Source organism: Paenibacillus sp. J22P277, from assembly GCF_059383675.1.
The window spans coordinates 517,173-574,843 of the sequence record NZ_JBXENS010000004.1 but is presented as its reverse complement, the minus strand read 5'-3'; the positions used below and the strand labels follow the sequence as shown (position 1 = coordinate 574,843).

Here is a 57,671-nt window from a genome sequence, read left to right as displayed (position 1 = left end):
CCAGCGGCCGCGAAGCGTCGTACGGCTTGTTTACGTACGAACCGCCCTTCGGCCCCGGACAAAGCTTCCTGTATTTGGCCGGCGTCGAAGCGGCGGATGACGGGAGTCCGATTCCGGACGGGATGGTCGAGCGGACGATTCCCGCCGGGGAATTCGCTGCGGTTACCTATCGAGGGCCGGTCGCGCATATTCAGGAGGCGTGGGGGTTCTTCCACGGGAGCTGGCGCGGGCATTCGGCGTACGATGCCATCGACGATTACGAATACGAACGCTACGACGGGCGGTTCCTGGGACCGGAGAACGAAGAGTCCGTCATCGAGCTGCATGTTCCGATGATCAAGGCGGAAGCGCCTTCGCTGCTGACGGATAAACGCATGTTCGATCGCAAAGGCGGCTTCGAGCTGCAGGACCTGCGGGGCGCGAAGGTTCATATGGCCTGCTTCAAAGGCGCCGAATTCCACGGCGTCGATCTGCGGGACGCCTCGCTGCGGCACGTGAATTTCGTCAACGGCAAGTGGGAGCATATTTATTTCTCGAACGTGCATGTCAGCCATGTTCAGCTCGGAGGCACGGTGTTCGACAATATCAAGCGGCCGGACGCGCAGCAAAGCCGGTTGGATGAAGAACCCGGCACGGACGGCTGGGTCAACGTCGAACCGGTGGTCTTCCGAAACAGCGACTTAAGCGGAGCCGTCTTCGACAATTGCGCGCTGAACGGCGTCGATATCCGAGGCTGCCGGCTGGACGGCATGACGATCGACGGCGTTCCGGTCGCCGAGCTCCTTGCCGCCTACGCGGCGGCGAAGAGCCGGTAGATCGGGAGAGAGTGGCGGCGAACGTGTTCGACTATCCAAGGACGTTCGCCTGACATAACCGGCATGAGCCCGATCCGAACGGAGCCGTGACTTGGGCCGCGAACGGAGCAGGCGGACGGAGCAATATCGCGGCGCCGGAGCGTCGGCGGCGGGGCAAATCGCCCGTTTCCGGCTGCTCCGGGCCGATCGCGCTTGAACGAACCGGCGCCGATCGCGTACACTGGGGAGAAGCCGCGCGTTTGCGGCGCAATAATACGACTATAGGAGCGTGCATCGGCATGGCGAAGAGTTTGGCGCGAAGGCGCATGGAGAAACGGTTGCGGCAGGGCGGATTGGATCCCCGGCAGCAAAGGGGGAATTGGAACGGCGTGAAGCCGGTGACGAGAGTGAAGCCGGACAAACGGAAATACGCGCATCCCAAGAATGACGATGTTCGAGGCTTTAAGCCTGCCGCCGCGGCTTGAAGCTTGGATCATCGTCATTCTTTCGTTAGCGGAAGCCGGCCGGTTCGAACGGGACGGGTAGCGCAGGCTGGATGGATCTCTCGGGAATGCGCGCCGATTAGTCTTGCGCCCGATCGACAGGATCGGCTATGCTCAATTCATTGATCGAACTTTATCGGGAGGGTTTGAGATGGACGTGCCGGAAGCGATATACGGAGCGACATTGTCGGAATTGAAGCAAGGGTATGTGTACCACGCGGAATCGGACAGTTACTGCTGCCTCGTCTGCGGAGAACGATTCGAGGAAGGCATCGTGTACGAGGCGGACGGCCGGTTGATGGAAGCATATCGGGCGATCGCGCGGCATATCGGAGCCGCGCACGGTACCATGCTGCAGCTGCTGCTCGAATTGGACAAGAAGGCGACCGGCTTGACCGATCTGCAGAAGCAGCTGGTCGGCATGTTCGCCGCCGGGATGTCGGATGCGGACATCGTCGCGTCGACGGGCTCCGGCAGCGCTTCGACGATCCGCAATCACCGGTTCTCGCTGAAGGAACGGGCGAAGCAGGCGAAGCTGTTTCTGGCGATCATGGAGCTGATGGACGGAGGGACCGAGCAAGGCGCCAAAACGGATCCCGCGCGCCGGAACGCGCCGCCCGCGGACGAGCGCTTCGCGCTGACGCCGGAAGAATACAAATCGCTGCTGGACAAATATTTGCCGCAGGGCCTGGAAGGCCCGCTCGCCGGACTGCCCCGCAAGGCGAAGCGCAGAGCCGCGCTGTTCCGCCATATCGCAACAAGCTTCCGCAAAGGCCGCAGGTACAAGGAAGCGGAGGTCGACGAGCTGCTCCGGCGGTTCATGGACGACGAGTACGAGATGCTTCGCCTGCAGATGGTGGATTACGGATTCCTGGTCCGGGAAGGCGACGGAAGCGTCTATCGGCCGAGCGTGTAGCGCAGCCGCGGGACGGAGAGGAGAATCATGAACAGACGCAAAGATTTGCAAAACGAATTCGGCGTGAAGCAGCGGGCGATGGGCGTCTTCCAGATCGTCAACGCGCGCGGCGGGATGCGGTACGTCTCTTCTTCGCCGACGCTGGATTCGGCCTGGAAGCGGGAGAAATTCATGCTCGACACGGGCAGCCATCTGAATTCCGCGCTGCAGCGGGCCTATACGGAGCAGGCCGGCGCGGACTTTCATTTCGAGATTCTGGAGACGCTGGACGGCGAGACGCGGAACGACGGCAAGGAAGCGGCGCAGCCGGGAACGTCCGTGCTTGGCCGGAGCGCCGTGCAGTCGTACCGCGACGCGCTCAAGAGGCTGGAGCGCAAATGGCTGGACGAGCTGAAGCCCTTTGAGCCGGCAGGGTACAACCGTCCGCCGAGAGAGCCGTAAGCCGGGGGCCGAACGCGGCTCTGGCGTACTCCGGCGCTGCGGCTGAACGGATGGAATCGATATAAAATTCAGACAATTTCGCGGATACCTGTTGACATGATCTTGGTCGGCAGGTATTATCAGGAATAAATCATAGTAAATCGATAGGAAAAGAATATTTTAATCCACCGGATTACCGGAGAGACCGTCATCGCGAGATGAGTGCGTCTCTTTTTTTATCGCGATTTTCTGTGATGCCATACCATTTCGAAGTTGGGGGTCATGCCGTGAATACCTTTCGCGTCCGCAAGCAAGTCCGCAAATTCTCCGTCGCCGCCGCCGCGCTGCTCATTGCGTCATCGCTCGTCTTGGGGGGCTGCGCGGAGAAAGAATCGTCCGCCGCCGCCAAGAACGGGAACGGAGAGCCGGAGGTCGCCGAGCTTCGGTACCAAGGCTCCGCGGGCAGCGTCACCTTCCCGGAGCTGGCCGAGGATCTTGGGTATCTCGCGCCGCTCAAGCTGAATTATATCGGCAACACGATCAGCGGTCCGCAGGACATCCAGTCGGTCGTCACCGGCGATACCGATTTCGGCGGCGCCTTCAACGGCGCGGTCGTGAAGCTGCTCGCCGCCAAGGCGCCGATCAAATCGGTCATCTCCTATTACGGCGTGGACGACAATACCTGGACCGGCTATTACGTGCTGGACGGCAGTCCCATCCAATCGGCGAAGGATCTGATCGGCAAGAAGATCGCGGTCAACACGCTCGGCGCGCACCACGAATTCGTCATCAAGGAATATTTGCACCGGGCCGGCTTGACGGCCGACGAGATCAAGCAGGTAACGCTCGTCGTCGTCCCGCCCGTGACGTCGGAACAGACGCTGCGCGCGAACCAAGTCGACGTCGCGGCGCTCGGCGGCATCCTGCGGGATACGGCGCTGGAGCGCGGCGGCATTCACCCGCTGTTCAAGGACGAGGACTTATTCGGAATCTTCAGCGCCGGCACTTACGTGCTGTCGGACAAATTCATCCAGAAAAATCCGAACGCGGCCCGGAAGTTCGTGGAGGCGACCGCCAAGGCGATCGAATGGGCGCGGACGACGCCGAGAGACGAGGTCGTCGCCCGGTTCACGAAGATCATCGAGAACCGCGGACGCAAGGAAGACGCGAAGGCCGTGCAGTTCTGGAAGAGCACGGGCGTCGCCGGCACGGGCGGACTCATCGCCGACAAGGAATTTCAGACGTGGATCGACTGGCTCGTGAAGGAAGGCACGCTCAAGGACGGACAGCTGCAGGCAAAGGATCTGTATACCAATGAATTCAATCCCTATCTGAACGAAGCGAAATCAGAAGCGAAATAAGGAGATGAATGCGATGTCGACGGCCAAAATCAGCCTCCAGCACGTCAGCAAATCGTTCCGCGTCAACCACGGCTCCAGTCATCCGAAGGAGCATCGGCAGCCGGTGTCTGCGCTTCAGGATATCACCTTGGACGTCGGGCAGGGCGAGTTCATGGTCATCGTCGGGCCGAGCGGCTGCGGCAAGTCGACGCTGCTGGATCTGCTCGCCGGCTTGACCAAGCCGAGCGGCGGCCGGATCCTGCTGGACGGCAAGCCGATCGCCGGACCCGATCTCGACCGGGGGATCGTTTTCCAGCAATATGCGCTGTTCCCATGGAAGACGGCGCTCGCGAACGTGGAGTTCGGGCTGGAGACGAAGGGCGTGCGCCGCAAGGAACGCAAAGAAACCGCCCGGGAATTTATCCGGCTCGTCGGCTTGGCGGGCTTCGAGCACCGGTATCCGCACGAGCTGTCCGGCGGGATGAAGCAGCGCATCGCGATTGCCCGCAGCCTCGCGTACGATCCCGAGGTGCTGCTCATGGACGAACCGTTCGCGGCGCTCGACGCGCAGACGCGCGAGACGCTTCAAAGCGAGCTGCTGCGCATCTGGGAGGCGACGAAGAAGACGATCATCTTCATCACGCACGGCATCGAGGAAGCCGTGTATCTCGGACAGCGCGTGGCGGTCATGACGTCCCGTCCGGGCCGGATCAAGGAGATCGTCGAGGTGCCGTTCGAAGCGAGAACGACGGAGGAGGACCTGCGCTCGGATCCCGAATTCGTGCGCATCCGTCATCGCATCTGGGATTTGCTCAAGGACGAGGTGTCGCTGGCGCAGGAGCAGGAGAAGAGCACGAGCCTCGGCGCCGGGAACAAGAGAGCGCACGGTAAAGGAGTGGCTGCGGATGGCTAACTTGAATGCGGGCACGAGGACGGGAGAAGTCATCGCCCGGCTGGAGACGGAGTTTGCGGTACGGAAACGGAACGGAGCCGCGCTCAGGGCAGTCGCGGCATGGGCGCATCGGACGATGCGCAAATCCATCGTCATTCTCGCCTTCCTCGCCTTGTGGGAAATCGCGCCGCGCGCGGGGCTGGCGGACCGTACCTTCTTCCCGCCGTTGTCGGCCGTGCTGGAGGCCTGGTGGCAGATGCTGCTGTCGGGCGATCTGGCCGCCCACACGGGAGCGAGCCTGCAGCGGTCGCTCGGCGGATTTCTGCTGGCGGTCGCCGTCAGCATTCCCGTGGGGCTGGCGATCGGCTGGTGGAAGCCGGTGGCGGCGTACTTGAACCCGCTGCTGGAAGTGATGCGCAACACGGCGCCGCTCGCGATCCTGCCGGTCTTCATCCTGCTGCTGGGCCTGGGCGAGACATCGAAGATCTCCATCGTGTTCTACGCGTGTTTCTTCCCGCTGTTGCTCAATACGATCAGCGGCGTGCGGAACGTGGATCCGCTGCTGATCAAATCCGCGCGCTCCATGGGGCTTGCCCCCATCGCATTGTTCCGCAAAGTCATCGTTCCCGCCGCCCTGCCGACGATCTTCGTGGGCATCCGCCAGTCCGGCGCGGCCTCCATTCTCGTGCTTGTCGCGGCGGAGATGGTCGGGGCGAAGGAAGGGCTCGGCTATCTGATCCAGTACGCCCAGTTCAGCTTCATGATTCCGCAAATGTACGCCGGGATTATATCGATTTCCGTCATCGGCCTGATCTTGAACTACACGCTGCTGTACTTCGAACGGCGGTTGACGGCGTGGAAACAGACGTACGGCGAGTAAGGGGCATCGCGATGCCCGGCTCCGGGGTTCGAGCTTCGGGCAGGGCGCTTCGCTTGGCTGAAGACCAGTTCATGAAAAAGAGAGGCGTGAGGATCGATGAGCAAGCATAAGAAGCACATGAATTTGAACGTATTCGTGATGAATGCCGGCCACCATGAGGCGTCGTGGCGGTTTCCCGGCACCGAGCCGCAAAATATCACGGACATCGCGTATTTTCAGCGGATCGCCCGGATCGCGGAGGCGGCGAAGTTCGATTCCCTCTTCCTGGCGGACGGCTTGGCGGTGAGCAAGAATATCAAGCACGGCGCATTCGTCGGTCTCGAGCCGTTCACGCTGTTGTCGGCGCTCGCTGCCGTGACCGAGCATATCGGCCTTATCGGCACGGTGTCCACGACGTACAACGAGCCGTTTCACGTAGCGCGCAAGTTCGCGTCGCTGGATCATATCAGCAGGGGCCGCGCCGGATGGAACATCGTCACGTCGGGCAGCGAGTTCGAGGCGAGCAATTTCAGCCGGGATTCCCACCTGGAGCATCACAAGCGTTACGAGCGCGCGCGGGAATTCCTTGAGGTGACGACGGGCTTGTGGGACAGCTGGGAGGATGACGCGATCGTCATCGACCGGGAGTCTGGCGTGTTCGCGGAGCCCGGCAAAGTGCGCGCCATCGAGCATGCCGGAGAGTCGTTCAAGGTGCGCGGGCCGCTGAACATTCCGCGTTCGCCGCAGGGGTATCCCGTGCTCGTGCAGGCGGGCTCCTCCGAGGACGGCAAGGAATTCGCCGCGCGGTACGCGGAGGCGATCTTCACCGCGCAGCAGACGCTGAAGGAAGCGCAGCAGTTCTACGGCGACGTGAAGGCGCGGGCGGCCAGGTACGGGCGCAATCCGGACCAGCTAAAAATCCTGCCCGGCATCTGTGCCGTCATCGGCGCGACCGAGGCCGAGGCGAAGGAGAAGGAGCAGTCGCTGAACGAACTGACCGTACCGGAATACGGGCTCAATCAGCTTTCCAATATGCTCGGCCTCGACTTGTTCACCTACCCGCTGGACGGCCCGCTTCCGGAGCTGCCGAGCATCAGTGAGATCAACGGCAACAAAAGCCGGTTCCAGCTTGTGGCCGATCTCGCGAAGCGCGACGGGCTGACGATTCGGCAGCTGATCCACCGCCTCGCCGGCGGCAGGGGGCACCGGGTGTTCGCCGGTACGGCGGTTCAGGTCGCCGATCAGCTGGAGGAATGGTTCACGCTGGGGGGAAGCGACGGGTTCAACGTGATGCCGCCGTACCTGCCGGCAGGCTTGGAGGAGTTCGCGTCGCAGGTCGTGCCGGAGCTGCAGCGGCGGGGGTTGTTCCGCACGGAGTACCAGGGGCGCACCTTGCGGGAGCATTTCGGCCTTGGGCGGCCGGCCAACCGGTTCTCGGCGGCTGCGCAGCTGTTGGAGTACGAAGCGAAGTAAGCGGCGATGCCTGCGCAGCGGGCCGACGCCAAGGGCGATCCTGCCGCGCAGGCCAAAACGAAGCGTATGCTTTCGAAGCGAGTTTTGGCTCGCATGGAAGATAGATAGATAGATAGATAGATAGATAGATAGATAGATAGATAGATAGATAGAATCACCAAAACGAAGCGTATGCTTTCGAAGCGAGTTTTGGCTCGCATGGAAGATAGATAGATAGCATCGCCAAAACTTTTAGGAGGTATTATCCATGAGCAATATTCAGAATGAAACGGTTGTCGGCAAGTCGTTCGAGGTACGTCCCGTTTCGGGCAGAATCGGCGCGGAGATCAGGGGCGTGACGCTTTCGCCGGAGCTTGACGGGGAGACGATCGGGTTCATTCGCGAGGCGCTGCTGAAGCATAAGGTCGTGTTTTTCCGCGGCCAGTCGCAGCTGGACGATGCCGGCCAAGAAGCGTTCGCGAAGCTGCTCGGCAGCCCCGTCGCCCATCCGACGGTGCCGATCAAGCTGGGAACGGATTACGTGCTGGAGCTGAATTCCCGCCATGGGGGACGCGCCGATTCCTGGCATACGGACGTGACGTTCGTCGATGCGTATCCGGAAGCGTCCATCCTGCGCGCGGTCGTCGTGCCGGAAGCCGGCGGCGATACGGTATGGGCGAATACGGCCGCCGCTTACGACAACCTGCCGGAAGCGCTGCGCACGCTGGTCGACGGTTTGTGGGCGGTGCATTCCAACGAATACGACTACGCCGCTTACCGGACGAGGACGTCCGAGGAACCGGAGGACCGCGGCTACCGCGAAGTCTTCGTCTCCACGCTGTACGAGACGGAGCACCCGCTCGTGCGCGTGCATCCGGAGACAGGGGAGCGCACGCTGGTGCTCGGGCATTTCGTCAAGCGGATCCTAGGCTTGTCCGCCGCCGACTCCGCGCAGCTGTTCGCGCTGCTGCAGCGTCACGTCACCAGCCTGGAAAACACGGTACGCTGGCGCTGGGAAGCCGGCGACGTCGTCATCTGGGATAACCGCACCACGCAGCATTACGCCGTCAACGATTACGGCGACCAGCACCGCGTCGTTCGGCGGGTAACGATCGACGGCGACGTGCCGGTGAGCATCGACGGGCGGCGGAGCGTGACGCGCACGAAAGTCGCGAACGCGCCGCGGGCGGAGCAGGCCCGACCGGAAGAGCAAACGGAATCCGCATAATTGCGGCATCCTAGCCCGGATGACGGTGCGAGGGCACCCTCTTCCGGGTTTTTCGTCCTGCTTAAGGCCGGCGATATGGATAGCGTTGATGAAGCAACTCTTGCATGGCTGCATCCGCAGGGCGTACAATGACATCAAAACGCGATAGGTGATCCCGCAATGAAACCAGCTGTGCTAAGCGATCTGATCAACGAAATTCTCGTCAAATCCTCGATTCTGGGTTCCGAGAAGCCGTTCGTGGAAGCCTTGACGCCGAGACAAGCCCATATCGTCATGGAAATCAAATCGAATGCGTTCCGCAACGGCGACTTGGCCGACCGGCTGGGGGTGGAGCCGTCCACGCTGACCCGCCTGCTGGATCCGCTCGTCAAGAAAGGATTCGTCTCGCGCGGGTTGAATCCGGATAACCGGCGAGAAGTGTTGATCAGGCTCACCGACGAGGGGCTCGCGATTCTCGCGGAGCTGAACGAGAAGATGATTCATGTATGCACCCAAATTTTGCGGCAGGTGCCGGAAGATAAGCTGGAACGGGCGGAGGAAGGTATCGCCCTGCTGTTGAACGCGGTCAGGCAGGCCGCATTTCATCATTGATGCGATAATTGACGATAGCGGCATCGGTTGTTGAACAATATCCACTAGGCAGGTCCTGAGACAGGGCCTGTTTTTTATTGCGCCCACAAAAGATGTATTACTATAATAGTTGTAATAATACAATTAAATTGGAGGATGAGAATATGGCTAACGAAGCCTTGAACCCGCAGTTGGAGGGCATGCAGCAGGAGCTGAGAAAGGCGGTGCCGATCGCGGTGTACGACGTGCTGCGGCAGTCGGTCGAGGAACTCCGGCGGCAGGGATCGGTCGAAGGCTTGAAGACGGGGAATTTCGCGCCCGGCTTTGCGCTTGCCGGCGCAGTCGGGCAGGAGGTTTCCTTGATGGCGGAAGTGGCAAAGGGACCGGTCGTGCTGGTGTTCTACCGCGGAGGCTGGTGTCCGTTTTGCAATATGCAATTACGGGCTTACGAGCGGATATTGCCCCGGATCCGTGCGCTGGGCGCGTCGCTTATCGCGGTCTCGCCGCAGCGTCCCGACCGCACGCTCTCCCAGCAGGAGAAGGAGCAGTTGACCTTCGCCGTCGTGAGCGACCCCGATGGCCGCGTCGCCGAGCGGTACCGCATTCTCTACGAAGTTCCCGAACCGCTTCAACGCGTCCTGCAGGAATTCGGAGGGAGCTTGCCTGAATACAACGGGACGGATAAATGGCTGCTGCCGGTTCCCGCCGTATTCGTCGCGGACCGCCATGGCGTGATCCGGTTCGCGCATGTCGATCCGGATTTCATGAGACGGGCGGAGCCGGAGCGCGTCTTGCTGGCGCTGCAGGCACTGGAGGCGCAATGAATGGCATCGCGGATCGAGCGATTGGCGCGCCCGTTCTCAACCGTCAGACGCGGCAGCTGCTGTTGATACGAGCACGGCGTTTCATTGAACGATTGACAGGTCAACCCGTGAAAACGCGCCGATCAGGCGCGTTTTTTGCGTTGGGCCTGTTCCGCATATGCGATCCGGGCTTCCGGACGAGGGAGACTTGAATCGATCCTAATCACGCGCCAATCTTATCCATAAATTTGATGACCCAAGCGCGCCTGGCTTTTGTATAATAATGGAATCGGTAACAGCACGGGGAGCATAAAACATTTTGCAAACAAATTCGGCGGCAACGGAACCATTTCCGGGCTCGATCGTCTACTTTCCGAGGTGAACAATTTGCAGTTCGAATATTTGAAGCATGTCACGGACGGCTTGGACCGCCATGCCGTGCTCGATGAGCTCATGGCCGCGTACGGCAAGGACGTCTGGCATTTCGCCTTCTTCATTACGCATTCGAGAGAGACGGCGGACGACGTGACCCAGGACGTATTCGTGAAAGTGTTCCAGCAGCTTTACGAATTCCGGGGGCAATCGTCGATCAAAACCTGGCTGCTCGCCATTACCCGCAACACGGCGCGCGACGTGCTGCGGTCGTCTTGGGTGAGACGGGTCGTATTATTCGATACGATGCGCCCGCATACCGGAACTTCGGCTTCGGCGGAGCGGGAGAGCATGGACAAGCTGATGGCCGAGGAGTTATGGGCGATCGTCTTGAAGCTGCCTCGCAAGCTGCGCGAAGTGCTTCTCCTGAACAGCCACTACGGCCTCTCCATGCAGGAAATGGCGGACATGCTTCGGGTGTCGGCCGGCACGGTGAAGTCCAGGCTGCACCGTGCCCGGGCGGCGGTCAACCGCAAACTGACCCAGGAAGCGTCATGGACCGGGGAGGAAGAGTGGACATGAAGAAGCATGCAAACGAATGGGAGCATCGCTTGGCGGGCAAACCTCCCGTCAAGAATGGGTTCACCTCGGACCTTGAACGCAAAGTGAGGGAACGCATTCGCATGAATTCGACGAAACGACGCGCGCCGTTAAGAGCGGCTGCGGCGATCATGAGCATGATCGTCATATTGGGCGGGGGATGGTGGTTCCGGGACGACCTCAAGGAGCTGCTGCGTCCTGCGGAGCACTCCGACGTCCCGGCTGCGCTGAGCGAGGATCCGCTGGCGGAGAAGGAATACGAGCTGAAGGTTCATCAGTTTCAGAGTTACAACACGTTCGAATACACCTTCAAGAAACCGTTCATCATCCGGCATCCGTCCGTGAAGGTGAACATCGACAGCGCGCCGGACGACCTGTATAACGATCCGGAGAAATTCGAAGCTTGGTTCGACGCGGAGCAGCCGGATGTCGTGCAGGTACCGGTGAACGTCTACGCGAAGCTTGCGGCGGACGGGAAGCTGAGATCCCTCGACACGCTCGCGAAAGCGAACAAGGCCGATCTGCAGGCGCTCCATGCGCCGCTCGTCGATTATTTGCGGCAAGCCGGCGGGAACGGGGATTTGTATGGATTATCCGCCGATTTTACGTCTACGGCACTGTATGTCAATGAAGATTTGTTCGCCGCGCACGGCGTTCCGCTTCCGGATGGCGATGTGTCCATGGCGCAGATCCTGCAGCTTGCGGCGCGATTTCAAGGAACCGGCGTGAGCGGACTGGCCGCCGTCGACCGCAGCAACAAATTCGCGATGGTCGAATTGGCCGGCTGGACGAGCGGCTTGCAGACGATCGCCGGGTCGGAAGAAAACCTGCAAGCAACGGTGAATTCCGATGCCTGGAAGAAGACGTGGACCACCGTAATCGACGGGTACCGCAGCGGTTGGCTCAATCAAGCGAAGCCGGTCGATTATGGCAAGAACGGTGCAATAACCATGGAGGATATAGGGAAGCAGGATACGTTCGCGCTCGGTCAAGTCGCGATGGCGATCAGGTCCAGCGATTATTATAGCAATCTGAGAACGTACGAGCAGTCCGGCGTGATGAAAGCGAACTGGTCCACGGTGCCGATACGCCTCGACGCGTCAGCGACGAATCAGGACGCATTCCTCGGTACGCGCACCATCTATGCCGTCAATGCGAAATCCAGTCAGCCCGATGCGGCCTGGGAGCTTGTACGGTTCGTGGCGGGCGGGACTTGGCGCGCGAATCTGGATCCAAGCAATTTTATGTCCATGCAGTTGCTCGCCAATAAATCCGCCATGGGCGAAGCCGACGGCAAGCAGTGGGAGGCTTTCTACGAGACGGCCGCGGATCCGGCGAAAGCCGCGGCAAGCGCGCTGTTAAACAGCGGCCCTCGATTCATCAAGGCCAATCAAGCGCTCTATGCGCTGGGGGGCGAAGAGATGAACGCCATCCTGAACAAATCGGTCCCGATCGATACTGCGCTGGGTGACCTTCAAGCCAAGCTGGATGCCGAGCTGGCGGCGATCGGGAAGGAGGCGCGGCCATGATGAGATTCGGACGATTCGACATGCGGGCCAATTGCATCCGATTCATGCTTCTGCCGCTCTTCGGCTTTCTGCTCGGCGCCTGCTCGACCGGTGCGGATTCGGCCGGTTCCGGGCCCGAGCGGATCGTAATCGGCATCGCGGATAAAAGCTATTACCCCTCTCCGTACGGCGATTATTTAACGGCTGCTTACCCGGACCTGCAGGTCGAGCTGGTGGAGATGGACCCCGACAACAGCAAGCCGCTTACGATCGAACAGTATGAACGGAAGCTGGAGCAAGAGAAGCCGGATCTCCTGCTCGGCTACGATATTCGTTATAAGCAGCTGGCCGCTGACGGCCTGCTGCAGGATTTGGCGCCCCGCATGCTGGACAGCGGGATGAAGGAAGACGATTTCTACCCCGGCATGATCGAGAAAATGAAGCGCGTCGGAGGCGGAAGCCTGTATGCGGTCGCGCCTACGTTTCAAGCTTCCGTCCTCTATTACAACGCGGACTTGTTCCGCAAGTACAAGGTCGCGCTGCCGCGGGACGGCATGACGATCATGGATGTCATGAAGCTTGCGGGAGATTTCGGCAAAGCAGGCAGCAACAAGGACGGCATCGTCGGTTACCACCAGCCCTTCAGCAGCATGCCGCATAGCTTGCTCTTCAGCTTGTCTACCCCGGAGGGGCTGCGCCCCTACAATTTCCAGACAGGCAAAGTGACGATGGATACGCCAGCATGGCGGAACATCATCGCGACGGTCATCGGGCTGTACAAGAGCGGCACCTTCCTGATGCAGGACGTCAAAGGGGAAACGAAGGACGGCGAGGTGTGGTACGGTCCGGACGACGTCAGCGAAGCGGATCTGTTCAAGAAGGGCAAGTCGGCGATGACGATCGGAGGCTATAACGGCATGTCGGACTTGCCGTTCGAGACCGGGATGGTGACGCCGCCGGTCAGCTCCGTCGACAGCCGTTCGGAATATCTGGGCGTGTACAGCTATATGGCGATTCCGGCTGGCGCCGAGCACGGGGATACGGCTTGGGAAATGATTCGATTCATGCTGAGCGACTACGTGGCCAAGGTCAGGTCGGGTCTTCAAGAAGACCTCTCCACGCGCAAGTCCTACATGAATTACGATCATAATCCGATGCTGCCGAAGCTGTACGACATCCTGCCAAGCGTCGACCAGTCCTACTCCATGGAAGGCTACGATGCCAAATTCGTCACGCTGTTCGACGAGCTGGAGGACCGCGAAATCACGGCCGCCGTCAAGGGCGAGAAGAGCGCCGACGCCAGCATCGCCGCTATCCAGAAGGAAGGCCAGGCGTTGATGGACGCGGCGAAGCCGAAGAAATAACCGCATTGAACGCTGAACGCAAGGCGCGATTTTCGGTGCCGCATCGGGGCGAGAAAGTCATGATCCATTGCAATGATCACCTTCACAGACCAAACGGAGCCGGCGGCATTACGCCCGTTCCTAAAAACGCCAAATGAAAAGACCATGCCGCGGGACGAATCCCGCAGGGCATGGTCTTGTTCCGTTTATTCGCTTCTTTCCCGCTCGTTAGGAAACGGCCGGAAGCTTGACGAGAATCGTCGCCGCTTCCGCGCGCGTGGCCGTGTCGCTTGGGGCGAATACGCCTCCGCTGCGGCCGCCGATGAGGGATTTATCCTTGACGGCCTTGACCGCGCCTTTGGCCCAAGCCGGAATCGCGGCATCGTCCGCAAAGCCGGTCGTGCCGGCCGCTTTGATATCGAGCTTCAGCGCCTTGGCGATCATGACCGCCATCTCCGAGCGGGCGATGGTCGCGTCCGGCTTGAACGTGCCGTCGGCATAGCCGTTCACGATACCGGCCGCAGCCGCTTGGGCGACGGCCTCCTTGGCCCAGTTCCCGATCTTCCCGGCGTCGGTGAACGTCAGGCCGGCTCCGGCGCCTTGCGGCTTCAGCGCGTTCATCAGCATGACCGCGAACTCCGCCCGGGTCAGCTCCTGATTCGGCTTGAACGTACCGTCGGCATAGCCGCGTACGATGCCGACGGATACGGCCTGCTCAATGGAAGCCGCCGCCCAGTGGCCGCCGATATCCTTTAATGCGACGGCCGCAGGCGGCATGGTCTCGCCTTTCGCGTCCTCGATAGCGATATCCTGTCTGCCGTAGACCGCGAACCAATTCTTGATCGTCTGAAAGTCGTTCGAGAACGACAATGCCACAAGCAGCATCATGCGGGCATGCTGGGCGTTCAGGCTGTCGCCGGCGATGATGCCTTCGCTGTCGGACGGATACATCGTTCCCGAGCCCGTTCTCGTCGTCGTGACGAAGATGACGCCCTGCTTGATCGCATCGGCGCGGGCCGCGCTCATCTTCGGCGAGATGCCGCCTGCGCCGGTGCCGGCGGTGACGATGCCTTTGGCGCCGTCCGCGACGAGGCCGCGAATGCCGCCGCCGTCGGCATCCTGATAGGCGTAGGCGATCTCGACGAGCGGCAGATCGGTCTTCTTGATCTTGCGCAGATCGAACGGCGTCGACCAATCGGGTCGGCCGGCTTTCAGCGCGCGTTCGTTCAAACGATACATGGAGATGTTGTCCTGGTCGATATACCCGAGCGCGCCGAGAATCGGCGTCTTGAACGTATCCAGGCGCTGCGCGTTCGTCTTCGTGACGTCCCGCGCGGCCTGCACGAGATCGTTCAGCATGATGACGGTCCCGTACCACTTGGTCTTGCCGCTGGCGGACAGCTTGATGGCATTGTACAAATTCGCCGGCGCGTCGGTGCCGATGACATCCCACGGCCGCATCGCGCCGGTGACGACGACGGGCTTCGAACTCTGCACCGTCAGATCGAGGAAATAACCGATATCCTCCATCGTGTCGGTGCCGGAAGTGACGACGACGCCGTCATAGGTCGCGAGCGCTTGGTCGACGGTCAGCGACAGATCGTACAGCTCGCCGATCGTATAGCTGCCCGAACCTTTATTGCCGAACTGATAGGTGGAGACGTCGGCGATTTTTTCCTTGCGGGGGAGCTGGGCGACCATGTCCTCGATCTTGTAGGTGCCCGACTTGTAGTCCTGTAAATTAGTCGGATCGCCGCCGTTCGCCGCGCCGGAGATCGTGCCGCCCGTACCGATGACGAGGATGTTCGGCATCGGCGACGCCTTGAACGCATCGCTGAGCGCGGGAAGCGGGTAAGCTCCCGCAGCCGCCGGGTCATTCGCCGCCGCGGCTGCCGCCGGCATGAAGCCGGCGGCGGGGGGCAGAGACAGGCCGAGTAAAAGGAGGACCAGAATCGGAAGAAGCCATCTCTTCCGGGGCATGCCGTTGCGCGTCGCTGTCATAGGGCTATCCCTCCTGTCCGTTCATTATGGCGTGGCAACGCTGACGGCGACATTTTGCGCGCCGTAAGCGGCGAACCAGCCTTTAATCGTTTTTTGATCGCTCGAGAAGGCGAGGGATAGCAGCAGCAGCATGCGCGCATGCGTGGCGTTGAGGCTGTCGCCGGCGATGATGCCGTCGCTGTCGGTCGGATACATCGTCCCGGAGCCCGTCCTCGTCGTGGTCACGAAGAGCACGCCCTGCTTGATCGCCTCGGCCCGGGCCGCGCTCATTTTCGCGGAAATGCCGCCTGCGCCCGTGCCTGCCGTGACGATGCCCTTCGCGCCGTCCGCGACGAAGCCCTTGATAGCGCCGCCGCCGGCGTCCTGATAAGCGTAGGCGATCTCGACGAGCGGCAGGTCGGCCTTCTTGATCTTGCTCAGGTCGTAAGGCGTAGACCACGCCGGCGTGCCCGCTTTGCCGACTCGGCCAGGCGCGCGATAGATGGAGATATTGTCCTGATCGATGTAGCCGAGCGCGCCGAGAACCGGCGTCTGGAAGGTGTCGAGGCGCTGCGCGTTCGTCTTCGTCACGTCGCGGGCCGCTTGCACGATATCGTTCAGCATGAGCACGGTGCCGAACCACTTCGTCTTGCCGCTGGCGGACAGCTTGATCGCATTGTAGAGATTGGCCGGCGCGTCGGTACCGATCACGTCCCATGGGCGCATCGCGCCGGTGATGACGACCGGTTTCTCGCTGCGGACGGTCAAGTCGAGGAAGTAGGCGATGTCCTCCATCGTGTCCGTGCCGGAGGTGACGACGACCCCGTCATAGGTTTTCAGCGCCTGGTCCACGGCGAGCGACAGATCGTACAGCTCGCCGATCGCGTAGCTGCCGGATCCTTTGTTGCCGAATTGATAGGTGGAAACGTCGGCGATTTTGTCCTTGCGCGGCAGCTGGGCGACCATGTCTTCGATTTTGTATGTACCGGATTTATAGGATTGCAGATTGGTAGGATCGCCGTCGTTGGCTTGTCCGGAGATGGTGCCGCCGGTGCCGATCACGAGAATGTTAGGTTTGACGGAGATGTCCTTGGCTTTGACGTCGGGTATCGAAATCGCGGGCGGGGCGGGAACCACTGGCGCGTCCGCCGCGTTGGCGACGGCAGCCGCAGAACTGAGCATTGCGAATGCAAGGAAGGGGACAAGGAAGAATCGGGCCATTCTCTTTCTCATGCTTAACGTCATTAAAACTACCTCCTAATGTTATATATGAATATATTGGCAAGTTAATTATACGTTTGCGTAACATAATATGACAATGATTATTTGGAAGATTTAGAAAATTTAGAAGAATCGCGAGAAAAAATAGGGAAAATGGTTGTTTGAGTCAGAATTTCTGACATGATCGTCCGGGAGGGATTCTATGGAGTGAGGATCTGGGAAATCGTCGGCGCGGGAGTTCAGCGGGCGGAAAGCGGAGGCGTTATACGCGGCCGGGTTTTCGAGGCGTTTCGTGCAAGCGGGCTCGGCGATGCCGGGAGGCAAGGTTGGTTGCGCCGCTTCGGAATACGAAATCCCAAATTTGCTCATAATAACCAGACTTATCATGAGCCGAAAAGGGGCAATTGCCGATGAACGAACAGATGCAGTCGATTGCCGAATCCTTGGATACCTTCTTCGAGAACAACGCGGACGCGCGAAGAGAGCAAATCGACGCGGAGCCGGGATTCATTTTATATTACGTCTGGACCATCACCGATCCGGACTTTATCGATCAACAGCTGAAGACGCCTTTTTTTCGCTATTCCCGCGAGGAGTACGAGCTGCATATCCGCTCGATCAGCCAAATCGGCGATAAGCCCGAGGACCTGCCCGCCAAGCTGTGCAAGGGCTGTGCCGTCATCTTGTATAACGATCAGGTCTATACCGTCGCGAAGTCGGTATCCTACCGAACGCGCAGCGTGGACACCCCGCAGGTCGAAGCTTCGATCGTAGGTCCTCTGGAGGCTTTCGTGGAAAGCATGGCCGTCAATTTGAATCTGATCCGCAAGCATTACCAGAGCCCCAACCTGCGTATCGTCAAATTCGAAGTGGGAACCCTGAGCCATATTACCGGCTATTTGCTGTACGACAGCGAACTGGCCGATCAAGCCTACGTGAAGCGGGAGCTTGCGCAAATCAACAATTTGAACGCCAAGAATGCCCAAGCCGTATCCAAGGTTCAACAGTACTTGCCGAAGAAGAGACCGCTGCTGTTTCCGAGAACCGTCGTCACGGAGCGCCCGGACCGGGTAAGCGAAGCGTTGTCCAAGGGGAAGTCCGCCTATCTGATCGAGACGACTCCGTTCGCCAGCCTGGCTCCCATCAATTTTCATGATTTCATGGCTTCCATGGACGATTCCTACATGCTTCCCGTGTACAGCTTCTTCTTGATCGCGCTTCGGTATTTCGCCTTGTTCGCCACCGTCGTCCTGCCCGGCGCCTACGTCGCCTTCACGGCGTTCAACCCGGAGGTATTCCGCGTGCAGCTGGCGTTGTCGATCGCGGGCAGCAGGGCGGGACTTCCGTATCCGGCCTTTCTCGAGGTCGCCTTCATGATGATCATGACCGAGTTATTGGTGGAGGCTTCGCTTCGCGTACCCAAAACGATCGGTCCCGCGGCCACGACGGTCGGAGGACTCATCCTGGGCGAAGCCGCCTCGCAGGCCAATCTGGTCAGCGATATCATGATCATCGTCGTGGCATCGGTGGCGATCGCCAATTTCGTGATTCCGATCAACACGATGTCGCTGACCGTCCGCGTGTTGAAATACGTGCTGCTCTTCCTGGGAACCATAGCCGGGTTCTTCGGGCTTACCGTCGGCATGGTGCTGCTGGTCAGTTACTTGTTCACGATGCATGACAGCAACTATTCGTTGGTCCAGTCCTACACGGCCCCGATGAAATTCAGCACCGCGCGGGCGCCGAAAAGCTCGGCCGGCGGGGGGCAGAGCTAAGTGAACATCCTCTTCTATATCGCGATGCTGACCTATTATATGATCAACAACGCCCTATTCACTGCCCCGCACGTCATCGCCAGAAACTATCTGCATAACGGATTGACGGCGATCCCCCTCGGATTGGCGCTGGCGGGAATCAATGCCTGGCTGCTCTTGTCCGTCTATAACCGCTATCCGAAATGGACGATGATTGAAATCAACCGCCATTTGTGCGGCAAATTCTTCGGAGGGTTCATATCCGCCTCGTATGCGGTATTGATGTTCGTCATCGGCTTTTTCATGTTCCGGGGGTCCATGGAGGTCATCATCGAATTTCTGATGCCCGATACGCCGGTCTGGTTTCTGGCGATCCTGCTGATCACCGTCCCGCTGTTCGGGCTGCTGCACAACGACAGCTCGATCTTGTATATGCTCGCCTTTTTTACGGCCATTGCGTTTATCCTGATGCTCATCATCTTCTGGCTGGGCTTCAAGGAGATCGATCCGGTCATGCTGAAGGGAGTCGCGGTCCACGGCTGGAAACCTCCGACCATGCAGGGCATATCGGCATCCCTATTCGTTTGCGGAGGTTATGTCGGGCTTGCCATTTGGAACCCTTATTTCGCGCGGACGAGTCTCAAGGCGACCTTGCTTATCTTCGTTACCGTCGGCCTCGTGGTGATGTCCTGCGGCACGATCATTCCATTGACCGTTTGGGGGCCGTGGGCGATTCAAAACCTGAATCTGATCTGGGTCATGACGGCGGAGACGCTGTCCCTCGATCTATTCGTGATGGAGCGCGGGCTGTTCCTCATCGTTCCGCTTCTCTTGATCACCGGTTATATGGGCGTGCTGCTCTATATCTACAAGAGCTACCGGCTGCTCGAACTGCTGCTGAACAAGCCGAAGGCGCCCAAAATCATCATTGGCTGCGTTCTGCTGTGCTACGTGATTTTCGCTGCATTCGTCAATGAGCTGAAAATCATCATCCAATACAGGGAACTGTACATGGTCGTTTGGACGGTGCTACAAAATTTCCTGGGCATTCTCTGGTACGTGCTTGCCAAGAGAAAGGAGCGTGGGGTAAGTGCGCCTTAGCAAAGCGAGCGCTTTCGGTTTGGCTTGCCTCCTCATGCTGCAGGGATGCCGTTCCGATTACAAGGACATCGACCGCCGGCAATTCGTCGTCGCCATGGGGTTGGATAAAGCGGAGGGAGAAGGGAGATTCCAAATGACGCTCCGGGGCGCGATACCGGAATCGCAGAATCAGGGATCGGCCACGATGCAGAATATGTTCGAAAGCTATGAAACGAACGCCGCGTCGATCGGACAAGCCATCCAGCAGGTCACGCAGCAATTTTTCCTCGAGCCGGATTATTCGCATCTGAAAGGCGTGGTGATCAGCGAGGAGTTGGCGAGAGCGGACAGTATTTTGAAATACGTCGATTTTTTCATCCGCCGCCGTGACTTTCAGGACTTGGCCATGGTGGCCATTACCGATAACGCCGAAGAAATCATCAAGCTCCAGCAAAAAGGAGAACGTACGGCGGGCGACAATCTGTTCATGAAGTTCGGCGAAGGGGTGAATACCGAATACACGCCTTCCATCGAATTGCAGCAAATCTACAAATACTCGCTCACGCCAGGCATCACCTTTTATTGCCCGATCCTGCACGTTCAGGGAAACAAGATCACCTCCGGCGCGACCGCGCTGTTCGACCGCGACAACCGGATGATTCTCCGGCTGAACGGGGAAGAGACGAAATATTTCAATCTCCTGCGAAGAGGGCTGGACAGAGGCTTTATCGTCCTGGGGCCGAAGAAGCAGGCCGGACTCGGCATCAGGCAGGGAAATACGCGGTTTCGTCTCAAAAAGCGGGCTGACGGTCTGCTGTGCGAGGTGCTCGTGAAGATCGAGGCCGCCATCGAGGATTCGGATCAGTCGGGCTACAGCCCGTCCGATCTGAAGAATATGGCGGAAACCAAATTGAACGCGGACATCTCCAGGCTGCTGCGCAAGATGCAGGCCAATCAGGTCGATCCCCTCTTCATCGCCATGAAATACTGGGCGATGAACGCCGGATCCAAGCTGGACCGGGATTGGCTGGACGAGCTCTACCCCGCGATGGAATTCAGGGTCCGCTCCGAGGTGACGATTACCCGGTCGGGCACGCTGCGCTGGAACAACGGCGAGCGGCGAGCGAAGTGACATGCAGCACGACCACGACTTTCCGAACGGTTCTATCCGAGCAAGCGGCGGTAGAGCCTTTTTTGTTTTGATGGCCTTGGTCAGTCACGCGTCCGATTACGGATGCGCCTGCCGTGCAGCCAGGATGCCCGGCATAGGCTGATCTAGCCGCTGCTTGCCATATAGTTGAATAAATCGTGGCATTGTTGATCGTTAATCGTGAAAGCGGTTGCTATACTCGTAGGGAGAACAGGCTATCAGGAGAGTTAGCGAATAGGAGTGAGCATATTGCATCATCGCTTGCAGGTGGAAGGGCCATCGGATTACCGGGTCTATCAGCGTAATGAACACTTGAATACGCGCTGCGGCTCAAACAGGGCGCGGGCGGAGAGGTGCTGCTGCGCATGGATCATATGGAAAGGACATCCCCATGGACGTCGGTAGGCGAGCTTGACGGCAGCGGCTGTTTCCATGGCGTAAGCCGGGACGTGCCGAAGGGAACGTTCTTCATGCGCTTTCGGATTGTCGGCGGGGAGAACGCCGGCGGCGTAATCGCGGAAACGGCCGTCGGACCGCTGTTCGCGGGCGATCTATGGGTGCTTGCCGGCCAGTCCAACATGGAGGGCTGCGGCTATCTGACCGACCTGGAGGAGCCTGTCTCGGGGGTCAGCTGCTTTTATATGGGCGACCGTTGGGGGATTGCGGCGGATCCGCTGACCTGGCTGAAGGAATCCGTCGATCCCGCCGATTGGACCGGATTCGGGCAATCGGAGAGGGAGGCTGCGGCTGCAGAGGAACGAAGGATTCGTTTCAAGGGCGCCGGGCTCGGCGTCGCCTTCGGCAAGGAGATATGGGAACGCGCAGGCGTGCCCGTCGGGCTAATCATGTGCGCCCATGGCGGGACTGGCATGGAACAGTGGGATCCGCAGCTGAAGGAGCGCGAGGGAAATTCCCTCTATGGGGCGCTGCTCCGAAGGGTGCGTGCGAACGGCGGCAAGGTGGCCGGCTGCTTATGGTACCAGGGCGAGAGCGACGCCAACGAGGCGGCGGCCCCGCTGTACGCCAGGAGGTTGGAAGAGCTGTTGCGGCATTTGCGCAGCGACTTGAACGACGACAGGCTGCCTTTCCTTTATGCGCAGCTGTCGCGGTTTCACACATGGGATAAAGCCGCGGCCGTGTATTGGAATCAGGTTCAGAACGATCAGCTCGGGTTCGAGCAGGGGGACGACCGAAGGGCAATGGTGCCGACAATAGATGCCGGTATGTCGGACCCGATCCATCTGGATGCGGTCTCGCTCAGGCGAATCGGGCGGCGGTTTGCGCGGCAGGCGCTTGCGCAGGTTTACGCTATCCCGTGCGGACGCGGACCGAGACTGTCGGCAATCCGCTGGAACGCTGCCCGAACCTGCTTGCAGCTGCGGCTGGATCAAACGCAGTTGAATGGCCGACTGCGTCAGGAAACGCAGCTGTACGGCTTTCATGCGGAGGCCGATGGAGAGAACTTCGTTCCGCTGGCTTCGCTCACGTCGGACAAAACTGGTCTTGAGCTTATATTCGACCGCGCCGTCCCGGCGGGTGTCCGGCTGTATCATGGTGCCGGTTATTATCCGCATGTCAACACCGCGGACGAGGCGGGCATACCGCTGCCGGTATTCGGTCCGGTTATCGTGTAAGGCCAGTTCATTTAGGAGAGGGAATTATGATGAGATCGAATTCAAGCCTGCGCAGGCCGCTGCTGCTGGCCTTGATCGTATGTCTGTGCCTGGTTCAATTGCTCGGCATGACAGGAGGCCGGGCGAGCGCGGAGGAGACGGTGTCGCAGACGATTATTATCGACGACGATACGAACGGCACGAAGGACGGCTTTGCGGATTAAGCCGCCGCCGGATACTGAATGATTTCGCGGCATAGTGGATAGATGGCGATGACAGGCGGACGATATACTGAATCGCAGCAGGGAACTGCCTGAGCAATGGCTTGGGGCACAAACATCGGAACATCGCCAAGCGGATTCGGGGCGGCAGCAGAACGTAAAGGAAGTGCAGCAGAAAACATGATGAAGAGTACAGTGCCGAAGGCCGTGCAAGTGCGGGATTTCGGGGCGCGCCCCGACGATCCGGCCGATCAGGCGGCGGCGATCCGCGCCGCGATCGCGTATGCGAGCGAGCTGGGCAGTGCGAGCGTTATTTTCGAGGCGGGCCGGTACGCCTTGATCAGCGCGGTGACCAACGACCGCGTCGCGAACCGCGATTGGAGCGAGAATCACCTCTATGCCGGCGGTGTCGGCGGACTGACGCTGGAAGGCCAGTGTGCGGCCGACGGCAGCCCGGCGACCATCCTGGAGGGTTGGAACGGGGCGGAGAATCAGGTCTATCTGCCCTCGATTCTGTGGGTCAGCGACTGCGAGGATTTCACGCTCCGGAATATGAAGCTGACGAGGAGCGTTCCTTACTCCAGCGCCGGAAAAATTATCGACAAAGGTGACGATTATATCGTCGTCCAAGTATTCGACGGCTGCCCGCTCATCGACGGCATGGCCTGCTATTGCGCCAACCGGTTCGATCTGTCCGCCGGCTCGCTGATCGGGGAGAGCGTCACCTATGGTGCCGGAGCCGAGGACGGAGCATGCTGGCACATCCTTCGAGGCGATTCCAACGATGCGGGCGGCGGCAGAAGATTGCGGCTGAACAGCAGGGATGCGGCGCGTCAGGTGACGGTAGGCGAAGGGCTGTCCTGGCATTTCGGCGCCTTGACCGACTTCCAGCTGCAGTTCGAGCGCTGCCGACGGCTTACGCTCGACAATCTGCATACGGCAAGCGCCAACGGCTTTGCCATGCAAACGGAAGGCTGCGCCGACGTCACCGCTTCGCGCCTCCGGTTCGAGCCGGAGAACGGTCTGCTGTTCACGGCCCCAAGGGATGCCTGGAAAATCTTCAAATGCAGCGGCCGCTTCGCCATTACCGACATGACGGTCGAGGGCGTGCGGATGGACGGCCAGAATATGCACGGAACCTTCCTCACGCTGGTAGAGACCGTCGATGCGCGGACTGCGGTTTTCCATGCCAAATGGAACTATGCGCCGCTTGCAGACGGCACCGCATTCGAGCTGTGGACCGGCATGGACAAAGCCGTCCGGACCGTCAAGTCGTGGCGGCATGACGGGCCTAGCGACGGGGGCCACATCTACACCGTCGCCTTCACCGCGGACCTGCCGCGGGCGATGAAGCTCGGCAGTACCTATGCCTCGGCGGCATGCTGGAGCCTCGACGCTTATGCCATGGACGGAGGTCGGTTCCGCAACATCGCGGGCTGCGGGCATGTAGTCCGGTACGACAATGCAAGCATCCGCAATGTGAGCTACGCCAATCTGATGAACCAGGGCATTTTCATCGGCTGCGAATTTACCGGCTTCCACGAAGCGGGCCATCCGCGCAACGTGTCGATCAGCGGCTGCGTCTTCGATAATTGCGGGCATACGCCCCGCATGGGCGCATCCGGCGCGATCGGCATCAATGCGGAAGGCTTCAGCGGTCTCTATATGGAGGATATCGTGATCGAGGATAACCTGTTTCGCAATCTGGCGCTGGGGGTCGATATCGGCGACGCCGCCCGGGTGACGTTGCGACGGAACCGGTATGAGGGCGTAACGACACCCGTCAGGGTCGATGAGGCAACGACGGAGAACCTCGGCATAGAGGATGATTTCAACCAGACCGAAGGAGGTGCCGTTCATGCAAGCCGGCGTCGATAGTCCGGTAACGCTGAAGCACAGCGCTTCCGGCAGGGATTCGCTAATCACATATATCATTCGCAACAAGTGGCTCTACATCTTTCTCGTTCCCGGCTTTCTGTATTTGCTCGTGTTCAAGTACGTGCCGATGTTCGGCATCGTCATCGCCTTCAAGGATCTCAGTCTCGTCAAAGGCATCGCGCACAGTCCTTGGATCGGGTTCGAAAATTTTCAATACCTGTTTCAAGCCGAGGATTTCTACAAGGTGCTGCGGAATTCGCTGCTGCTTAGCGTTTACCAGCTGGTGTGGGAATTTCCCGCGCCGATCATCCTGGCCCTGATGTTGAACGAAGTCAGAGGCATGGTGTTCAAGCGCGTATCGCAGACGATCATGTATTTGCCCCATTTTATCTCATGGGTCGTGCTGGCGGGCATGATCGTCAACTTCCTCTCGCCGTCGACTGGCCTGGTCAATTATGCGCTCAAGTCGTTCGACATGCATCCGATTAATTTCCTGCTCGAGCCCTCGTATTTCCGCTCGATCATCGTGTCGGCGGAGGTTTGGAAAGGCGTTGGCTGGGGGACGATCATTTATTTGGCGGCGATGACCGGCATCGACCCGACGCTGTACGAATCGGCCAGGATGGATGGAGCGGGGCGGCTGCAGCAGATCCGGCACATTACGCTGCCCGGCATTGCAACCACCGTGATCGTGCTGCTTATTCTCCGCATCGGCAATATCCTGGATAACGGTTTCGAGCAGGTATTCCTGCTGTACAATCCGCTGACCTACGATGTGGCCGACGTATTCGAGACTTACACGTACCGGATCGGTCTGATCGACGGCCGGTTGTCGTTCGCGGCCGCGGTCGGATTGTTCAAGTCGCTGGTCGGCTTCGTCCTCATCCTGTTTGCGAACCGGATCGCGCGAATATTCGGAAATCAAATATGGTAGGGGGAGACCGCATGCGCACGCGAAAACGTCTAGAGCCGTTCGATATCGTCAATCATACGCTGCTGGTCTTCGTCTGCCTCGCCATGCTGTATCCGTTCGTCAATGTGGCGGCCGTGTCGCTCAGCTCCTACAACGCCTTCGTCAATAATCCGATGATGGTCTGGCCGAACGAGTTGAGTTTCGCTGCCTATAAGGAAATATTGACGCACCCGATACTGGCGAGCAGCTACCTGAATACGATCATCATTACCGTAGCAGGAGTGACGCTGGGCATTTTTCTGTATATCATTACCGCGTACCCGCTTTCGAAGAAGCACTTGAAGGGGCGCAATGTCTTTATGGTGCTCGTCATCTTCACCATGCTGTTCAACGGCGGACTTATCCCGAATTTCTACCTCATTCGCGAGCTGGGCCTTCTCGATACGCTGATGTCGCTCATTCTGCCGCTGCTGCTGTCGGGCTTCAGCTTGATCCTGATGAAGAACTTCATGGAGAGCTTGCCCGAGGAGATGGAGGAAGCGGCCAAAATCGACGGGGCATCCGAACCGCGGATTTTGTTCCAGATCATCGTGCCGTTGTCCAAACCGATCATTGCGACGCTATGCCTGTTCGCCGCGGTGGGCTACTGGAACAACTTTTTCAACGCCATCATTTATATCCGCAACGTCGACAATTGGCCGCTGATGCTGTTCCTCCGGGAGATTATCGAAGGCACGCGAATGCAGGAAATAACGGGCGGCAATCTGGCGGAAGAGGGACAAACCGCGGTCGTGCCGGAGACGCTTAAATACGCCACGCTTATGGTGGTCATGGTGCCGATTCTGTGCGTCTATCCGTTCGTGCAGAAATATTTCGTCAAAGGGATCATGGTTGGTTCCGTCAAAGGGTAAGGCGCTCCGTTCTCGCAGGGAGCTTTCTGATATAGCTGTATCATATTCGAAAGGGGAAAACACATGAACAAGATGATGAAGGGTACGCTGTTTGGGTTGGTCGCCTTGATGCTGGTCACCGCGTCGGCATGCGGCAGCAGCGACAATGCCGGCAACAATGCCGATGCCGGAACTGACGGCACCAATGCCGGGACAAACAGTGCGAATGCCGGGAACGGCGGAACTGCCGCGGAAGAGCCGCTCAAAATCAAGATTATGGCGAACAACGAGCAGGCGACCATGTCGGAATCCGACAAGAAGTGGATCGCGCAAGTAGAGAAAGATATGAACGTGAAGCTGGAATTCGAAATCCCGCCCGTATCGGGCTATCAGGAGCGCGTGCAGCTGATGTTGGCTTCCGGCGACTATCCCGATCTCGTCTATTTCCCGGCGACCAACGACCAGAGCTTCCTAAGCGCGGTCAAAGACGGTCTCGTCGTGCCGGTGAACGATTATATCAAGAATGAACCCGAAATCATGAAATATACGTACGACGTATCCTGGAATGCGCTCAAGGTGCAGCAGGACGACAAGATCTACGGGATCCCGAGAACGACGGTCATCCGCAACGATGCATTCTGGATGCGCAAGGACTGGCTGAAGAACGTAGGCGTCACGATTCCCGATGATTCGGAGATCACGATCGATCAGTTTACCGACATCTTAAGGAAGTTCACCAAGAACGATCCCGACGGCAACGGCAAGGACGATACGTACGGCTATGCGGCCTATTCCGATCCGGACAAGGTGCTTCAGCCGATCTTGACCAGTCAATTCGGCGAGCTCGGCTGGCAGAAGAGCGAAGGCGGCGAATACGGCTACATGGATGCCAAGTACGACCGCAGCAGCGACGCCTTCAAGAAAGCGCTGGCCTATACCGGCATGCTGAGCAAGGAAGGCTTGCTTGATCCGGACTCCGCCGTGAACAACTCGACGACCTCGCGGGAGCGGTTCATCCGCGGCATTACGGGCGTGCTGCAGGGCTTCGCCGGGCATTACGGCTATCATGGAACCGACTTGAAGAAGGCGAATCCCAATGCGGATATTACGTACGTATTCGTCAAGAACGAGAAGGACGGCAAGGTAGCGGGTTCCGGTTACGGCGTCGGTCTGTGGGGTTTCTGGGGATTGACCAAAACGGCCAAAGACCCGCAAAAAGTGATTGATGTGCTCAACTATTATCTGAAGGACAACGAGTATCCGTCCGTCCTGAACGGTTATGAGGGCATCGATTACACCAAACAGGGCGACAAGCTGGTCGATGCGGAGAACAAGCAGCCGGCGCCGGTTCGTCTCAACACGATGCGGCGTGCCGGAGATACCCAAATTTATTTCCCGCTGACGACGCCTCAGGAAATTATCGTTATGAGCAAGCCGTGGCTGGAAAAATCGGTGTCGAGCGTGGTCCTGACGAAGGATCTCGGGTTTACGCCGGAGGCCGCGAAGAAGCCGAATTACATGGATTACAAGAAGAAGTGGGATCAGACGATCATGAAAATCGATCTGGGTCAGGCGTCGGTCGACGAATTCGACGCGTTGCTGGACGGATGGTACAAGAACGGCGGCGAAGAGTATATGAAACAAATGAACGACTTCATCGTCAAGACCGACAAAGGTTGACCATAAATAGAGAAAGGGTGGCCCGCCCGGGGTCACCCTTTCTCTTCGTGATAGCCGGGACGGACGACCGATGTTTTGGCTAGACGGCGGAATTCGCTCGGACTGTGGCCCGTCATTTTTTTGAACATCGTGGAGAAGTAGGAATAGTAGCGGAAGCCGACCTTCTCGGCCAGTTCATAATTGCGGAACCGTCCCTCGGCCAAATATTTCTTGGCCAGCTCGATCCGCTGCTCCAGCACATAATCGATCACCGAAGTGCCGACTTCTTTTTTAAATAGATGACCGAGATGGGAAGAGCTCAGCTCCACTTCGCCGGCGATCGAATCGAGCGACAATTCATCCTGCAGATGCTGGTGAATGTAGTGCAGTGCCCGGCCGATCTCCGAGCGGACGGACAGCTTGCTGTTCTGCACGCGCTGCATCCGCTGGAACCAGCCCTCCAGCGTTCCGATCGCGTCGAATAGGCTGACGGCCTCGCGAAAATCCGGCCACGGCGGCAGATGGCTGTCGGTCACGGCAATCGCGCGCAGCTCCTGGAACCAGCGGATAACGTCGCCGGGCAGCGGCTTCATCTGAAGGAAATGGGTTCTGGCCCTGCTGAGGAATCGCTGCATCGCTTTCTCGGTCGCCTCCGCCAGCGCCTTGCCGGCCGACTCGTTCAGCCAGGCGATGCTCTCGCCGGGCAGCGGATCAAGCGGAGGACAGGCATCCGCTTGAATCAGATGCGGGCGCTCCTGATAAAACCGATGCACCAGCTGTTTCTCCGTCTGTCGATAAATGGCCTTCAGCACTTGCGGTTCCGCGAACGGCAGGCTGGCCGCCATCGTCAGCCGCAGCTTCATATAATCGGATAATGGCTCATTCAGCTTGGCTTCGATCCGGGTGCCCATGCGCGTGCGTTCGCCGCTGTCGGGCAGGTGGCCCTTGAAGGAAACGAGAATGACGAATCGGCCGAAGAAGACGGGAAACATCTCGAAACGGCCCGGCAACATCGGCTGCAGCGATTCGCGCACGATCTCCAGCATGGTGTATTCGACCAGCGGCTGGTCGTTGTCGGGATATTTGGCGGCAAACAGCGGCAGTGCGTCGACCTGGCAGACGAGCGCCAGATAATGGTCGCCGTCCAGCGCGATGCCGATCGCAGCGCCCCGCTGCTTGATTTCCTGAGGGTCCGTCAAGACGGAGGTAAGCAGCTGCTGGAAAAAATGCCTGCGCAGCGGATTGCGGTTCGATTCCAACAGGCGCTGCTCGCGGGTGCGGGTCTCGCTCCAGCTGATCTCCTTCGCCAGCTCGATGGAGACGCGCTCCAGCGCCGCTTTCGTCTCCCCCAGATCGATCGGCGATTTCAGAAGATAGCCGAACGCGCCTTTGGCCATCGCTTTCTGGGCGTATTCGAATTCTCTATGCGCGGTCAGCATGATGCTTTTCGTATTCGGATAGGCCGCGGTCATATGGTCGAGCAGCGCGAAGCCGTCCATGACCGGCATCGTGATGTCGATCAGCGCCACGTCGGGCCTAAGTAAGCCGCACAACTCCAGCGCGTCGGCGCCGTTCTCGGCTTCGCCGACAATTTGGCAATTCCATTCCTCCCAGGGAAAGCTCTTGCGAATATGCGCCCTGGCAAGCGGTTCGTCGTCGACCAGCAGGATTCGTTTCATGGATGCTCCGCTCCTTCTCATGGGGTTGTAATCAATTCGAGAGGAGCGAGCGGCACTCGGATGACGATGCGCGTACCCCGCTTCTCCTCGCTGTTGATGTCGATGCTGTATGCGCTGCCGAACATCAGACTCAGCCGTTCGTGAACGTTCAGCATGCCGATGTGCTCGCCGGCTTGCCTGGCCATCGCCCCTTTATGCGTGCGCTCCACCAGCTCGCTTAAAGCCTGCTCGCTCATGCCGATGCCGGTATCCTCGATCAGCAGCTCCCAATGCTCCTCTTCCGCTACAGCGCCGATGAACAGCAGTCCGTCATCTTTGGAGGGAACCAGACCGTGGAAGATGGCGTTCTCGATCAAGGGTTGTAAAATGAATTTGGGAAGCAGTTTATCCAGCGCGGGCGGATCGATATCCGTCTCGAGCCTGAATTTGCCGGGGTAGCGGCTTTGCATGAGTTGGACGTAATTCTCGATCGCCTTCAGCTCTTCCCATAAGGTCACGGGCTCCGGCGAGGCATCCAGCGTATAATGCAGTTGACTCGTCAGCGTCTGGATAAGCCGGTCCATCTGCTCGGCCTGTCCCTGCCTGCCCATCATGCTGATCGTATTGAGCGTATTGTAGAGAAAATGCGGCTTGATCTGCATATGCAGCGCCTTGAAATCGGACCGCTTCTTCTGCCGCTCCGTTTCCTTCAGCTCATGGATGAGCTCGCCGATTCGTTTGGTCATTTTATTGAAATGCATCGCCAGAAAACCGATCTCGTCTTGACGGTTCAGACGCACCTCGGAATTCAGGTTGCCCGCGCTCACTTCGTTGATGGAGGCGGCGATTTTGCGGATGGGTCGGCTGATTAAGCTGGAAATGAGAAACGAGAGCGCCGCCGACAGCAGCAGGGAGGCAAGCGCCAGCCACCACGAGAGCCGGACGGAATAATCGAGCGGCTGCAGCAGGTCGCTCTTGTTCATGATCCAAACCATCTGCCAGCCGGTGATTTCGTTGAGACCGCGGGTCGCGATAATTTGCTTGCCTGCAGAATCCTTCGCCTCCGTCTGAATCCAGTCGCGCCGGAACAGCGAGGGCTCCATGCCGCTCAGCGAGAAGACGTGCGCGCGGTAATCGTAGTTCATGTAAGGCTCTGTGCCGTAGACGGGTTTGCGCTGGCTGTCGAGCAGAAGCAGCTGGCCGTTCGCAACGGGATTATCGTTCGGGAGCATCTCCCGGTACAGGTTCGCGAGATCGACGTCGAATAGGATCGTAATGCGTTTGCCGGAATCGGAACGAATGAACATCGCCGACGTCAGCGTATGCCCCGAAGTATTGGAGAAGTAAGGACCGATCCAATAAATGCGGTTAAATTCGCTCATGCCCGCCAGCTCGTCCATCAAATACGCGTTCTTCGGCAGATCCCAGCTGTTGAGGGATGTGCTTGCCAGCACCTCGCGGCCGGACAGCACATGGATATTGCTGACGTTGGGGATGTAATAAATCAGATTGTTGTTCAGCCATTGGTCGATCTGGTCGTAACGTTCTTCGGCGAACCGGGTATCATGCGCGATGGTCAGCAGGTTGGTGCGGATATGCTGCAGATTCATCTCCAAATAGCTGTCCGCCTTTTGCACCATCTGCACGGCGTAGTTCATTTGCGAATCGATGAGAATGCCGGAGGAGTATTTATGGTAGGAGTAGCCGAGCAGCAAGATCAGCGATTCGAAGCAGACCAGCGTGATGAGAAAGACCTTCGGCGTAATTTGCATTTTCCTGAGCCATCTCAATGGCGGTTTGGGCATGGGCGGTCTCCTTATGCGGGATACCGTTATTATAATAAGAAATCGTCGATCGCAGGCGGAAAAAGCGAGATTGTTCAACTTTTCGCGGCATAGTGGAAGGTTGACGGATGCCGCGCCGCAGGCAAATAAAAAGGAAGCGGCATCCGTCAGACGCCGCTTCCTTTCATTTTGGCCAAAAAGGAGGAGATCGCGTAATAAGCGGCTCCCCGCACGGCGGATTTCTCGCCCTGCTCCGCGAACAGCACGCTCAGCTTGCGCCGGTGATGCGCGAGCGCCCGGCCGGCGACGGTACGCTGAACAGCCTCGCCGATCCACGCTTCCGCGCGGCGCATCTCGTTGCCGATGATGACGACGTCGGGATTGAATACGTTGACGATGTTCGCGATGCCGACGCCGAGCGCTTCCCCGATGCGTTCGAACAGCGCGGCGACGTCTTCGCGGCCCTGGGCGGCCGCCTCCAGCAGGCCGTCGAGATCGTGGAAGCCGAGCGGTCCGGCCTGCTCCAGCAGCGCGTTCTCCGACGCGTACAGCTCCCAGCAGCCGCGGTTGCCGCAGCGGCACGGCTTGCCGTCCGCATGGATGGAGAGATGGCCGAGCTCGCCGGAGAAACCGCCCGAGCCTTTGTACAGCTCCTTGTTCAGGATCATGCCGGTGCCGATGCCGATGCCGGCGCTGACGTAGATCTGATTGGCGATTCCGCGGCCGGCGCCGTAGCGCTGCTCGCCTTGGGCGCCGGCGTTCGCCTCGTTGTCTATCGTGACGGGCACGCCGAAGCGTTCCTCCACGATCGCGCGCAAGGGCACTTCCGTCCAGGACAAATTCGGCGCGAAGAGAATCGTCCCGTCTTCGTTCACGAGGCCCGGGACGCCGATGCCGACGCCGACCATGCCGTAGGGGCAGGGAGGGATCTCGTTACGCAGGTCCTCGATGCAGGCGAGCAATTGCGGAACGACGCTCTCCGCGTCATGCGCTTTCAGCACGATGCGCCGTTCCGCCACGACGCAGCCTTCCAGATCCGTGAGGATGCCGCGGATGTAATTGACGCCGAGGTCGATGCCGACCGCATGGCCCGACCGCGACCGGAACTGCAGCAGGTTCGGCTTGCGGCCGCCGCTGGATTCGCCGGGACCGAGGTCGAGCACGAGATGGCTGTCGATCAGATCCTGCACGAGGCTCGACACGGTCGCTTTGTTCAGCCCGGTGCGTTCCGAGATTTGAGCCCGCGAGAGCGGCGCGTAGCGAAGCACGGCGTCCAATACGATGGCGGTATTCATTTTCTTGACGAGCGACAAATCTCCGGTTTGCTTCATATTGCTTGGTTTCCTCCGCTGCCGTGATGATATGGGTACGATTGTACCACGCGAATGTCCAGGTTGCCAGAAGGCGGGGCGACTTTCAAAAAACTTACTTTGTTTACTAGACAAACAAAGTTTGGCGATGCTAGAATGGTCGTAAGAACGTTTTCAAAAAAAGCGCCGCTTCGCGCGGCCACACTTTTGGAGGGATTACATTACATGGCATACTTCAAAAACATCGGCAACATCGCTTACGAAGGCAAAGGCTCCGACAATCCGCTCGCATTCAAACACTATAATCCGCAAGAAATCGTCCTCGGCAAACCGATGGAAGAGCATCTGCGTTTCGCGGTCGCGTACTGGCATACGTTCACGGCTTCCGGCGCCGATCCGTTCGGCGTAGGCACGGCGGTCCGCGGATGGGACAGCGCGAACGAGATGGATCAAGCGAAGATGCGCGTCGAAGCGAACTTCGAATTCCTGAGCAAGATCGGCATCCCGTACTACTGCTTCCATGACCGCGACATCGCGCCGGAAGGCAGCTCGCTCGCCGAGACGAACAAGAACCTCGACGTCATCGTCGACCTGCTCGAAGAAGGCATGAAAGCCTCCGGCGCGAAGCTGCTCTGGAACACGGCGAACATGTTCACGAATCCGCGCTTCGTGCACGGCGCGGGCACGACGTCCAACGCCGACGTCTATGCTTACGCAGGCGCTCAACTGAAGAAGAGCCTGGAGATCGGCAAACGCCTCGGCGCCGAGAACTACGTCTTCTGGGGCGGCCGCGAAGGCTACGAGACGCTGCTTAACACCGATATGGCGCTCGAGCTCGACAATCTGGCACGCCTGTTCCATATGGCGATCGCCTATTCCAAGGAAATCGGCTTCGGCGCGCAATTCCTGATCGAGCCTAAGCCGAAAGAGCCGACGAAGCACCAATACGACTTCGACGCGGCGACGACGATCGCGTTCCTGCAGAAATACGACCTGAAGGATTACTTCAAGCTGAACCTGGAAGCCAACCACGCGACGCTCGCCGGCCACACGTTCGAGCACGAGATCCGCGTGGCGGCCATCAACGGCATGCTGGGCTCGCTCGACGCGAACCAAGGCGACCTGCTGCTCGGCTGGGATACGGACGAATTCCCGACCGACCTCTTCTCCACGACGCTGACGATGTACGAAGTGCTGAAAGCAGGCGGCCTGGGCAAAGGCGGCGTCAACTTCGACGCCAAAGTACGCCGCGGTTCCTTCGAGGACGAGGATCTCTTTCTGGCCCACATCGCCGGCATGGACACGTACGCTTGGGGCCTCAAAGCCGCGGCCAAGCTGATCGAAGAGAACGTTATCGACGGCTTCGTGGACAACCGCTACCGCAGCTTCAAGGAAGGCATCGGCGCCGAGATCGTCTCCGGCCGCGCCACGCTGGCGTCGCTTGAGCAGTACGCGCTGCAAAACAACGTCATCAAGAACGAATCCGGCCGCCTGGAACGGATCAAACTGCAGCTGAACGAAATCATCTACAGCGTCTAAGAGGAGGCCTTTGATTCCATGTCATACGTCATCGGCGTCGACTTAGGCACAAGCGCGGTGAAGGTGCTGCTTCTGGACAGAAGCGGCACGGTCGCGGCGGAAGCTTCGCGCGACTATCCGCTGTTTCACGAGCATTCCGGCTGGAGCGAGCAGCGGCCGGACGATTGGGTGAACGGCACGGTCGAGGCGCTTCGCGAGCTCGCGGAACGCTCCGGCGTGTCCCCGGACGAGATCGAAGGGCTGAGCTTCTCGGGCCAAATGCACGGCCTCGTCCTGCTCGACGCGGCAGGCGATCCCGTTCGCAACGCGATTCTGTGGAACGACACGCGCACGACCGCGGAATGCCGCGAGATCGAGTCGCTGGTCGGCAAGGACCGGCTGCTCACGATCACGCGCAACCCGGCGCTCGAAGGTTTCACGCTGCCGAAGATTCTGTGGGTGCGCAAGCACGAGCCTGAAGTCTTCGCGCGCGCCGTCTCGTTCCTGCTGCCGAAGGATTACCTTCGCTACCGGCTGACGGGCGCGCTGCATATGGATTATTCCGATGCGGCGGGCACGCTGCTGCTGGACGTGGCGAACAAACGCTGGAGCGGCGAGGTGCTGGAGGCGGTCTCGCTGCCGGCCTCGTTCGCTCCGCCGCTGGTCGAGTCGCAAGCGCTGACGGGCACGCTCCTTCCGGAGCGGGCGGCGGCAGCGGGGCTGAACGCGGACACGAAGGTGTTCGCGGGCGGCGCGGACAATGCCTGCGGCGCGATCGGATCCGGCATTCTGCAGGAAGGGCTGACGATGTGCAGCATCGGCACTTCCGGCGTCATTCTTTCTTATGAAGCGACGAGCGGCAACGATTTCCGCGGCAAGGTGCATTTCTTCAACCACGGCAAGGAGAACGCGTTCTATGCCATGGGCGTGACGCTGGCCGCGGGGTACAGCCTCAGCTGGTTCAAGCAAACGTTCGCCAAGGGCGAGTCGTTCGACGAGCTGCTGCAGGGCGTCGGCGACGTCAAGCCCGGCGCGAAAGGGCTGCTGTTCACGCCTTACCTCGTCGGCGAACGGACGCCGCACGCGGATTCCGTCATTCGCGGCAGCTTCATCGGCATCGACGGCTCGCACGAGCGGGTGCATTTCGCCCGCGCGGTCATGGAAGGCATCACGTTCTCGTTGAACGAGTCGGTGGACATGTTCCGCCAAGCCGGCAAGACGGTCGACACGATCATCTCCATCGGCGGCGGCGCGTCCAATCCGGTATGGCTGCAGATGCAGGCGGACATCTTCAATGCCGACGTCGTTTCCCTGGAGAACGAGCAGGGACCGGGCCTTGGCGCGGCGATGCTGGCGGCGTGCGGCTGCGGCTGGTTCGACAGTCTCGAGGCGTGCGCGGAGCTGTTCGTGAAGCGGGCATCGGTGTACAAGCCGGATCCGGCCGCGGTGGACGCGTACAGCGGGCTGTTCCGCATCTACCAGGACGTGTACGCTTCGACGCGGGCATTGAACGAAGGATTGCAGGCGTACCGGAATTCGTGATTTTCGAAGCGCGAATTTCAAGTTGTGTTTGCAAGTGATGCGTTGCGCATTGATTAAGCACTGATTAAGCACTGATTAAGCACTGATTAAGCACTGATTAAGCACTGATTAAGCACTGGCTGATTGGCCGTTCTCCTTCGGGGGAACGGCTTTTTGTGCTGCTCGGAGGAATGGGAAGAGGTTACAAGCGACAGGTAATCTAACATAATAAATGCAACGAAAGTTTAATTTTTTAAATAAACATAGTTCCATCGCACTAAAAGTTAGTATAAAATCGAATCTATCAGCCGGAGTGACGGTCCGATCGAATGCAAGATATCCGAACATCATCGTTATCCGGCATTTTAGCTGACATCAATCTATCTTCGACAAAGGCGGGAACGACATGGGGAAACCGTTAGTAAAGCGCAAGTGGACGGTCGGCGCCAAGCTAATGGCGGCATTTATGAGCGTGCTGCTGCTGCTCGCCGCCAACGGCGCCATCAGCTTCGCGACGATGGCCAAGATGAAGGAAACGAACGGCGATTTGGCGGGCAAGTGGGTCGTCGGAGCGGAGACGATCAACGGCATCAATTATTTGACCGAGCACTCCATGACCTTGCAGTACAGGTTGATTACGGAACAGAACGCCAGCCTGAAGAAACAATACCTGTCGGACGCGGAAGCGACGATGGAGAAGATTCATGCAAGCTTCGATACATACGAGTCTTTATTGGACGCCGGCGATGCGGCCGAAAACGAGCTGTTCGCCAAGCTCGTGGCCGCTTGGAAGGAATACGAGGACGATTACGATCGGCTCGCAGCGGATGCAGGCAAGCCGATGGCGGCCGAACAAGCCGAATCCTACCGGAAGGCATCCGAGAGTTCCTTCGCGGCGCTGCAAAACAACCTGGACTATCTCGTGCTCAACAACCACAGCGGCGCGCAGGAGGCGAAGAGCAAGAGCGAGAAGCTGAGCTCGCAGTCCACGATCGCGATTCTGGCCGCGCTTGCCGCAGGCATCGTGCTGGTCGTGCTGCTCACCGGCTACGTACGCCATGCGATCGCGAAGCCGATCCGGCTGGCGGCCCTCGTCGTCGACGAAGTGGCCGGCGGGAATCTGCGGGCGGTCGTGCCGGCGATTCGGAACCGGGACGAGATCGGCGGTTTGTTCGCATCGCTGCAGTCGATGCTGGCGCAGCTGCGCTCGGCGATGCAGGGCGTACAGGAAGCATCCGCGGATATCGCGTCCTCGTCGCGCCAGATGCTGGCGGTGTCCGAGCAGAACGCCGGCTCTTCTCAACAGGCCGCGGAGGCCGTGCAAGGCATGGCGGAAGGGACCGAGCTCGCGCTATCGCAATTCGGGGAAGTCAGCAGGACGTCCGGGGATCTCGGCATGGGGATCAACCGAATCGCGGAATCGACGTCCGTCGTCGCTTCGTTGTCGGCGGACGCCAGCAGGCAGGCGCTGATCGGACGCGAAGCGGTGAACGACGCCGTTCTTCGCATGGCTGCCGTCAACGACAGCGTGCGAGTCGCGGTCGGCCAAGTCGGCCGGCTGGAGGCGCATTCGCGAACGATCGGCGTCATTTCGCAGCTGATCGGCAACGTCTCGAAGCAGACGAACCTGCTGGCGCTCAACGCGGCGATCGAAGCGGCGCGGGCTGGCGAGCACGGCAAGGGCTTCGCGGTCGTGGCGGACGAGGTGCGCAAGCTTGCGCAGCAAACGTCGGAAGCCGTCTTGGAGATCGGGCGGATCATCGATCAGATCGCGGCGGATACGCGCGATACGGCCAAGCAAATGCGGGAAAGCGCGAAAGAAGCGGAGGCCGGCGTGTTCTCCGTGCGCGAGGCCGGCGCGTCGTTCACTAGCATCGCCGAAGCCTCGGAACGGGTATCGGGCCAAATGCGGGAGGTTGCTGCCGCGTCCGGGGAGATGGCAGCGGGTTCGCAGCAGCTGGTCGATGCGATGCTGCGCCTGGAGGGATACGCGAAGCAAAGCTCGGAGACCGCGATGACGGTGGCCGCGACGACCGAGGAGCAGACCGCTTCGGCGGAGCAGATCGCCGTTTCGTCCCGTTCGTTAAGCCGGATCGCCGAACGGATGAACGAACTGGCAGGCGGCTTCAAGCTGTAGCATCGGCGGCCGGCTGCCGGCGAGCCGGACATGCCTTTGCCGCCGCGCGATCGGCCGTCTTCGCCGCGGTTTTGCGCGGCAGCATAAAAAACCTTCCCCTCCGCCGTCGAAGCGGAAGGGAAGGTTTCTCGTCGTTCCGTCGTAAAATTCGCGGCGGCGGGGATACGATGATCGATATGGCGTGCATGCCGGCTCATCGGCGCATGCAATTCAAGGCGCATGTCGTACATTCAAGAATTCGCCGCGCCGCCCGCGATCGGTTCTATCTACTTGTACGAGCTCCATATATCCGATGGCGCCACGCCGAGCTCGTCGGCGATCAATTGCGCGGTGAGCCGCTGCGGTTTTTTGATCTTGCCGTTGCGGATGTTGGAAATGGTCGTGAGCGAGATCTGGGTATTCTCGGCGAGCTGCGTGACGGATACGCGCTTCTCGAGCATGAGGAGCCTCAGTTTATAGGAAGAGTCCGCGACGTCCGCGGTCGCGTTCGATTCCTCGGACACGGCAGGGGGATCGGATGCTTCGGCGGTTTCCGTGTTCGGAACGGCCTCCATGGATAAGACCAGGATGGCAAAGCATCGGAACGATCCGTTCCCGCTGTAGAACGGCTTGACGATGGAGTGGACGTGGAACTGATCCTGGAACAGCTGGAGCGTGAATTTGAATTCCCCGGTTTCCTTGCTGAACAGCAGCCTCCGCAGCCCGTTGCGCACGCGCGCGCGGTCGGGCAAGGCGACGAATTGGTCGCTGTCCATGCGGGACAGCTCCAGCACGTCGTACGAGAGCGGGCCGCGGTAGCTGCGCATCGAGGTGACGGTGCCCGCGGTCGTGAGCAGCATGGAGACGATGGGATCGCGTTCGTAGGTCATTTCTTCGATCCATTTATGCTCCGACCGGTCGCGGATCGTGATCAAGACGAACGCATCTCGCGCGGCATGCATTTTTTTGGCATGGAGCTCCCCGAACAGCCGCGAATGCTTCGGCAGGGTGACCTGCGATTCGGCGAAGGCGTCCGAATTGCCGAGTGCAATGGAAGCGCATAACCTTTCGACGATCGGCCACAGCGGATGATTGCCGTCGAGCGGGAGCGAAGAAAGTTCGAGCCCGATCAGCTGATTGCCGGCGTAGCCCGTCATCGTATAGAAGGCCGTATTGCAAGCATAGATGAAGCGTTTGCCTTGATAGGTTCGAACGACCGTCACCGCATCCGGAGAATAAGCGAAAAGATCCACCATCATCTTCAGCACCTCAGCTCAAATTGTCGCTTTATTATAGCACATTAACGCATTCGGTAGGGTTAATGAATACGAGGGCCGCGGCCGGTTCGAGGAGGCCCGAATCCGGTATGGCGGGTGCGCTAAAAGGGTACGCTATGCGGGTATGGAACCTATTAGCCGATAAGGGTGAGACGATTTGCAAAACGATACCGCATTGTTGTTTCAATTCGCCGATTCGCGAACCGCGTCGCTTGCATGCGATACGTTTGAGGAACTGGGCTACGACCCCGTCTTCCAGCAAGACAATGAAGTGCATATCCATATGCTCGGGGACGATCTGACCTCGGCGCTGGAGATCGCCCAGGCGCACGGGGGGCAGTTGGCCGTCCAATCCTCCATTCCGGATATCGTGCTGACGAACGAGCTCTACCGGATGGAAAACATCACGATACCCGCGCATGTCGTGAACGAGGATTGGATCGCCCAGGAAGAGACGGCCGGCAGCCTGCGCAACCGGGATGACGATGCGGCGGCGGAAGACGATTTCTTTCCGGACGACGGGTCGTACGGGTATTTTTCCGGCGACGTGCACATTTGAACGCAAAAGAAGGCCGACGGAAGGCAGCTGCCGCCCTTCGGCCTTCTCTTCTATTCACTATAGCCGAAGCGCCGCATGGCTTCCGGCCGCATAGCCCGTCGAGAACGCCGCCGTGATGTTATACCCGCCGGTATAGCCGTGAATATCCAGCACCTCTCCGCAGAAATACAACCCCCGCATCAGCTTCGACTGCATCGTCTTGGGATCGACTTCCTTCAGGTTCACGCCGCCGCCGGTGACGAAAGCATCCTCCAGCTTCAGCGTGCCGTAAGCCCGCATCGGGAAGGCTTTAATCAGCTTCGCGAGGCCGAGCCAAGCCTGCTTCGGAATATTGTCGTACGTCAACTGCTCGTCCAAGCCGGCTTCCTTCAATAATAGAGGCACCATCCGCTCGGGCAAATATCCCTTAAGCACGTTTTTGACCGTTTTCTTCGGATCCGCTTGAACCAGCCCGAGCGATTCGCCGTAGACTTCGTCCGCGCTTCGGTCCGGCAGCAGGTCGATCGTCAGCAGCGCGTTGCGGGCATCGCCTTTCTTCAGCTCCTTGACGACGAATTGACTGCAGCGCAGCGCGATGGGGCCGGATACGCCGAAATGGGTGAATATCATGTCGCCGCGATGTTCCGTCACGCGTTTGCCCTTCGCGTTCCAGACGGAGAGCGCGACGTCGCGGAGCGACAGCCCCTGCAGCTCTTTGCTCTGGATGAACGGTTCGTTGGACGTGATCGGCACTTCCGTCGGGAACAGCTCCGTAATGGAGTGGCCGGCCTTCTCCGCCCAGGGATAACCGTCGCCGGTCGAACCGGTATGGGGCACGGATTTGCCGCCGGTCGCGATGACGACGCTCCGGCAGTCGACCGTTTCGCCCGATTCGAGCGCCACGCCGCTCACCTGCCCGCCGGCGTATACGATATGGCTTGCCGGCGCATTCACCCGAATCTCCACCCCCTGCTTCCGCACCTGGCGGACGAGCGCGTCGACGACGGTTTTCGCTTTGTCCGTGACCGGGAACATTCGGCCGTTGTCTTCTTCCTTCAGCGCGATGCCGAGCCCTTCGAAGAAGGCGATGATTTCTTTGTTCCCGAAGCCCGAGAGCGCGCTGTACAAGAAGCGGCCGTTGCCCGGGATGTTCTTGATCAATTCGTCCAATTCCTTGTTGTTGGTGACGTTGCAGCGGCCGCCGCCGGATATGCCGAGCTTGCGCCCCAGCTTGTCCCCTTTGTCCAGCAGCAGCACCCTTGCCCCGTGCTTGCTGGCGGCAATCCCGGCCATGAGCCCGGCAGAGCCGCCTCCTATGATAACGACCTCGTAATTCACTGGTTTCTCCTCGGTTTTCGCTCGATTTGGCATGGCATGACGCCGTTATCTATCATACTATCCAGTTCGGAGAGCGTCTACTCGGCGCAGCGGGCTTTCCGATACACCAAATTTCAAATATGGGAGAATAATCCATAGTTCGTTTATCGTCTAAACAAACCGGAAAGACATTGTAAAATAGATAGACCTATGATTTAATCGGATTAACAGATAAACAAAGATATACATTAACTGGGTTTCTTCTGAAGGGTGGGACTCATTTTGTGTGGAAGTTGATTCTTTTGCAGTTCATTTTAGCCCTGCTGCCGGTATTTATTTTTCAATTCTGGTATGACTACTCGAAACCACGCAAAAGAGTACCTTACCTCCTGACCGTTTTTTGCGGCGCCTGCGTGCTGCTCGGCATTGCGGCTTGCATCGAAGTAAAGGGGTTCGACCTGGACTACCTCTACGCGCAATTGATCCTGGGCTCCTTGTACGGAGGCGGCTGGGTCACGCTGGCGTTGACGGTCATCTACCTGGCTTCCGAACAGCTGATGATGGAAGGCAGCTGGGGCTGGATCGAGATGGCGGGGACCCTGTTATTCATCATTCCGATTATTTCCATGTACAATCAAGGCTTTCATCAGTTGAGCCGCCGGTCCAAATACCGGGTCGTGCTCGGATTGACGGCGCTGCTGCTGTTGATCAAATGCTGCGCGTTCATGAATTTCGTCTACGTGGCGTACCCCGATTTGCATGCCGCGGATTACTACGCGATCTTGGCCCATCAATTGGCTTATTTTATCGTCATGGTCCTGGCGTTGGCCTGCTCGGAGCATTTCATCCAGCATCAGAACGTGAATTACCGGCTGCATCAGATCTCGAACAGCTTCCGCATCGAGGTGCAGAAGCTGCAGCAATTCATCGACGAAACGCCGCTCGGCGTTATCTTCGTCGATGCGGGCGGGACGATCACGCATATCAACGAGATGGCCATTCATCTATTAAAGGAAAAAGTGGGCGGCAAACAGCGCAACGAGCTGCTCGGCCAGCCGTTTACGATCATGTACGACCACATCGAGAAGGACGTGATCGGGCGGTTGCTGTATCAAGCGCTGAACGGTCATAAGATCACGACGGAATACGTCCAGGAGCAGGGCAAGATCTACGTGAATTCCGGTATTTGCGTGCGCGATATGCAGAACGACGAAATCATCGGCGCGGCGATCATCGCCCACGATATTACGGAGCTGAACCGATTGCGCGACGAGGTCGGGCGGATGGAACGCCTCAGCCTCGTCGGCCAGATGGCGGCCAGCATCACGCACGAGATCCGCAACCCGATGGCGGTCATCCGCGGCTTCGTGCAGCTGATGCGGGAACGCAGCCCGGATCATCAGAAGGAATATTACCGTATCGTCATGGAAGAGCTCGACCGGGCGAACAGCATCATCAGCGACTTCTTGTCCTTGGCCCAGAACCGGGTCATCGAGAAAGACAGCCGGGCGCTGCACGATATCATCAACGAGATTCTGCCGCTGCTGTGGGCGGATGCCAACATGCGGGGACAGGTGCTGGAGCTCAAGCTGGCCGACGAGCTTCCCATGCTGCTCTTGAACGAGAAAGAAATGAAGCAGCTGATACTGAACTTGGCCCGGAACGGCATGGAAGCCATGAATCAGCACGGCGTGCTAACATTGGAAACGTCTACATACGAGCATTACGTGGAGCTGCGCGTCAGCGACACGGGAAGCGGCATTCCGAAGGAAAAGCTCGAGCATCTGTTCGAGCCGTTCTATACGACGAAGTCGCACGGAACCGGACTCGGCCTGCCGCTCTGCCTCAGCATCATGGAACGCCATGGCGGCATCATCCAGGTGGATACCACGGAAGGCGCGGGGACGACCTTCGTCGTCCGTTTCGACCGGAACCGGAACGCCTACGAAGCGGCGGCGGCGCTCAGCAGGGCCTGACCACGCGCATTACATACCAAGCAAGACGGTTTACATACGGATAAGCGGAATTCCGCGCGCGCATACTACCTTTGGAAGGGGGTGCCAGCAGTGGAAAACCAGCGGCAATCACGCAATGCCTCCGGACCGGCAGCCAGCAAGAAGAAGCAGGGCAGCAAAGCGCCGGAGTCCGAGGGCTACGACAAAAAGCTAGACGGCCCCAATCGCCCTTCCATCTAAAGGGAGGAGCACGGGAATGAACGAACATTATTCAGATCGCGAACAACGCGAGGCGCAGATGAAAGGCCCGAGCGCCGGCGGCGACGATCCGGCGCTTGACCCGTACGAGATCGATTTTCTTCCCGAATTCCGCAGCGGACGCGGCCCTAGAGCGCCCTTCGTCAACGGCAGCGGCGTCGTCATCGGGGATCATATGTACGAATCGCCGCAGTCGCCGCTCGCCAACTGGACCGAGGACACCGATCCGGCCGCGATGGCGGGCAGCGAATGGGTGCATCCGTTCAAGGACGTCGGGTTTCTGACGAGCGAGAACCGGGATTATTTCGAACGGGGCATCGCGCCGCAAGGCGGCATCTTCACGCATGCCGACAAGGATGCGGCTTACGAAGCGGCCAACGACGGCGCTTCCGAGAATAAACCGTGAAGCATGAAGATCAGCAATCGGGCGCTGGCCGGATTGCTTTTTCTTTGCTTTCAATACGAGAGGGGGGTATAATAGAAATCAAAACGAAATCATAAGGAGCGATCACATATGTCGATGTCTTTCGAACGATACATGCTTGACATGATTCAACCCATGCGCGACGATCTGACACGTCTGGGAATCGAGGAACTGCGCACGCCGGAGGCGGTGGAAGAGAAGCTTCCGAACGCCGAAGGAACCGCGCTTGTCGTCATCAACTCCGTCTGCGGATGCGCCGCCGGCCAATGCCGTCCGGGCGTTGCCCAAGCGCTGCAAGCCGAGAAATTGCCTGACCACCTGTTCACCGTCTTCGCCGGCCAAGACAAGGAAGCCACGGCCAAAGCGCGCGAATACTTCGCGCCGTACCCGCCGTCTTCCCCGTCCATCGCGCTGTTCAAGGACGGCGAACTGGTTCATTTCATCGAGCGTCACCAGATCGAGAACCGTTCGGCGGCCGATATCGCGGCAGATCTCGCTTCCGCTTTCGACCGCTATTGCTAATAATGAAGAGGTGATAGGATGAGCTTGCAGGAACAGATCATTCAAGAGCTAGGCGTTAAGCCCGAAATCGATCCGCAGCAAGAGATTCGCAAACGGGTCGATTTCCTGAAAGACTATGTCCGCAAATCCGGGACGACCGGACTGCTGATCGCGATCAGCGGCGGCATCGACAGCGCGGTCGCGACGGGATTGTGCAAGCAGGCGACCGACGAGCTGAGCGAAGAGACGGGCAAGGAATATATGACGCTTGGCGTGTTCCAGCCGTATGGCGAGCAAGCGGATATCTCCGACAGCTACGCGGTCGCGGAAGCGTTCAACCTGAAGCATCGCGTCGAGACGAACATCCAGGAAGCGGTCGACGAGATCGCGCTGGAAGTCGAGCACGGCCTGAAGGCGATCGGCATTTCCCGGCATATCAGCCGCGGCGGCAAAGGCAACGTGAAGGCGCGGACCCGTATGGTGACGCAGTACGCGTTGGCATTCGAGCTCAACCTGCTCGTCGTCGGCACGGATCATGCGTCCGAAGCGATCACCGGCTTCTATACCAAATGGGGCGACGGCGCGGTCGACATTACGCCGCTCAGCACCTTGAACAAGCGCCAGGTTCGCCTGATCGCGGCAGCGCTCGGCGTGCCGGGCGCGGTCGTGACGAAGGCGCCGACCGCGGGATTATGGGAAGGCCAGACCGACGAGGACGAGCTCGGCATCACGTATGACGAGAACAGCGATTACCTCGAAGGCAAGGAAGTCAGCGACTCGGCCCGCGAGAAGCTGGAGAAGCAATATCTCAAAACCGCCCATAAACGGAACACGATTCCGGGCATTTAAAGGAATCGCATCGGTTGGGCGGGATTGCGCCCTTCGGCCACGGCCGGAGGGCGTTTTGCTTTTGCGCGCGGGTGGCTGGGTCAGGCATCTCGGGGCCGGGGGTCCGATTGGACTTCCTTCTGCAATCGGAATCGATTATTTGCTAGGATAGGATGTTGCCGCATACGTATATCCTATGCATGCATGCGGCGATGCTAGATGGAGAGACGTTGGACCCCATCCCATCGCGGGGCGGGCATGAGGCGCGCACGGCTTCAAGCCGGGGGGTCATTCGCGGCGACGGAGGAATTACGGTGGAACGAATAACGGATGGGCGCCGAGCGGCGTTATCGTCCGGGCAGGGCGGTTGATTCAATATGATACTGGGAATCGGACATGATCTCGCGTCGCTTGACCGGATAGAACGGATTCTGCACGGCGATGCCGGGATGCGTTTTCGGGAGCGGATCTTGACGGAACGCGAACGGGAGCTGGCTGCGGCTTCCGGCGGGAAGCGGCAGGTCGAATTCGTCGGCGGTCGGTTCGCCGCCAAGGAGGCCGTCTCCAAAGCCTTCGGCTGCGGCATCGGGGAGACGCTTTGTTTCCACGACATCGAAATCGACCGCGCGGCCGGTGGCAAGCCGGAGTGCCGCCTGAGCGACGAAGCATGGTCGCGGCTTGGCCTGCGGGGAGCGGATACCGCGATCCACGTATCCATCACGCATGACCATGCGCTGGCTTCCGCCTACGTGATCGTCGAACGGCTCGGCTGACGCCGCGTGCATATTCGCGTCACCTTTTGCCCATAATTGGAATACATAAGTAGCAATCCAGGGCAGGGGAGCGGATAGCGATGGCGCTGAGACCGGAGCTGTTGACAAAGGGGATATTCAGAAGCGGGCAGCTTGTTCCGCTGGACGGCATGTACGGGGATTTGTGGGGAAGCTGGCTGCCGCTATTGCAAGGCGAGACGTTTCCGCCGCATCGGGAAATGGGCGAGTCCAAATGGACGTACAAGGGCCCGCTCGGAATGGGCTTGCCGGAGTGGAAGCGGTCATCGTTCATTCGGCACGTCAAGGAACGGTAGACGGCTGGAGTGGCTGAAATAGCGGGCAGAAGTTAGCGAATACGGAATGTTATGGCTGACGAAGAAGACCCTTACGGGCACGCGCGGTGCGTGCCTCGTAAGGGTCTTTTGTTATTTTTTGGCGCTGAGCCAGGCAGCAAGCTCTTCGATTTGCGCATCGGACAACTTGCCGGAAAAGGCCGGCATTCCGCCGCCGCCCTGCTTGATCTGCGCCGTGATCTGGTCCTTGGTCATGCGCTTGCCGACCTTGGTCAGGTTGGTGGTTGCGCCCATGCGTCCTTGCAGGTCCGTGCCATGGCACGAAATGCAGTTGGATTTAAATGCTTGCGGCGTGTCGGCGGATCCGGCCGTCGTCTTCGATGACGAGCCGCAGCCTCCGAGCAGCAGCATAACCGCCGGGACAGCGAGGAGTAGGAAGCGCGTAGATCCGCGGGGGACGGAAGGAGTAGAATAGTTCGGCATGTTTTGCTCCAGCCTCCAATTAATGGATTTATTATCCAGTATAGGCCTTAATAAACATGAAATGCAACCGGAAGCACGGTGGTTCCTTTCGAAACAGTGCGTTATAATGAAGCATATTGTTCACGAGCTGGCGATAATTTAATCTTTTTTGATGATTGGGATGATTGGGACCGCAATGAAACTTACATACAAGACGATCATTCAGAATTATTTTCAACGTTTTCATGCCGAAGTGTCCATGGCGGCATTCTCGCGCACGAACCCGGGGCGCCATTCGCAATTAACTCCCGAATTTTACCGGTTCTGGCTTATTCAAGAAGGAAGCGGACGTCTGCAGGTCGGCGGCCGCTGGTTGGATATGGAACCGGGGCAGCTGCTGCTCATCCCCCCGGGCACGCTGCAGGCGTTCTCGGCGGAGCCGACCATGACCGTCGGCTTATACTGGTGCCATTTCCGCGCGGCGATCGGGGACATCGAGATGTTCGACTTGCTCAATCTGCCGATTTGCGTTATACCGGAAGAGCAGGAGAAAGAGCGGGTCGTCGTCTTGTTCCGCCAGTTGATCGAAGCGTACCGCTCGCCCCTGCTGACGAGGGAGCTGCGCATCCGGGCGGCGATGTTCGAGATGCTGGCCTGTTATTTGGAATGCGTTGGCATCGGCGAAACGTCGCTGCGCGAGGCCGAGCCGATCGAGAAGATCGACCGCGTGCTGGCGTACATCGAGGATCACCTGTCGGAGACGATCGCCGTGGAAGAGCTGGCCCGGCTCGCGTTTTTGCATCCGAACTATTTTATCGGGTATTTTAAAAATTTCGTCGGTTACGCCCCTGCGCAGTACGTTAATTTTCGCCGCTTGGAGCGCGCGAAAGTGCTGCTGCAGCAGAAAACGATCAGCATCTCCGAGGTTGCCCGGCAGGTCGGGATGCAGAATCATTACTTGTCCCGGTTGTTCAGGCAGTATACGGGGCTGACCCCGAGCCGTTACCGGCAAATTTATTATCAAGCTGCGCCAGGCGCCGATGCGGGCGCAGCGGAAGAGAGGGATTAGGCATGACAACCGAAGCGGCGGCTTACTTCAGCCGAGAGCTGCTGAGCTGGTACTTGGCCAACAAGCGCGATCTGCCATGGCGCATAAGCCGCGATCCGTACCGCGTATGGGTATCGGAAATCATGCTCCAGCAAACGAGAGTGGATACCGTCATTCCGTATTACGAACGGTTCATGGAGAAATTCCCGACGGCCGCGGCGCTGGCGTCCGCGCCCGAGCCGGAAGTGCTGAAGTGCTGGGAGGGCCTGGGCTATTATTCGCGGGCCCGCAATCTGCAGGCGGGCGCCCGCGAGGTGCTGGCCCGCCACGGAGGCGTCGTGCCCGACGATCGCGATGCCGTAGCCGCGCTTCGCGGCGTCGGACCTTACACCACCGGCGCCATCATGAGCATCGCGTTCAATCGGCCGGAGCCGGCCGTGGACGGCAACGTCATGCGCGTGCTGTCGCGGTATTTTTGCCTCGAGGACGATATCGCCAAGCCTTCGACTCGGATCGGCATCGAGAAGCTGGCGGCTTCGTTGATTCCGGAGGGGGCGGCCGGCGATTTCAATCAGGCGCTCATGGAGCTTGGCGCGCTGGTATGCACGCCGAAGTCGCCGGGCTGCCTGACCTGCCCGGTCATGATGCACTGCGAAGGAAGGATGGCCGGCAAGGAGCATAGCCTGCCGATCAAGACGAAAGCGAAGCCGCCGCGCCGGGAAACGCGGATCGCCGCGCTCATCGCCGGCAGCGGCGATCATGCCGGCAAGCTGCTCGCGCGCCGGCGGCCGGACAGCGGCCTGCTCGCGCAGATGTGGGAGCTGCCGCATGTGCTCGCGCCGCAGTCCGACGCGCTTGCGCCGGCGAAGCGCCGCGGACGCAAGGTCGCGGCGGCATCCGTCGCAGCCGCGCAGGAAGTCGCGGCTGCGATGGAATGGCCGCTGACCGCGTCGGATGCCGCGAGCGGCGCGGATGCGAGCGGAGCCGGGCACGCGACAGGGGCAGGAGTCGAGCCGCCGGACCGCCATGCGGCGATGGCCGATATCCTCAGCCGCGCCTTGTCGGCCGAGGACGGCCTGCTCGTTCGTCCCGTCTCCTGGTGGGGCGAGACGGATCATGTGTTCAGTCATATCGTCTGGGACATGCAGGTGTTCCGGGCGGAGTTCGGCTTCTGGCATGAGGCCGGAGTACGTGCCGCGGATCAATTAAAACTGGCGGCGGAAGCCTCGCCGTCATACGGGGAAGTATCCGCTCCGGAGAATTACGCATGGATCGGCCCGGAGGAGATGAAGACGTTGGCGTTTCCGAACGTATTCGTCCGTATCTTACAGGATTATTGGCGCGAACAGGATTAAGGCGCGCGAACAGTTCGCTCTGCCGAGGCCGCAGGCTTGCATCGGGCGGCAAGGAATCATACTTTTTGCTCGAACCGAGACGGAAGGGGAGACGATAACGTGAGCATGATGCTGGAACGATTGAAGCAGGAGAAAATCGTGGCGATATTCCGCGGCATCGAGGATCGGCATGCGGACGGGGCGGCGGAGGCGCTGCTCGCCGGCGGCATCTCGTTGATGGAGATCACGATGAATACGGAAGGAGCGGCCGGCATGATCGGCCGGTGGCTGGACAAGTACGGGACCCAAGCGGGGATCGGCGCGGGAACGGTACTCGACCTGGAGATGGCGAAGGAAGCGGTCGCGGCCGGCGCTCAGTTCCTGATCTCGCCGAACCTCGACGAATCGGTCGTCGAGTACGGCTTGAAGACCGGCGTGCCGGTATGGCCGGGCGTCATGACGCCGACGGAAATCGTGCGCGCGTGGAAAGCCGGCGCGGAAGCGGTCAAGATATTCCCGATGGGCTCGCTCGGCTTGAAATACTTGACGGAGATCCGCGCGCCGCTGGACCGCATCCCGATGCTTGCCACCGGCGGCGTGGACCTCGACAACATCGCCGACTACTTCAAGGCCGGCGCCTGCGCGGTCGGCATGGGCAGCAAGCTCGTCGACCTGGAGTGGGTGAGAAGCGGGCGGTTCGATCTGCTGACCGAACGCGCCAGGAAGTTCGTCGAGGCGGCAAAGTCGATCTGACCGCTAACTGACAAACGCGGATTAGTAAAATCTGTTAGGTTTTTGTATGGAAAGCGCGGCTGCGGCCGCGCTCTTTTTTTATGCCTCCCTATCGGCGACGGCCTATAAAAACAAAGAGGCCTGCGGCATATCCGCAGGCGCAAGAGAGAAAATATATAATAAAGGGGGGTCATGTGTTTATTATAGGGCCTATTTATGAAAGGAACATGAAGGAAATATTACAATTCCATTACAGAGGCTGGAAATTCGATTAAGGTTCTCTCATATGATGAGAGAAAATAAAGTTCTTTAATCGAATTTAATGAATGGAGGAAATAAGCCGGATCGTAAAATAAAAGATCTTTAATAAATAATAACGCAGCCAAGGCGTATCTGACGCCGTGAAACATCACGGGTTGGGACACGGCATGGTAGAAGCCGGACCGCACGCGGATAAATTGAAGGAGTCTGCTCTTGCATTCGGTGACACCTACTTAATCATCTCTTGGTTTGCTATTTTGCGGCGCGGTGCTGGCATTATTCCTTCGCAAGCCCCGCTCGGCAGGTTAAACTAGCAAACTCTGATATCCCTTCCTTGTTGAGGTATGGCGCCATGCGAGGTTCGATCAAGCGAAGACGCGTTGTACTTCATGATCAACCTTGCGCTTGGCGGGGGATGGCCGATCGATCTTGCGAGATACAACAATCAAGTTGATATGTTTGTCGAGTATGTCCGCGTATTCCAATAAAGAACGCGAATGCAAGAAAGCCGCCGGCGCTCGAGCGCCGGCGGCTTTCTTTGTGATCAGCTGTCGTAATACTGCCCAGGAGTCGTCCTAAATTAATATTCGGCGAAGGGCAAAGGGGTCATTTATTATTGGTTATCCTGCCATTAACAAAACTTTAATAGTTTAAAGCGTTGACCTGGCAGATCGTTTTCGATTAATCTGAAATGTTCCGGGTTAGCCGCTGTCTCTTGCGATTAACGATGGAACGTTGGAGTTAGCCGCGCAAGTCACGGGACTTGACTTAGAGCATAGCTGAACACGATGGGAGGTGATAAGAAACCCGCGTCAATCGAAGTTACCTGGAAGAGTTAACGATGAACGGGTGAACGAGCCGGAACGATGATTAACGAAACTTTAACAGATTAAAGCGTTGATTTGACAGATAGTTTCGATTATTCTGAAAGGCTCTGGATTAGTCGCTGTCGCTTGCGATCAACTGCAGAACGTTGGAATTATTCGCGCAAGTCACGGGACTTGACTTAGAGCATAACTGAACACGATGAGAGGTGATAGGAAAACCGCGTCGAGCGAAGACGGCCGGTTCAAGCGGCTGCCGCGAAGGGTCACCAAGGTAGAGTGCGACGAAAGGCTAGAATTCATGAGGAGGTACCAACATGGGAAAGTTTGCATGGAGGAAGACGAAGTGGGCGAAGAGGGCTTTGTTCGCCGTTGCGGCGGTGCCGCTGGTTGCCGGATTAACAAGCGGGCTGAAGCCGGCTTACGCCGAGGGGCCGAGCAATCCGGCGCCTGTCATCAATGCGACGGTCGTCAATGAGAACGCGGGCAAAAAGGTGCTGTTCGACAATACGCACGGCCAAACGGCGGGAGCGGCCGACTGGGTCATCGACGGGGGCTTTTCGGATTTCGGCCAGGCGCTAGCGAACGACGGTTACTACGTGAAGGAATTGCGCAAGACTACCGCAATTACGTTAGACGATTTGAACGATTATAACGTGTTCGTTGTCTCGGAGCCGAATATTCCGTTCAAGACGAGCGAGCAGGCCGCGATGAAACAATACGTCGAGGAAGGCGGAAGCATCTTCTTCATCGGCGACCATTATAACTCGGACCGCAACAAGAATCGGTGGGACGGCTCGGAGGCGATCAACGGATACCGCCGCGGGGCATGGGAGGATCCGACGAAAGGAATGTCCGCGGATGAGCGCGGCTCGGCCGCCATGCAAGGCGTCGCCAGCTCCGACTGGCTGGCGGATAATTTCGGCCTAAGATTCCGTTACAACGCGCTGGGCGACATTAATGCGAATCAGATCGTGTCTCCCGACCAGGCTTTCGACATCACGCAAGGCGTCTCGACCGTAGCGATGCATGCCGGCTCGACGCTGGCCATCCTCGATCCGACCAAGGCCAAAGGAGTCGTATATCTGCCGCAAACGAACGAAGCGTGGGCAAGCGCGGTCGATCAAGGCGTCTATGACGGAGGCGGCGTGGCCGAAGGCCCGTTCGCTGCCGTATCCAAGCTGGGCGAAGGCAAAGCCGCCTTTATCGGCGATTCGTCGCCGGTGGAGGACGCCACTCCGAAATATCTCGGCGAGGAATCGGGCACGCGCAAGACGACGTACGACGGATTCAAGGAGCAGGACGACGGGGTGTTTTTGGTGAACATGGTCAATTGGCTGTCCAACCGGGAGAGCTATACCGGTTTCGATCAAGTCGACGGCCTGCAGCTCGACCAGCCGACAGCGCTGCTGCCTTCCGAATCGCCCGCGGCGTCGACGGAGCCGCAATCGGAGCCATGGTCCAACCCGTCTGCCAGCTACAAATGGTATGACCAATCGACCTTCAAGCCGGGCTCTTACGGCGGCCCCGCAAGCACCGCGAACGCGGCGTACAGCTTCGTTCATCAGGAACAGCTGCCGAACAACGCAGCCGAGTTTCAAATTCGCGTCGTTGCGGACAATATGCCTGCCAATACGACGGCATCCGGCTTTAGTGCCGGCGTCTACTCGGTGAACGGCGGGGCGCAGATCGCGCAGGTTCAGAACGACGACGGCACCTGGCCGACAAGTTACGGCTACAGCGTTCCGTTCAGCTTGACTTCGAACGGCACGGGCCATGCTTACAAGGATTTGACGGTCCGGATCAAGGCGGGAACGACCGGCGCGGCGAACCTCCGCTTCAGACAGAACGGCACTAACCTGCTGACGCAATCCGTTACGCTCGCGAATGTGCCTGCAGAGCAGCTGCCCGAAGAGGAAGGCCCGATTCCCGCGACCGTCTCGATCGCGGAAGCCCGCACGAAGGCGGCAGGAACGACCGTCACCGTGGAAGGCGTCGTTACAACCGAGCCGGGCGCTTTCGGCGGACAAGCCTTTTATCTTCAAAATGTGGATGGCGGCGGCATCTACGTGTTCCAGAGCGCAAGCGGCTTTCATAAGGGAGATGTCGTGAAGGTTACGGGTCAGACGGCCTTATTCAATACGGAAATGGAGCTTGGCACTATCGTCGCCATCGAGAAGACGGGAACGTCGGCGTTGCCGGCTCCGGTCGTCGCGGACGCGGTGAACGATGCCAACCAAGGGCAGTTGATTCAGCTTCAAGGCGTGACGATCCGCAATGTGATTAACGGCACGCCAGCTGGATCTTTTGAATTCGACGCCGTGCAGGGCGACGTCAGCAACCATGTGCGCATCGATGCGCGGACGGGGATCACGCTGGCCGATTTCCCTTATCACGAGGGAGATACGGTGAATGTGACGGGCGTCGCGGCGATTTTCCAAGGGAATTATCAGCTCAAGCCGACCGTGTTGGGCGATTTCACGGCGGTACAATCGGATACGACCGCGCCGGTCACGTCGGCAGCGCTCGCCCCGATTCCCAATGCCGGCGGCTGGGTCAACCAGGATGCGAAGGTTTCCTTGACAGCCGAAGATAATGCGCCGGGAACGATTACGACGCAATATGCCGTTGACGGCGGGCAGTATGCCGCTTATGCGGGTCCGTTTACGATCTCGGCGAACGGCCGGCATACGGTCGCCTATTACTCCGCCGATGCTGCAGGGAATACGGAAGAAGCGCAGTCTCTTCAGGTGAACGTGGATAAGACGGCACCGGAGGCTATCCTGACTCAATCCGGCCAATCCGTTGGAGATGTGCTCGAGACGGCGTCGCTTACTTTTGAACTGGCCGCGACCGACGAACTCTCCGGCATCGCCTCGAAGGAGTTGTCGCTGGACGGCAAAGCGATTGCAAGCGGGGAGACCGTGAAGGCTTCGAACCTGGGCGTTGGCCCCCATTCCGTCAGCTATAACGTGACCGACTCCGCAGGGAACGTCACGACCGGCAGCTATGCGTTTCAAGTAACGGGCAAGCCTCTGGCGACGGGCGCTCCGGGGAAACCGTCGCTGTCGGACAACAATACTTACGATACGGGATTGCGGGACGGCAATTACACCGTGACGATGAATCTCTGGTGGGGAAATAACGGAACCGACTTCAAGCTGTATGAGAACGGTAAGCTGATCAGCGAGAAAAGCTTGAAGGACGCTTCGCCGAACGCGCAAACGGTAAGCATCGACATCGCCGGCAAGGCGAACGGGACATACCGTTATACGGCCGAGCTGAGCAATGCCTACGGCAAGACGACGAGCGATACGCTGATCGTGACCGTAACGGATGCCTCGCCCGGCAAGCCGGTGCTCTCGCAAGACAATTGGGACGGCGACGGCAATTATAACGTGGCGATGAATCTGTGGTGGGGAACGAATGCCTCCGAATACCGGTTGTACGAGAATGGCAAGCTGATCGATTCGCAGCAGTTGACGGAGCATACGCCGGGCGCGCAGAGCGCCGCAACGGCGATTGCCGGACGGGCGGCAGGCACGTACACGTACCGCTGCGAGTTGATTAACGCAGCCGGCGGGACGACGAGCGATACGATTACTGTCGTCGTCAGATAACGCGCACTCGGCTCCCGGCGAGGCTTGGACGCCGGCGCAATGAACAAACCTGCCGTTCCACGATAGGCGGAACGGCAGGCCATATGCCGGACGAAGTATATATGGGTCGGGTTGATCAACAAAAACTTAACAATAAGCGCGTTGACGCAATAAATAGTTTCGACTATTCTAACGTGTTACGGATTCATAGCTAACCCATGCGATCAAACCGTAGCGCGCTGAATGTCTAGACGTAAGTCACGAGACTTGATTGTTACGCGACCCCGCCCAAGGCCAGCACTTTGTTCCCGTTGTTCATCATCGGCGGCGTGAAACGGAGGGCGTTTATTCATTATTAATACTTGTTTTTATATGTAAATTACTCTTTTATTTGTTATGTCTTTTTTCTAAATATAATATAAATATACAAATATTTTACATTATATGATTGATCTAAATGCTATACTGTAAACATTCCATTCGCCTGCTGTTCATTCAACAATGAGTAGCCGCCTGAGTTTAATAGGCAGCAGATACGATTGGCGTCGAGTGTTGAAGATAAATATAAAAGTGGAGGTTTTACGTAAGTGAAAAACAAATTCATGCTGGTTGCCGTGTTCGTACTGATTGTCGGGCTCATCGCAGGTTGTGGTTCGAACAATAATTCGAACAATAGCTCGGGGAATTCGGCAAACGCCGCAAACGCCGCAAATGACGCAAATACCGCTACTCCGCCTGCCGATGACGCCGCAAGCACTAACAATGCGCCTGCGAGCGACGCAACTCCCGCCGCTCAGGAAATCAAGGAATTGAAAGTAAGCTTTGTCCCTTCCAAAGATCCCGGCGAAATCATTACGGCAACGGATCCGCTGAAAGACTTGTTGAAAACGCAATTGGCAACGGAAGGCTATAATGTCGACACCGTCAGCATCGACGTCGGAACGACTTATGAAGCCGTAGGCGAAGCTCTGACCGCCGGATCGACGGATATCGGGTTCATTCCAGGGGGCACTTACGCCCTGTACGATGACGGTGCGGATGTTATTCTCACGGCTACCCGCGCAGGCTTGTCGAACGATTCGGACAATCCGAAGGATTGGAACGACAACAAACCGACGCAGCCGACGCCAGATCAAGCCACTTATTATCGCGCTTTGTTTTTCGCCGGTCCTTCCAAGAAAGGACAAGAACTGTCCGCCAAGGTGAACAACGGCGAGCAATTGACTTGGGACGATCTGAACGGCGCCAACTGGGCGGTAATGACCACCTCCTCGTCGGCCGGTTACATCTACCCGACGCTGTGGCTGCAAAGCAATTTCCAAAAGAGCATTACGGACCTGGCCCATGTCACGACATCCGATTCTTACGGCACCTCGTTCGGACGGCTGGCAGCCGGTCAAGTGGACGTCGTCGTGGCATACGCGGACGCAAGAAGAGACTACGAGAAACAATGGACGACGGATTTTAGCCGCGGCAAGTCCATTTGGGACGAGACGAACATCATTGGCGTCACGGATGGCATTTATAACGATACGATCAGCGTCAGCAAGAGCGATCCGCTGATGACGCCTGAATTCAAAAAGGCGCTTCAAGACGCGTTTATCGCCATAGCGCAAACGGACGAAGGCAAGAAAGTCATTGCCGTCTACAGCCATGAAGGCTACAAAGTCGCGCAATCCAGCGACTACGACGCAGAAAGAAAAGCTCAGGAACTGATTAAAAGCATGAAGAAGTAAGCTTAGGCTGCATTCACCTGTTTTTCAAAAAGATGAGGGCATCGCCTCTGATGGATGCTCTCATCTTTTCTACCATTAAGGATCGAGGTATTTCCATGATCGAATTTATCAATGTGGAAAAAACATATGCAAACGGCACGATCGCCTTGCAGAATATTAATTTGACCATTAAGCAAGGCGAATTCGTTGCGGTTATCGGCCTTTCCGGCGCGGGAAAATCAACGTTAATCCGATGCATCAACCGAATGCATGACATTACGGGCGGCCTATTGAACGTGGATGATGTCGACGTGGCGAAGCTAAGGGGAACGCAAATTCGCCGTTTTCGCAGAAGAATCGGGATGATCTTCCAATCCTTCAACCTGGTGACGCGGATAACCGTGCTGAAAAACGTTTTGGTTTCCTTCGTGCCCGATCTTCCCGCTTGGCGCAAGCTGACCGGCGTCTTTTCCCGGGAGCAGAAGATCAAGGCGCTAGAGGCGCTTGATAAAGTCGGCATTCTGGATAAAGCATTCGTCCGCGTAGACCAACTCTCGGGCGGACAACAGCAACGGGTTGCGTTGGCCCGCACGCTTGCCCAGAACCCCGACATCATTTTGGCGGACGAACCGATCGCTTCCCTGGATCCGGTCACGTCCAAAATCGTGATGGACGACTTTAAAAGAATCAATCGAGAGATGAACATCTCGGTCATCATGAATATTCACCATGTGGAAATCGCTTTGGAGTACGCGGATCGTATCATCGGCATTCGCAAAGGGGAAGTCGTCTTCGACGGGGATTCGGCCCATGTAACGAAAGAAATTTTGGCCGAGATTTATGGCGGCAAATCCGAAGAAACGCTATCTCCGCCGAAGGAGCGCCCGGCGTATGTACGATAAACTCTTTCCGCCCAAAAAAGTAGTGCTGCCGAGCGGCAAGGTCGTATTGGAAAAGAGAACGCGAATCCCGCTTATTTTGCTTGTCTTGCTCGTTGCGACGATTTTGTCCGTGAATTTGACGGAGTTCGATCTACACGTTCTGTTTACGCGAATCGGCAAGTTTTTTGGCATTATCGGCGACATGATTCCTCCGAAATGGGGGTATATGTCCGGTATCTGGCGCGCGTTGCTGGCTACGCTCCAAGTGTCGCTGCTCGGCTCCATGCTCGGGGCGCTGCTCTCGCTTCCGTTTGCCGTGCTCGCTTCCTCGAATATCATTCGCAATAAGGCGGTCGTGGCCGTTTTCAAAATTATTCTCAGTCTGCTCAGGACGATGCCAACGCTTGTGATAGCCGTAGTGGCCACCTTTGTTTTTGGATTGGGCCCCACGGCCGGAGCTGTGGCGATATTGCTGTTTACGATCTCGTACGTTGGCAAATTGGTCTACGAACAAATCGAAAATGCCGATATGGGACCTTTCGAGGCGATGGAATCGATCGGAATGACCCGCATTCAAGCCTTTCGTTATGCCGTTATGCCCCAGGTGCTGCCGGGCTTCTTATCCACCTCGCTCTTCTGCTTCGAAGGAAACGTTCGGTATGCGGCCATTCTCGGCGTAGTGGGAGCCGGCGGCGTAGGACTTCTCATCAATGAAAATCTGGGCTGGCGGGATTATCCCAGGGTAGGGATGATTATTCTGGCGCTGGTCGTTACCGTATATCTGA

At 58.6% G+C, this 57,671-nt stretch carries 49 protein-coding genes (2 of these 49 cut by a window edge); 41 read left to right on the top strand and 8 right to left on the bottom strand.

Going from position 1 to position 57,671, the window contains the following annotated elements; genetic code table 11:
• The 14 genes from AC50YL_RS15915 to AC50YL_RS15850 all read left to right on the top strand — a co-directional run.
• On the top strand, positions 1-815 hold the 3' portion of the coding sequence (locus AC50YL_RS15915) for a GyrI-like domain-containing protein (protein ID WP_494833178.1). Its footprint begins 661 nt before the window's first position; the window shows 815 of its 1,476 coding nt (coding positions 662-1,476); the start codon falls outside the window, past its left edge; the stop codon is at positions 813-815.
• A gap of 278 nt (positions 816-1,093) precedes the next feature.
• On the top strand, positions 1,094-1,279 hold the full coding sequence (gene brfA / locus AC50YL_RS15910) for a ribosome rescue factor BrfA (RefSeq protein WP_494833177.1): 186 nt from the start codon (positions 1,094-1,096) through the stop codon (positions 1,277-1,279).
• A 169-nt stretch (positions 1,280-1,448) separates the two neighbouring features.
• Positions 1,449-2,213, top strand: coding sequence for a DUF2087 domain-containing protein (locus tag AC50YL_RS15905; protein WP_494833176.1), 765 nt, complete (start codon positions 1,449-1,451; stop codon positions 2,211-2,213).
• Positions 2,214-2,240: 27 nt separating this feature from the next.
• Entirely contained in the window at positions 2,241-2,654 is a 414-nt protein-coding gene (locus AC50YL_RS15900; RefSeq protein WP_494833175.1) for a GIY-YIG nuclease family protein, read from the top strand.
• 266 nt (positions 2,655-2,920) lie between these two features.
• On the top strand, positions 2,921-3,994 hold the full coding sequence (locus tag AC50YL_RS15895; RefSeq protein ID WP_494833174.1) for an ABC transporter substrate-binding protein: 1,074 nt from the start codon (positions 2,921-2,923) through the stop codon (positions 3,992-3,994).
• Positions 3,995-4,007: 13 nt separating this feature from the next.
• Positions 4,008-4,886 (top strand): ABC transporter ATP-binding protein, encoded by an 879-nt coding sequence (locus tag AC50YL_RS15890; protein WP_494833173.1) that lies wholly within the window; start codon positions 4,008-4,010, stop codon positions 4,884-4,886.
• On the top strand, positions 4,879-5,745 hold the full coding sequence (locus AC50YL_RS15885) for an ABC transporter permease (RefSeq protein ID WP_494833172.1): 867 nt from the start codon (positions 4,879-4,881) through the stop codon (positions 5,743-5,745). Before AC50YL_RS15890 ends, AC50YL_RS15885 begins: the two co-directional genes overlap by 8 nt.
• Before the next feature lie 96 nt (positions 5,746-5,841).
• A complete protein-coding gene (locus tag AC50YL_RS15880) occupies positions 5,842-7,197 on the top strand; it encodes an LLM class flavin-dependent oxidoreductase (protein WP_494833171.1) in 1,356 nt (451 codons plus the stop codon).
• Between the two features lie 247 nt (positions 7,198-7,444).
• Positions 7,445-8,404: a TauD/TfdA dioxygenase family protein gene (locus tag AC50YL_RS15875; RefSeq protein WP_494833170.1), complete on the top strand. Its 960-nt coding sequence runs from the start codon at positions 7,445-7,447 to the stop codon at positions 8,402-8,404.
• Between the two features lie 159 nt (positions 8,405-8,563).
• Positions 8,564-8,995: a MarR family winged helix-turn-helix transcriptional regulator gene (locus AC50YL_RS15870; protein ID WP_494833169.1), complete on the top strand. Its 432-nt coding sequence runs from the start codon at positions 8,564-8,566 to the stop codon at positions 8,993-8,995.
• 143 nt (positions 8,996-9,138) lie between these two features.
• Entirely contained in the window at positions 9,139-9,798 is a 660-nt protein-coding gene (locus AC50YL_RS15865; protein WP_494833168.1) for a peroxiredoxin-like family protein, read from the top strand.
• A 357-nt stretch (positions 9,799-10,155) separates the two neighbouring features.
• On the top strand, positions 10,156-10,731 hold the full coding sequence (locus AC50YL_RS15860; RefSeq protein WP_494833421.1) for an RNA polymerase sigma factor: 576 nt from the start codon (positions 10,156-10,158) through the stop codon (positions 10,729-10,731).
• The gene (locus tag AC50YL_RS15855) at positions 10,728-12,278 is read left to right on the top strand and encodes an ABC transporter substrate-binding protein (protein ID WP_494833167.1); all 1,551 of its coding nucleotides are present in this window, start codon (positions 10,728-10,730) and stop codon (positions 12,276-12,278) included. Before AC50YL_RS15860 ends, AC50YL_RS15855 begins: the two co-directional genes overlap by 4 nt.
• On the top strand, positions 12,275-13,621 hold the full coding sequence (locus AC50YL_RS15850) for an ABC transporter substrate-binding protein (RefSeq protein WP_494833166.1): 1,347 nt from the start codon (positions 12,275-12,277) through the stop codon (positions 13,619-13,621). The genes AC50YL_RS15855 and AC50YL_RS15850 overlap by 4 nt, the downstream gene beginning before the upstream one ends.
• A 207-nt stretch (positions 13,622-13,828) precedes the next feature.
• Here the strand turns inward: AC50YL_RS15850 and AC50YL_RS15845 are convergent, their stop codons facing one another.
• Both AC50YL_RS15845 and AC50YL_RS15840 read right to left on the bottom strand, forming a co-directional pair.
• Complete coding sequence (locus AC50YL_RS15845; RefSeq protein WP_494833165.1) at positions 13,829-15,601, bottom strand: asparaginase domain-containing protein; 1,773 nt, start codon at positions 15,599-15,601, stop codon at positions 13,829-13,831.
• Between the two features lie 24 nt (positions 15,602-15,625).
• Positions 15,626-16,825 (bottom strand): asparaginase, encoded by a 1,200-nt coding sequence (locus AC50YL_RS15840; RefSeq protein ID WP_494833164.1) that lies wholly within the window; start codon positions 16,823-16,825, stop codon positions 15,626-15,628.
• Positions 16,826-17,211: 386 nt separating this feature from the next.
• Here AC50YL_RS15840 and AC50YL_RS15835 point away from each other — a divergent pair, with 386 nt between their 5' ends.
• The 9 genes from AC50YL_RS15835 (at position 17,212) to AC50YL_RS15795 (ending at position 27,980) form a co-directional block, all read left to right on the top strand.
• Positions 17,212-18,576 (top strand): spore germination protein, encoded by a 1,365-nt coding sequence (locus AC50YL_RS15835; RefSeq protein ID WP_494833163.1) that lies wholly within the window; start codon positions 17,212-17,214, stop codon positions 18,574-18,576.
• Complete coding sequence (locus AC50YL_RS15830; RefSeq protein ID WP_494833162.1) at positions 18,577-19,656, top strand: GerAB/ArcD/ProY family transporter; 1,080 nt, start codon at positions 18,577-18,579, stop codon at positions 19,654-19,656. It abuts the gene before it with no gap.
• A complete protein-coding gene (locus AC50YL_RS15825; RefSeq protein WP_494833161.1) occupies positions 19,646-20,767 on the top strand; it encodes a Ger(x)C family spore germination protein in 1,122 nt (373 codons plus the stop codon). The genes AC50YL_RS15830 and AC50YL_RS15825 overlap by 11 nt, the downstream gene beginning before the upstream one ends.
• A 383-nt stretch (positions 20,768-21,150) precedes the next feature.
• Positions 21,151-22,419, top strand: coding sequence for a sialate O-acetylesterase (locus AC50YL_RS15820; protein ID WP_494833160.1), 1,269 nt, complete (start codon positions 21,151-21,153; stop codon positions 22,417-22,419).
• A gap of 26 nt (positions 22,420-22,445) precedes the next feature.
• The gene (locus AC50YL_RS15815) at positions 22,446-22,622 is read left to right on the top strand and encodes a hypothetical protein (RefSeq protein ID WP_494833159.1); all 177 of its coding nucleotides are present in this window, start codon (positions 22,446-22,448) and stop codon (positions 22,620-22,622) included.
• A gap of 177 nt (positions 22,623-22,799) precedes the next feature.
• On the top strand, positions 22,800-24,497 hold the full coding sequence (locus AC50YL_RS15810) for a hypothetical protein (RefSeq protein WP_494833158.1): 1,698 nt from the start codon (positions 22,800-22,802) through the stop codon (positions 24,495-24,497).
• Complete coding sequence (locus tag AC50YL_RS15805) at positions 24,478-25,431, top strand: ABC transporter permease (protein WP_494833157.1); 954 nt, start codon at positions 24,478-24,480, stop codon at positions 25,429-25,431. The genes AC50YL_RS15810 and AC50YL_RS15805 overlap by 20 nt, the downstream gene beginning before the upstream one ends.
• Positions 25,432-25,442: 11 nt before the next feature.
• A complete protein-coding gene (locus tag AC50YL_RS15800; RefSeq protein WP_494833156.1) occupies positions 25,443-26,321 on the top strand; it encodes a carbohydrate ABC transporter permease in 879 nt (292 codons plus the stop codon).
• A 63-nt stretch (positions 26,322-26,384) separates the two neighbouring features.
• The gene (locus AC50YL_RS15795; protein ID WP_494833155.1) at positions 26,385-27,980 is read left to right on the top strand and encodes an extracellular solute-binding protein; all 1,596 of its coding nucleotides are present in this window, start codon (positions 26,385-26,387) and stop codon (positions 27,978-27,980) included.
• Between the two features lie 32 nt (positions 27,981-28,012).
• Here AC50YL_RS15795 and AC50YL_RS15790 read toward each other — a convergent pair whose 3' ends face one another.
• From AC50YL_RS15790 to AC50YL_RS15780, 3 genes are all read right to left on the bottom strand, one after another.
• On the bottom strand, positions 28,013-29,638 hold the full coding sequence (locus AC50YL_RS15790; protein WP_494833154.1) for a response regulator transcription factor: 1,626 nt from the start codon (positions 29,636-29,638) through the stop codon (positions 28,013-28,015).
• 17 nt (positions 29,639-29,655) lie between these two features.
• Complete coding sequence (locus tag AC50YL_RS15785; protein ID WP_494833153.1) at positions 29,656-31,422, bottom strand: sensor histidine kinase; 1,767 nt, start codon at positions 31,420-31,422, stop codon at positions 29,656-29,658.
• Positions 31,423-31,568: 146 nt separating this feature from the next.
• Positions 31,569-32,732: an ROK family protein gene (locus AC50YL_RS15780; RefSeq protein WP_494833152.1), complete on the bottom strand. Its 1,164-nt coding sequence runs from the start codon at positions 32,730-32,732 to the stop codon at positions 31,569-31,571.
• Positions 32,733-32,936: 204 nt separating this feature from the next.
• Here AC50YL_RS15780 and xylA point away from each other — a divergent pair, with 204 nt between their 5' ends.
• From xylA to AC50YL_RS15765, 3 genes are all read left to right on the top strand, one after another.
• On the top strand, positions 32,937-34,250 hold the full coding sequence (xylA, locus tag AC50YL_RS15775; protein ID WP_161742567.1) for a xylose isomerase: 1,314 nt from the start codon (positions 32,937-32,939) through the stop codon (positions 34,248-34,250).
• 18 nt (positions 34,251-34,268) lie between these two features.
• The gene (gene xylB, locus AC50YL_RS15770; protein WP_494833151.1) at positions 34,269-35,771 is read left to right on the top strand and encodes a xylulokinase; all 1,503 of its coding nucleotides are present in this window, start codon (positions 34,269-34,271) and stop codon (positions 35,769-35,771) included.
• A gap of 385 nt (positions 35,772-36,156) precedes the next feature.
• The gene (locus AC50YL_RS15765; protein ID WP_494833150.1) at positions 36,157-37,887 is read left to right on the top strand and encodes a methyl-accepting chemotaxis protein; all 1,731 of its coding nucleotides are present in this window, start codon (positions 36,157-36,159) and stop codon (positions 37,885-37,887) included.
• A 266-nt stretch (positions 37,888-38,153) separates the two neighbouring features.
• On the opposite strand, the gene AC50YL_RS15760 is transcribed toward AC50YL_RS15765, so the two are convergent.
• Entirely contained in the window at positions 38,154-39,125 is a 972-nt protein-coding gene (locus tag AC50YL_RS15760; RefSeq protein ID WP_494833149.1) for a helix-turn-helix domain-containing protein, read from the bottom strand.
• Positions 39,126-39,300: 175 nt separating this feature from the next.
• Here AC50YL_RS15760 and AC50YL_RS15755 point away from each other — a divergent pair, with 175 nt between their 5' ends.
• A complete protein-coding gene (locus AC50YL_RS15755) occupies positions 39,301-39,702 on the top strand; it encodes a hypothetical protein (protein ID WP_494833148.1) in 402 nt (133 codons plus the stop codon).
• A gap of 57 nt (positions 39,703-39,759) precedes the next feature.
• Here the strand turns inward: AC50YL_RS15755 and AC50YL_RS15750 are convergent, their stop codons facing one another.
• Positions 39,760-41,019 carry a BaiN/RdsA family NAD(P)/FAD-dependent oxidoreductase gene (locus AC50YL_RS15750; RefSeq protein WP_494833147.1) on the bottom strand — a complete coding sequence of 420 codons (1,260 nt, stop codon included), beginning with the start codon at positions 41,017-41,019 and terminating at the stop codon, positions 39,760-39,762.
• Positions 41,020-41,282: 263 nt separating this feature from the next.
• Between AC50YL_RS15750 and AC50YL_RS15745 the strand changes: the two genes are divergently transcribed.
• From AC50YL_RS15745 to AC50YL_RS15715, 7 genes are all read left to right on the top strand, one after another.
• Positions 41,283-42,974, top strand: coding sequence for an ATP-binding protein (locus AC50YL_RS15745; protein ID WP_494833146.1), 1,692 nt, complete (start codon positions 41,283-41,285; stop codon positions 42,972-42,974).
• A gap of 90 nt (positions 42,975-43,064) precedes the next feature.
• The gene (locus AC50YL_RS15740) at positions 43,065-43,193 is read left to right on the top strand and encodes a spore protein (protein WP_161742558.1); all 129 of its coding nucleotides are present in this window, start codon (positions 43,065-43,067) and stop codon (positions 43,191-43,193) included.
• A gap of 16 nt (positions 43,194-43,209) precedes the next feature.
• Positions 43,210-43,617: a DUF3905 domain-containing protein gene (locus AC50YL_RS15735; RefSeq protein WP_494833145.1), complete on the top strand. Its 408-nt coding sequence runs from the start codon at positions 43,210-43,212 to the stop codon at positions 43,615-43,617.
• 108 nt (positions 43,618-43,725) lie between these two features.
• On the top strand, positions 43,726-44,157 hold the full coding sequence (locus AC50YL_RS15730; RefSeq protein ID WP_494833144.1) for a BrxA/BrxB family bacilliredoxin: 432 nt from the start codon (positions 43,726-43,728) through the stop codon (positions 44,155-44,157).
• Between the two features lie 18 nt (positions 44,158-44,175).
• Positions 44,176-44,985: an NAD(+) synthase gene (gene nadE / locus AC50YL_RS15725; protein WP_494833143.1), complete on the top strand. Its 810-nt coding sequence runs from the start codon at positions 44,176-44,178 to the stop codon at positions 44,983-44,985.
• 356 nt (positions 44,986-45,341) lie between these two features.
• Positions 45,342-45,737 carry a holo-ACP synthase gene (gene acpS, locus AC50YL_RS15720; protein WP_494833142.1) on the top strand — a complete coding sequence of 132 codons (396 nt, stop codon included), beginning with the start codon at positions 45,342-45,344 and terminating at the stop codon, positions 45,735-45,737.
• A gap of 80 nt (positions 45,738-45,817) precedes the next feature.
• Positions 45,818-46,051, top strand: coding sequence for a hypothetical protein (locus tag AC50YL_RS15715; RefSeq protein WP_494833141.1), 234 nt, complete (start codon positions 45,818-45,820; stop codon positions 46,049-46,051).
• 111 nt (positions 46,052-46,162) lie between these two features.
• Here the strand turns inward: AC50YL_RS15715 and AC50YL_RS15710 are convergent, their stop codons facing one another.
• Positions 46,163-46,441 (bottom strand): c-type cytochrome, encoded by a 279-nt coding sequence (locus AC50YL_RS15710; RefSeq protein WP_494833140.1) that lies wholly within the window; start codon positions 46,439-46,441, stop codon positions 46,163-46,165.
• Positions 46,442-46,688: 247 nt separating this feature from the next.
• On the opposite strand from AC50YL_RS15710, the gene AC50YL_RS15705 reads away from it, so the two are divergent.
• From AC50YL_RS15705 to phnE, 7 genes are all read left to right on the top strand, one after another.
• Complete coding sequence (locus AC50YL_RS15705) at positions 46,689-47,561, top strand: AraC family transcriptional regulator (RefSeq protein ID WP_494833139.1); 873 nt, start codon at positions 46,689-46,691, stop codon at positions 47,559-47,561.
• Positions 47,562-47,563: 2 nt separating this feature from the next.
• Positions 47,564-48,895: an A/G-specific adenine glycosylase gene (mutY, locus tag AC50YL_RS15700; RefSeq protein ID WP_494833138.1), complete on the top strand. Its 1,332-nt coding sequence runs from the start codon at positions 47,564-47,566 to the stop codon at positions 48,893-48,895.
• Between the two features lie 99 nt (positions 48,896-48,994).
• The gene (locus AC50YL_RS15695; protein WP_494833137.1) at positions 48,995-49,627 is read left to right on the top strand and encodes a bifunctional 4-hydroxy-2-oxoglutarate aldolase/2-dehydro-3-deoxy-phosphogluconate aldolase; all 633 of its coding nucleotides are present in this window, start codon (positions 48,995-48,997) and stop codon (positions 49,625-49,627) included.
• A 1,381-nt stretch (positions 49,628-51,008) separates the two neighbouring features.
• Positions 51,009-54,311, top strand: coding sequence for an OmpL47-type beta-barrel domain-containing protein (locus AC50YL_RS15690; RefSeq protein ID WP_494833136.1), 3,303 nt, complete (start codon positions 51,009-51,011; stop codon positions 54,309-54,311).
• 788 nt (positions 54,312-55,099) lie between these two features.
• Entirely contained in the window at positions 55,100-56,026 is a 927-nt protein-coding gene (locus AC50YL_RS15685; RefSeq protein WP_494833135.1) for a phosphate/phosphite/phosphonate ABC transporter substrate-binding protein, read from the top strand.
• Positions 56,027-56,121: 95 nt separating this feature from the next.
• Positions 56,122-56,907, top strand: coding sequence for a phosphonate ABC transporter ATP-binding protein (phnC, locus tag AC50YL_RS15680; RefSeq protein WP_494833134.1), 786 nt, complete (start codon positions 56,122-56,124; stop codon positions 56,905-56,907).
• Positions 56,897-57,671 carry the 5' portion of a phosphonate ABC transporter, permease protein PhnE gene (gene phnE / locus AC50YL_RS15675; RefSeq protein ID WP_494833133.1) on the top strand. It continues 41 nt past the right edge of the window, so only the first 775 of its 816 coding nucleotides appear in the window; it begins with the start codon at positions 56,897-56,899; the stop codon falls past the right edge of the window. Before phnC ends, phnE begins: the two co-directional genes overlap by 11 nt.

What these genes read in the sequence shown, in the direction of transcription:
- brfA (WP_494833177.1), top strand. Translation starts at nt 1,094, where the DNA reads ATGGCGAAGAGTTTGGCGCGAAGGCGCATGGAGAAACGGTTGCGGCAG.
- AC50YL_RS15905 (WP_494833176.1), top strand. Translation starts at nt 1,449, where the DNA reads ATGGACGTGCCGGAAGCGATATACGGAGCGACATTGTCGGAATTGAAG.
- AC50YL_RS15900 (WP_494833175.1), top strand. Translation starts at nt 2,241, where the DNA reads ATGAACAGACGCAAAGATTTGCAAAACGAATTCGGCGTGAAGCAGCGG.
- AC50YL_RS15890 (WP_494833173.1), top strand. Translation starts at nt 4,008, where the DNA reads ATGTCGACGGCCAAAATCAGCCTCCAGCACGTCAGCAAATCGTTCCGC.
- AC50YL_RS15885 (WP_494833172.1), top strand. Translation starts at nt 4,879, where the DNA reads ATGGCTAACTTGAATGCGGGCACGAGGACGGGAGAAGTCATCGCCCGG.
- AC50YL_RS15880 (WP_494833171.1), top strand. Translation starts at nt 5,842, where the DNA reads ATGAGCAAGCATAAGAAGCACATGAATTTGAACGTATTCGTGATGAAT.
- AC50YL_RS15875 (WP_494833170.1), top strand. Translation starts at nt 7,445, where the DNA reads ATGAGCAATATTCAGAATGAAACGGTTGTCGGCAAGTCGTTCGAGGTA.
- AC50YL_RS15870 (WP_494833169.1), top strand. Translation starts at nt 8,564, where the DNA reads ATGAAACCAGCTGTGCTAAGCGATCTGATCAACGAAATTCTCGTCAAA.
- AC50YL_RS15865 (WP_494833168.1), top strand. Translation starts at nt 9,139, where the DNA reads ATGGCTAACGAAGCCTTGAACCCGCAGTTGGAGGGCATGCAGCAGGAG.
- AC50YL_RS15855 (WP_494833167.1), top strand. Translation starts at nt 10,728, where the DNA reads ATGAAGAAGCATGCAAACGAATGGGAGCATCGCTTGGCGGGCAAACCT.
- AC50YL_RS15850 (WP_494833166.1), top strand. Translation starts at nt 12,275, where the DNA reads ATGATGAGATTCGGACGATTCGACATGCGGGCCAATTGCATCCGATTC.
- AC50YL_RS15845 (WP_494833165.1), bottom strand. Translation starts at nt 15,601, where the DNA reads ATGACAGCGACGCGCAACGGCATGCCCCGGAAGAGATGGCTTCTTCCG.
- AC50YL_RS15840 (WP_494833164.1), bottom strand. Translation starts at nt 16,825, where the DNA reads ATGACGTTAAGCATGAGAAAGAGAATGGCCCGATTCTTCCTTGTCCCC.
- AC50YL_RS15835 (WP_494833163.1), top strand. Translation starts at nt 17,212, where the DNA reads ATGAACGAACAGATGCAGTCGATTGCCGAATCCTTGGATACCTTCTTC.
- AC50YL_RS15820 (WP_494833160.1), top strand. Translation starts at nt 21,151, where the DNA reads ATGGATCATATGGAAAGGACATCCCCATGGACGTCGGTAGGCGAGCTT.
- AC50YL_RS15815 (WP_494833159.1), top strand. Translation starts at nt 22,446, where the DNA reads ATGATGAGATCGAATTCAAGCCTGCGCAGGCCGCTGCTGCTGGCCTTG.
- AC50YL_RS15810 (WP_494833158.1), top strand. Translation starts at nt 22,800, where the DNA reads ATGATGAAGAGTACAGTGCCGAAGGCCGTGCAAGTGCGGGATTTCGGG.
- AC50YL_RS15805 (WP_494833157.1), top strand. Translation starts at nt 24,478, where the DNA reads ATGCAAGCCGGCGTCGATAGTCCGGTAACGCTGAAGCACAGCGCTTCC.
- AC50YL_RS15800 (WP_494833156.1), top strand. Translation starts at nt 25,443, where the DNA reads ATGCGCACGCGAAAACGTCTAGAGCCGTTCGATATCGTCAATCATACG.
- AC50YL_RS15795 (WP_494833155.1), top strand. Translation starts at nt 26,385, where the DNA reads ATGAACAAGATGATGAAGGGTACGCTGTTTGGGTTGGTCGCCTTGATG.
- AC50YL_RS15790 (WP_494833154.1), bottom strand. Translation starts at nt 29,638, where the DNA reads ATGAAACGAATCCTGCTGGTCGACGACGAACCGCTTGCCAGGGCGCAT.
- AC50YL_RS15785 (WP_494833153.1), bottom strand. Translation starts at nt 31,422, where the DNA reads ATGCCCAAACCGCCATTGAGATGGCTCAGGAAAATGCAAATTACGCCG.
- AC50YL_RS15780 (WP_494833152.1), bottom strand. Translation starts at nt 32,732, where the DNA reads ATGAAGCAAACCGGAGATTTGTCGCTCGTCAAGAAAATGAATACCGCC.
- xylA (WP_161742567.1), top strand. Translation starts at nt 32,937, where the DNA reads ATGGCATACTTCAAAAACATCGGCAACATCGCTTACGAAGGCAAAGGC.
- xylB (WP_494833151.1), top strand. Translation starts at nt 34,269, where the DNA reads ATGTCATACGTCATCGGCGTCGACTTAGGCACAAGCGCGGTGAAGGTG.
- AC50YL_RS15765 (WP_494833150.1), top strand. Translation starts at nt 36,157, where the DNA reads ATGGGGAAACCGTTAGTAAAGCGCAAGTGGACGGTCGGCGCCAAGCTA.
- AC50YL_RS15760 (WP_494833149.1), bottom strand. Translation starts at nt 39,125, where the DNA reads ATGATGGTGGATCTTTTCGCTTATTCTCCGGATGCGGTGACGGTCGTT.
- AC50YL_RS15735 (WP_494833145.1), top strand. Translation starts at nt 43,210, where the DNA reads ATGAACGAACATTATTCAGATCGCGAACAACGCGAGGCGCAGATGAAA.
- AC50YL_RS15730 (WP_494833144.1), top strand. Translation starts at nt 43,726, where the DNA reads ATGTCGATGTCTTTCGAACGATACATGCTTGACATGATTCAACCCATG.
- nadE (WP_494833143.1), top strand. Translation starts at nt 44,176, where the DNA reads ATGAGCTTGCAGGAACAGATCATTCAAGAGCTAGGCGTTAAGCCCGAA.
- acpS (WP_494833142.1), top strand. Translation starts at nt 45,342, where the DNA reads ATGATACTGGGAATCGGACATGATCTCGCGTCGCTTGACCGGATAGAA.
- AC50YL_RS15715 (WP_494833141.1), top strand. Translation starts at nt 45,818, where the DNA reads ATGGCGCTGAGACCGGAGCTGTTGACAAAGGGGATATTCAGAAGCGGG.
- AC50YL_RS15710 (WP_494833140.1), bottom strand. Translation starts at nt 46,441, where the DNA reads ATGCTGCTGCTCGGAGGCTGCGGCTCGTCATCGAAGACGACGGCCGGA.
- AC50YL_RS15705 (WP_494833139.1), top strand. Translation starts at nt 46,689, where the DNA reads ATGAAACTTACATACAAGACGATCATTCAGAATTATTTTCAACGTTTT.
- mutY (WP_494833138.1), top strand. Translation starts at nt 47,564, where the DNA reads ATGACAACCGAAGCGGCGGCTTACTTCAGCCGAGAGCTGCTGAGCTGG.
- AC50YL_RS15690 (WP_494833136.1), top strand. Translation starts at nt 51,009, where the DNA reads ATGGGAAAGTTTGCATGGAGGAAGACGAAGTGGGCGAAGAGGGCTTTG.
- phnC (WP_494833134.1), top strand. Translation starts at nt 56,122, where the DNA reads ATGATCGAATTTATCAATGTGGAAAAAACATATGCAAACGGCACGATC.